Here is a 57,671-nt window from a genome sequence, read left to right on the forward strand (position 1 = left end):
CTGAATAACCGGCCACGGGTAGTGCTCGACGGGTTAACTCCCCGGGAGGTAATCTCTGGTGTTATCCATGATGCAATGACCGCCTGACCCTACCGCCTGAAAAATGGCTTGAAACTGTCATAAACTAAGTCAGTTTCACATTTGCAGCCCCCATTCATACAGGCAGCCCGCAGTCATACAGGCAGCCCGTCTCCACACGGGCAGGCCGCAATCTTTGGGGCTGCCCTAGCCCTACTTGCGGAATCGCTGCTTAAACTCGTGACCAGCCAGGCGACCAATCTCCGACCCCAGGTTTTTTACCTGCTGCGAGCGGTGCTTGAATCCCCACTTGGTGACCTGCAGCAGAGACTGCTTCACAAAGCTGCCATCCATCTTGGACTCGCCGTACTCGCGCTCAGTAAAGGTGATCGGAACCTCCTCCACCAAGAAGCCCGCCTGTACAGCCTCAAAAGCGAGCTCGGTCTGGAACAGGTACGCAGCCTTGCCAATGTTCTCGAGGTCAAGGGTTTCGAGAACTTCCCGTCGATAAGCACGGTAGCCAGCGGTGATATCCGAGATGCCCGCGCCGAGCGCCAGCGAGATGTAGAGGTTGCCGCCGCGGGAGAGAACCTGACGGCTCATTGGCCAGTTGACGGTCTTGCCGCCCGGAATGTAGCGGGAACCGATGACGACATCGGCACCGTCCTCGAGCTTCTCCAGCAGCAGATGGAACTGCTCTGGTGCGTGGGAGCCGTCGGCATCCATCTCGCAGAGAACCTCGTAGTCTCGCTCGAGACCCCAAGCGAAGCCCGCGCGGTACGCACCCCAGAGACCGCCCTTGCCCTCGCGGTGCAGGACGTAGATGTGTTCTTCGCCGTTGTCCGACTTGTCAGCGGCAGCGATTTCATCGGCGAGCTCACCGGTGCCGTCTGGTGAAGAGTCATCGACAACCAAAATGTCGACGCGAGGCTCCGCTGCGCGCAGGCGTGCAATCACGCCCGGCAGGTTTTCCCGCTCGTTGAAAGTGGGAATGACAACCAGCGTCGACTCATTTAGGGCAGTCACTCGTGATTCTCCTTAGTGCATGTTCTGCTCAGTATCCCGGCCATCAACTTCATCTGCGCCTGCCCTGGCATCTCCGCCACGGCGACGCAGGACGGCACCAACCACACAAAGAATACCGAATGCGGTCAGTAGACCTTCAATCCACGTCTCGAAGCGGGCTGCAAAAGTCAGGTGGGCGTACTGAGGCAGAGTTTCAGTGAGTACCTTCTGCTCGAAGATTTTGCTCCGCTTTACGACGTCTCCGTGCGCATCCACAATCGCGCTCACACCGCTGGTTGCGGCGACGGCCGTGGAGCGTTGGAACTCCATGGCTCGCATGCGGCTCATGGCCAGCTGTTGGTAGGTCATGTCGGTGAAACCGAAGGTGGCGTTATTTGTGGGCGTGGCCAGCATGGTTGCGCCGTGTTTGACTGCGTTGCGGAAGGCACCATCGAAGACCACTTCGTAACAGGTGGCCACGCCTAGATTGACCTTCTTTAAACCATCGGTGCCTGGCGTTGTAACCACGGCATCGCCGTTGCCCGGAGTCATGTCTCCGGCGTGAGCGACCATGTCGGAAAAGTGACGTAGCAGTTCGCGGAATGGCATGGTCTCGCCGAAGGGCTGGAGATAGATTTTCTCGTGCTGGTCGCCGGGGCCGGTCTGCGGATCCCAGACCACCATGGTGTTTTGCACCCCATTGGTGTAGGTAAAGGTGCCGACCACGATGGGAGCGCCAATATTCATCGCGGCGTTTTCGATAATGCGTGCCGCTTCCCCATCCGTAAACGGGCTGACATCGGAGGAGTTTTCGGGCCAGATGACGATGTCCGGCTGCTCTTCCTTACCTTGGTGGACACGTCGGGCCAGCTCATTGGTGGCATCGGCGTGGTTTTGCAGGACTGCGCGGCGCTGGGCATTGAACTCTAAACCGAGGCGCGGAACATTGCCCTGGATAACCGCGACACGGGTGTTGTCAGCGGCCGTAGGCTCAGGCAGCGGTTGGGTCCACGCAGGAAGAACCCAGCCGACGAATAACGCTCCCACCAAAAGCGCAGCGGAGGTTGCATAGGAACGTAGCGTGAGCGCGACCAGTCCCGCACCAACGCAAGCAGCGAGGAAAGTGACCAATGCAGTGCTGCCGATTGCCACTGCTGGGGCCAGCGGGCCGTCGACCTGCCCCCAGGCAACGCGGAGCCAGGGGAAGCCTCCGAAAGGCCAGCGGGCTAGCAGCGCCTCCCCTGCCACGAGCGCAGCGGCCATGCCAGGGAGCTTCAGCGCGAGGGGGAAACTGGATTGGGCAATCAGCCACATCGCAAGCGCCGCCGGAATTGCGAGCAGTCCCAGCACAATTGAGAGCGCCACGTAGGGGCCAATGCCGACGAAGGAGCCGATCCACGGCAGTGAGAAAAGAGCCGTCGCTGTTGCCCAGCTGAAGCCCACCACTACGCTGGATTTCCAATCGGCTGCGCAGAAGAAGGCAAAAATGAGCAGGGCGAGGCCGATCCAGGCCGTCCACCACCAGCTCATGGGCGCATAGCTTAAGAACTGCAATCCACCAGCGAGGATTGCAATGAAGGCGAGAACGAGGCGCTGCTTTAGTGGGGTAAGCGCGCGAAAGCGCGCCTGCCAGCGATTCGGATTCTCCAGAATGTCTTTCGAAGCGTCTTTCTGAGCGACGTTCCCGTGCTCGCTGGAGCGCGCTTGGCGGTTAGTGTGCACTTGTATAAGAGAACTCTCTACGTTTGCGAGTTTTTGAGTTAGCGCTTGTCGCTGTCGTCCTGGTCATCATCCCAGGCGTTGTCCGGTGCCGGTGGGACGATTTTATCCTGTGGGAAGGCCTTGCCATCCGCACCCGGGAAACCACCAGAGAATCCAGGGAAACCCGAAAAACCGCCAGCACCAGCGCCAGTTCCTGGAGCACCCGGGTTCATGCCGTACTGAGAGACCACCATCATGCTGCGGTCACTGAAGTTGCGGAGTCCGTTGAGCAGCGCCACCGATCCGCTCTTACGAATCAGCCAGCGAGTCGGCGGTAGCACCATGAGGAAACCAACAACCGTGGAGACGACGCCCGGCAGGGCAATCAGCCAAGAGCCAACCAACAGGATTGCCGAGTCAGCCACAAAGTGTCCCGCGCCCTTTGCCGAGCGCTTGATTGCCTCCTCCGGATGCTTCTGTCCGTACTCAGTAAGAGTACGAGAAGTATCCAGCAGCAACTTCTGGTAGATGCGCTTGAACTCGATGGCGGCGAAAACCAATCCCAGAATGAATAGACCCAGAACCAGCAGGACGGTCCAGCCATAGCCAATCCATTCACCAAGTGCGATAAAGGCCGCAATCTCGGCGATGAGGTAAATAATTGTGAACCACTTGCTCATAGTTCCCCAGTGTAACCGCCACTAGATGAGCAAGTGGTTACGGCTATCGGCCGGTTAGACGACGACTAGCGGTCGCCTACCGGTCAGCGCGCTCCTCCAAGTCGCCCTCTGTATCCAGGTAGGTCTGGCGCAGCAGATCCATGCGTTCCTGGTCGGGGTTTTCCCACATACCGCGCTCTGCGGCCTCCATCAGGCGCTCGGAAATATCGTGCAGAGCCCACGGATTCGACTGTTCAAAGAACTCGCGGTTTTCCGGGTTCGCAACGTACTCGTCGGTAAGCGTTTCGTACATCCAGTCATCCATGACCTTCGCCGTCGCGTCGTAACCGAAGAGGTAGTCGACGGTTGCGGCCATTTCGAAGGCGCCCTTGTAGCCGTGGTTACGCATTGCCTGCATCCAGCGTGGGTTGACCACGCGGGCACGGAAGACACGTCGCGTCTCCTCGTGCAGGGTGCGGGTACGCACGGCGTCCGGGCGCGTGGAATCTCCCACATACGCTTCTGGAGCGGAACCCGTCAGTGCACGGACCGTGGCGATCATGCCGCCGTGGAACTGGAAGTAGTCATCGGAGTCGGCGATATCGTGCTCGCGGGTATCGGCATTCTTCGCGGCAACCTGAATACGGCGGTAGGCCGTCTTCATGTCGTCAGCGGCCTCTTCCCCGTCGACGCCGCGGCCATAGGCGTAGCCGCCCCAGGTTGTGTAGACCTTCGCCAGGTCCGCGTCATCGCGCCAGGAACCGGAATCGATAAGTTGCAGCAGGCCAGCTCCATAGGTGCCCGGCTTGGAACCGAAGATACGGCGCGGGCGCTCCTGCTGGTCGGCCTTCGCATGGGCGCGCACGTAGTTGTCCTCATCGGATTCATCAAGCTTGACGACGAGCTGAAACGCGTCATCCAAAAGGTCGATAACATGCGGAAACGCATCACGGAAGAAGCCGGAAATACGGACGGTCACGTCAATGCGCGGTCGGCCCAGCTCCTCCAGCGGAATCGGCTCAAGGCCGACAATACGGCGAGATGCGTCATCCCACACCGGATGCACACCAATCAACGCGAGCACCTCGGCGATGTCATCGCCCGAGGTACGCATGGCGGAAGTGCCCCATACCGACAAGCCAACCGACTTCGGGTACTCGCCGTGGTCGGCGCGGTAGCGTTCAATCAGGCCATCGGCGAGGTTGACGCCGGTTTCCCAAGCCAGGCGCGACGGCACCGCCTTGGGGTCGACCGAGTAGAAGTTGCGGGCAGTTGGCAGCACGTTGACCAGGCCGCGCAGTGGTGAACCGGAGGGGCCAGCCGGAACGAATTCGCCATCGAGAGCGGAAAGAATGCGCGGGATCTCCTCGCTGGTAGCAGCCAGGCGCGGGAGAATTTCGTCGCGGGTGAACTGCAGCAGCTCGACAACCTGATCGAGGCCGTTTGGTGCCGCGATATCGGCGAATTCCTCGGAGCCGAGCACATCAGCCGCGATCTGTGTCACTGGTTGGTCGGGATTCTTCACCACGGCGGTTACCAGTGCCGTAGCCAGTGCATCGATAGAGTCCACAGCGTGGCGTTCATCGGTGCCGTCCTCGGCCAGGCCGAGAGCTTCGCGCAGGCCCGGCAGGGTCTGCTTGCCGCCCCACAGCTGGCGGGCGCGCAACATGGTGGTCACAGTGCCGATTAGAGATTCGTCTTCCGGTGCCTGGCTGAGCACGTGGAGGCCACCGCGGATGGCGACGTCCTTAATCTCGCAGAGCCAGCCGTCGACATGCATGAGCATGTCATCGAAGACCTCCTCGTCCGGGCGCTCGTCCCAGCCGAGGTCGCGGTCCATCTTCGCGGCGGTCAGCAGCGTCCAAATCTCCTGGCGGATGGCCGGCAGCTTGGCCGGATCCATGGCGGAGATGTTCTGGTGCTCGTCGAGAAGCTGTTCCAGACGGGTGATGTCACCGTAGGATTCGGCGCGGGCCATTGGCGGAATGAGGTGGTCGACAAGCGTGGCGTGAGCACGGCGCTTGGCCTGTGTGCCTTCGCCCGGGTCGTTGACCAGGAAGGGGTAGATCATTGGCAGCTCGCCGATGGCAGCATCCGGGCCGCAGGAAGCGGAAAGGCCGACGGTCTTGCCCGGCAGCCACTCCAGGTTGCCGTGCTTGCCCATGTGAACCACGGCATCGGCGCCGAAACCGCCCTCCGCCTGCGGCAGCGACAGGAAGCGGTAGCAGGCCAGGTAATGGTGCGTCGGCGGCAGATCCGGGTCGTGGTAGATACCCACCGGGTTGTCACCGAAACCGCGCGGTGGCTGCACCATGACCACGACATTGCCGAAGGTCAGGCCCGCAATGTAGATGTCCTGGGTATCCGGGTGGACGTACAGGGTGCCCGGCGCGGCACCCCACTTGTCCTGCATGTCGGAGCGAAGTTCTTCCGGCAAGGTAGCGAAGAACTTCTCGTAGGTGGCAGCGGGCAGGCGAAGCTCGGCTGCCTCCATAACCTCTTCGGTCAGCCAGTCCGGGTCCTGGCCGCCGGCCTCGATGATGGCGTGCATGAACGCATCTGGTTCATCGGCACCATCCTCGGCGGTGGCATATCCGGGGATTTTGGTGGTGTCGCCGAGGTTGTATCCGGCGTCGGCAAGCGCGTGCAGCACCTTCAACGTGGATGCTGGTGTGTCCAGACCGACAGCGTTGCCGATGCGGGCGTGCTTGGTCGGGTACGCAGAGAGCATGACGGCGACGCGCTTGTCAGCGTTGTTGATGTGGCGGAGCGCGGCGTAACGGGTGGCGATGCCGGCCAGGCGGTCGCAACGCTCGAGATCCGGGACGTAGGAAATGAGCTCGTCGGAGTCGATTTCCTTAAACGAGAACGCGACCGAGATGATGCGGCCGTCGAATTCGGGGACGGCGACCTGTGTTGCGACGTCCAGCGGCGACAGACCTTCGTCGTTGTCCTCCCATGCCGCCTTGGACGAAGTCAGGGCCAAACCCTGGATGATGGGAATGTTCAGGTCTGCGAGTGCGGCGACATCCCAGCCGTCATCGTCCTGGCCGGCCTGCGCGAGTGCCGGGCGGTTGCCGCCAGCGGCGAGCACCGTGGTGATGAGCGCGTCGCAGGAAGCTAGCTCTGCCAGCAGTTCATCGCTGGCGGTGCGCAGGGACGCGGCGAAGATAGGCTTGGCGACGTAGCCGCGAGCCTCGACCGCGTCAGCAAGCGCCTCAATGTAGTGCGTATTTCCCGCCAGGTGCTGGGCGCGGTAGTAAATAATGCCGACGGTGCCGCGGGAATCTTCCGTGGCCACCTTGGAGTCGCGCTCCAGGAAACCCCAGGCCGGCATGCGAGTGGGCTCTTCAAAGCCAAGACCGGTCAGAAGCAGTGTGTCCGACAGGAAATTGTGCAGCTGTGCGAGGTTCTTTGCGCCGCCTTCCGCCAGGTAAATGTGCGTTTGCGTGGCGACGTTTGCGGGAACTGTCGAATACTCGGTGAGTTCGGCATCGGGTGCCTGCTCACCGGAGACGAGGACGGTGGGAATACCGGAGTTCACAAAGTAGTCGATGCCGGATTCCCAGGCGCGGCGGCCACCGAGAAGTCGGATGATGACGACATCGGCGCCGTCGGCAAGCGTGGGCAAATCATCGTCGAGCAGACGCGCCGGGTTTGCCCAACGGTAGGACACCTCCGGGTTGGCCTGAGCGGCCGCGCGGGCGGACAGAAGGTCGGTATCCGAGGTCGACAGCAGCAGAATCACGGTGTAGACATTCACTTCCTGGGGAGCAACGCGTCCCCGGTCGGCGGGAGTCTGCCTTCTAACCGATGACGAGGTCTGACTGTGACAGTGGCGCGACCGTGCGGATTTTCACCGAGCTTCTCGTCAGAGGCATGGCAGTGGATTTCTCCATCACTCTACTGCAGCGCCTGTTGCTAGAGTTCCAGCGACTGCTCTGCGGGCTGGTCCGGGAAGTGCGACCAGAGGAAGTCGGTGGCATTAGTCAGTTCCGCGAGCATCGGAACGACATGGTTCAGGCCAGTCTTCGGCAGCAGAGGCGAAGTCGTGTTTTCGACGTACTCCAGGTCGGTGAAGCCGAGATTCAGCCAGGCATCACGGAGCTTGCGGACCTGGTTGATAGGGATAATGTCATCGTGCTCACCCGAGTAGAGGTACACCGGGGCATTTGGCACGAAGTTGCCGACACGCTGGCGTGCGAGTTCCTTCTGCACCGGATCGTAGCGCTTAATCAGCTCGCTGAGGGATTCCCCGCTAGTCGTGTACTGATCGGTGGTTTCAAACGAGTGATGGAAACCCAAGCCACCCGCGCAGTAGTTGCCTACGTTGTCCAGCAGTTCTTTGCCTTCGGGGCTGATTTCTTCTTTGAGGACTCGGCGCAGCTCCGGATCCTTGTCCAGGACAGAGTTGATTGCCAGTGCGATCGCGGCGGTCAGCGTGGTGCCGTCAATCTGGTCGAGGACGTTTGCGAGATCGGAAGGCGGGCCGCCTGCGGCAGATGCGGCGACGTTGAGCTCCGGAGCATAGACACCTGCGCGCTCAGCGGCTGCGGCAGCTGCGGAGCCGCCCTGGGAGTAGCCATAGATTCCCACGGGTGCCTTCTTGTCCACGCCGAGCTCGTGTGAGGCAGACACGGCATCAAACAGCGACTGTGCCGAGGCAATGTTGTCGACATAGTCCTGGTTGCCCTGGGCATTGCGGTGGTGGTCAATCATCACCACAGTTGCGCCTCGCTTCAGGTTTGCGACCATCGGAATCGTCTCGTATGGGGCAATAATGTCCATCGGGCCGAACTCGATCTTCAACCCGGTCTGTGACGAGACCGAAGGATCGCACTTTTCCGCGCCACCCTGCGTGCCCGGCGCGATTGCCACGACCGGGCGCGGACCACTGCCCTTCCACTCCGTCTTCGGAGTCACCACAATGGCGGTGTCGACACTGGGATTTCCGAGAGAATCTGTGGAGTTGTAGTGAATACGCTTGGCATCTACATTCCACAGCTTGTCGTTCACCATCATCTCGGCATTCTCGCTGCTGACCAGCGTGCCGGCATTTGCCGTGCGCGACGGGGTCAGCGGCAGGGAATTCAGCGGAGAGGCTGCGGCCACGCGTGCCTGTTCCGGGGTCAGCTGCCTGCCTGCACCCTCGCTGTCAGACTCCTCATCGTCCTCCTCGATGCCAAGCAGCCGCTCGACATTCGGATTTGGCACATGCCCGAAGCCAGGCAATTCGCGGCTTGCGCCCACCGACGGCACCTTATCCCCCAGCGCACTATCTGACAGGTCCGGGATGTTTAGCGGCTGTGCGGTTGCCGGGGTAGCCAGACCGATGGTCATAAGACCCGCTAACGCTACCCCGATTCCCGTTCGGATTGTGCGACGGTTTCGTCGTGAAGCAGAGCGTGTCTGTGTCGAGGCACGGCCGGTGCCGACGGTGTCGTGTGCCTCGTGCGTGAGTGCTTCAGCGTCGTGATGTGGCATGAAATCTCCTGAATAACCCCAGATTGAAAACCCAATGAAAACTTCCCTTAATTCAGAGGAAGTTAGGTTATGAAAACAATAAGGTTTTAAAAAGGTAGATCGGTGGATTTTCAGTGAAGAATTTGTATGTTTTTGCGGAGGGGTATGAAAACTCCACTTCAGGATGGTTTCGTTGGGCTGGAAAGGGGCTGGATAATGTGCCCCTGTTTTCGGGGGCTCAGCTCTGTGTGTGTTTGCGTATTCTTGAGAGTATGACTGCATCTGATCAAGGAACCCGCACTCGTCAGGACGGTTGCCCCGGCAGCCGCAAGGTTCATATCGCAGCTGATGGCGCAATTGGTCGTCTGCGCTTCCCCGGAGGCTTTCTCCCCGCGCCGGGCTTCGCCGTACTCGCCGATTTGGCCGAGAATTTCGGCGACGGTGATATTCACTTCACCTCCCGCGGCAATGTTCAGATCCGGGGCATCACCAACACCGGCGCATTCGCCGATGCCGCGGAAGAAGAGAAGCTGGTTCCCTCCACCAGCCACGACCGCGTACGCAACGTTCTTCAGTCGCCGCTGTCCGGTCGCGTCGGCGGTAAAGCTGATGTGCGTGACCTGGTTCAAGAGTTCGACAAGGCTCTCATCGCGGAGCCGTCGCTGGCAACACTGCCAGGTCGCACACTCATGGCTTTCGACGATGGCCGCGGTGACGTGCTCGGTGAGCGCCCCGACTTCGGTGTTGTCGCCCACGATGAGAACACGTTCGAACTCATCATTGGCGGCGCGACCTCGGGGCTTGTCGTCTCGCGTGACGACGTCGTGGAGGCTCTCATCACCACAGCGAAGGTGTGGAATGACAGCCGTGGTTCAGCCTGGCGCATCGCGGAAGCCAATGCGGCCGAGCGCATTGCTGATGCCGTAGTCGAGGAATTGGGCGCGCGAGTTCGTCGCCAGGAGCCGACCCCGGCTGAGAGCTTTGATGCCACCGCCGGGCTGTCCCGCCAGATCGGTTGGATTGACCAGCCGGATGGCCTGGTTAGCCTGGCCGCTGGCCTGCGCTTTGGCGTCCTCCCGGCGCGTCTGGCCCGTGCGATTTCGCATACGCAAGTTCCTGTGCACGTCACTCCGTGGTACTCGCTGATTCTGCACGATTTGGAAGAGGAAGTTGCCGAACAGGTCGTCAAGGTATTGGCGCCCAATGGCCTGATCTTCGACCGGAAGTCCACCTGGCTGCGCGTCAGCGCCTGCACCGGACGCCCCGGCTGCAAAAAGTCTCTGGCTGACACCCGCGGCGATGCTTCTCACGCAATTGCCGATGGCCGACTGCCCGAGGGGCGCGTGCACTTCTCCGGTTGTGAGCGTCGCTGCGGCAAGCCCAAGGGCGGTTACTTCGACTATCTCGCCACCGGAGACGGAGAATACGAAGTCACTGCTGTGGACTAGGCTTTAAGCCTATGAAGCGCTTTGAGTACAACACCGACGGTGCGGATATTTACCGTAACTCGTTTGCCATCATTCGCGAAGAAAGCGATCTTTCCCGCTTCGATGCCGATGAGGAAACCGTCGCTGTCAGAATGATTCACGCAGCAGGTCAGACCGACCTGGCCAAGGACATCGTCTTTTCCACGGGAGCTGTGCGCGCAGCTCGCCAGGCTCTCGAGGAAGGCGCTCCTATCTTCACCGATGTCAACATGATCGCCTCGGGTATTACCCGCAAGCGCTTACCTGCTGACAACGAGGTCATCTGCCTGCTGCGTGATGAGCGCGTCCCCGAGCTGGCTCAAGAACTCGGCACCACGCGCACTGCTGCTGCCGTGGAGCTGTGGAAGCCACGCCTAGAGGGCGCGGTCGTCGCCATCGGCAACGCTCCCACTGCCCTCTTCCACCTGCTCAACCGCATTAATGAGGGCTCCTTCCCCATGCCCGCTGCCATTTTGGCCCTGCCAGTGGGCTTCGTCGGTGCCGCGGAATCAAAGCAGGCCACTATCGACTCCGGTGCCGAAAACCCAGAGCTGAAGTACATCACCGTCACCGGCCGTCGCGGTGGCTCGGCTATCACCTGTGCTGCCCTCAATGCCATTGCCACCGCAAAGGAGATTATCTAAACCATGTCCGGCTCCTACAGTGCTCAGCCTGGTCATCTCTACGGCGTCGGACTCGGTCCCGGCGACGCAGGTCTCATTACACTCCGCGGTGCCGACATCATCCGCACAGCCGATGTCATCGCCTACCATGCAGGAACTCACGGACGTTCCACGGCGCGCTCAATCGCCGCCGAACTGATTGACGCGCGTGACGACGCTGCCGTGGAAGAGCAGTTGCAATACCCGGTGACCACCGGGCGCCCAGTCGACTACCGCGAGCAGCTCGCCGGTTTCTATGCAGAGGCCACTGCTCGCCTGCACAAGCACTTGGCCGAGGGACGAAGTGTTGCAGTTCTTTCGCTCGGTGACCCGATGCTCTATAGCTCGTACCAGCATCTGCATCACGCCCTCAGCGAGGACTTTCCCACTGAGATTGTCCCTGGAGTGGCCAGCATTACTGCGGCGGCAGCAGAGATTGGTCAGCCGCTCGGCGAGGCTACCGAAATCGTCAGCGTTGTTCCCGCCACCGCTGATTCCGAGCGCATCGCTGCGGTTCTTGACGCCTCAGACTGTGTAGTCATTATGAAGCTGGGGAAAAACGTTGAGAAGGTTCGTACAGCGTTGCAGTCCGCAGGCATGCTCGAGCGCGCCTACGTTGTCGAGCGAGCAACCATGAATGAGCACACCAGCTACCCGCTGGCCGATGCAGACCCGGAGAAAGTTCCGTACTTCGCAGTAGCCGTCGTGCCTTCCGCTGTCTACGGAACTGAACGGAGTGTTTCTGGGGCGCCTGAGCCAGCTAATGATGCGGCGAGCGATACAGTCACCGATACGGCGACTGAGTCGGCTGCCCCAGCAGTTGGTGAAGTCGTCGTTGTCGGCCTAGGCCCGGGTGCGGAGCGCTGGACCACCCCAGAAGTCACCGAGGAACTGGCCCGAGCCACGGATCTGGTTGGCTACTCCACCTACATCAACCGGGTTCCTGAGCGCGCCGGGCAACGCCGCCACCTCTCAGACAACCGCGTAGAGGCAGAGCGAGCCACTATGGCGCTGGATATCGCCAAGCGTGGAGGTCGAGTTGCGGTGGTCAGTTCCGGTGACCCGGGGGTCTTCGCCATGGCGGCCGCAGTGCTGGAAGTCGCTGATGACGATATGTGGCGAAACATTCCAGTTCGAGTCGTGCCGGGCATGACTGCTGCTCAGGCTGTCGCAAGTCGAGTGGGTGCTCCCCTTGGCCATGACTTTGCGATGCTCAGTCTCTCCGACAGGTTGAAGCCCTGGGAGGTCGTCGTTAAGCGAGTGCGTGCCGTAGCCGGAGCAGACATGGCATTTGCTGTCTACAACCCGGCATCCAAGTCGCGGAGATGGCAGATTCGAGAGCTACGCGCATTGGCCATGGAGTACCGCGAACCGACAACGCCTGTGATTGTGGCACGGGCAGTTGGCTCGGAGCAGGAAAACGTTACCGTGACCACGTTGGCGGAGTTCGATCCGGATGTCGTCGATATGCGAACCATGGTGATTATCGGTTCGTCGTCGACGAAGGCGTATCGTGTCGGCAAGACCACTCGGGTCTACACCGCACGTCACTACGGTGAGGGCGGCACCAGCGGAACTGGCGAGTTGCTGCGTTAGCCGCTACGCCCGGCGGATGACGGCGTTGTACGCCTCATCCACCGTTGTGGCGACGGTGGCGATATCCGCGCCGGGCAGCTGTGGGCGCTGCACGATAACGACCGGCTTCTTCAGGTCGCGGGCGGCCTCAATCTTGGCGTAGGTAGCAGCACCACCGGAGTTTTTGGTCACTACGCAGTCCACGGCGTAATCCCGCATGAGCTTGCGCTCCGCTGCGACATCGTAAGGCCCACGGCTGAGAATAATCTTCCGATTCTTCGGCAGCGGCGGCGCGGGCTGTTCCACGCAGCGAATGAGGTAACGGCCGTTGGAGTCACCGGCAAATGGAGCAAGCTGCTGACGGCCAATAGTGAGAAACGGGCTGTAGAAACGGTCGGCAACAACGTCCGCGGCCTCCTGCATAGAGGACACCTCAATCCAGTTGTCTCCTGGCTGCTTCTCCCACGCAGGGCGATGCAGCGCAACAAGCGGAATACCGGTGGCGCGGGCAGCTTCAGCAGCAGATTCGCTGATCTGTTCTGCATACGGATGCGTGGCATCGATGATGACTTCAGTGGCATCGGAGATGAGCCACCGAGTCAGTCCTGCGGGACCGCCAAAACCGCCAATGCGGACATTGCCGACGGGCAGCTTCGGGTTAGAAACGCGACCGGCCAGTGAAGAGGTGACAAACCAGCCCTCGCCCACTAAGCGCTTGGCCAGGGCGCGGGCTTCAGCAGTTCCACCCAGAATTAGTGCACGCATGGAATGGTCCGTCCGTGTTCATCGCGTGGACGATCATCGCTGTAGAGGTAGCTATCCGGGAACGCCTCGGCGGTGAGCACCTTGCCGACAATGATGACAGCCGTACGAGTCACACCTGCATCCTTGACCTGCTGCGCGATATCAGACAGCGTGCCGCGGAGAATAACCTGTTCCGGACGGGATGCGAAAGCCACGACTGCCACCGGACCGTGCTCACCATAATGCGGGGTGAGCTCCTCGACCACACGATCGATGTCGTGGGCGGCCAAGTGAATGCACAGAGTTGCGCCCGTGCGGCCGAAGTTCTCCAGGGTCTCGCCCTCCGGCATCTTGGAAGCGCGCCCGGAGATACGAGTCAGCACCACCGACTGGCCAACAGTTGGCACCGTGAGCTCGTGGCCGAGAGCGGCCGCAGCCGCGGAAAATGCCGGCACACCCGGAACGATTTCGTAGTCAATGCCGAGCTCGCTGAGACGACGGACCTGTTCTGCCAGCGCCGACCACACCGACGGGTCGCCGGACTGCAGGCGTGCGACATCCTTGCCCGCCGCATGCGCTGCCTGAATGGTTTCGATGATGGTATCCAGCGGCATTCGCGCGGTGTTGATGATCTCTGCGCCTTCGGGGCAGTGTTCCAGCACCTCAGGCGGGACAATCGATCCCGCGTAAAGGCACACTGGGCAGGAACGAATAAGCCGGTCCGCGCGCAGCGTCAGCAAATCCGCTGCCCCCGGGCCTGCACCGATGAAATACACAGTCATTGTGAGTTACAGAGTCCTCAATATTTTCTAGACAGAGAAATTACGTCTATGGTAGCGCAGGCTCTACTGGCTTCTCCGCCACCCACTGCACCACCGGCAACGTAGGGCGCCACGCAGTGAAACTGCCGACTGCACCTGCGCGCTCCACGGAAATCCGGGTGACATCCCCGCCATAGTCGCGACGCGCCTGCCACAGCAGAGCCTCCGACTCCAGCGTCACGGTGTTTGCGACGATGGTGCCTCCCGGGGCAAGGCGTTGCCAACAGGTTTCAATCATGCCGTCAGCAGTGAGACCTCCGCCGATGAAAATGGCATCGGGGCGAAGATTCGAGTCAGCCAAAACCTCTGGCGCTGCGCCATGGTGGACATTCACATTGCCAGACAGAGTCGCCACATTCTTAGCAATTCGCTCTGCACGAATAGCATCGCACTCGAAAATTTCCGCACGTCCGCCGTGCCGAGCCCACTCAATGCCAATCGACCCCGTGCCACCGCCGACATCCCACAGCAGCGCTCCCGGCCGCGGATCCAACGCAGCGACCGTCATTTGGCGAATCGGCGCCTTCGTCAGCTGGCCATCTGAATCAAAGTCACCGTCGCGCAGCCAGCCGCGCGCGCTTCCCGACGGCTCCACCGCCAGCACCGTGAGGTTGCCAGCTGGAACTGGTGGGTTCGCCACCGTGCCTGCGGCAACGGACTCCGGCAGCCCTGTAGCTTCCGTGCCGCCGAGATTGGTCAGCGCGGTGAGCTTGGTGTCTGGGCGGTCGGCTAAAACCGTAGCGACCTCTTTCACTGAGTCCGCGTTTCGGCACAGCACCAGGAAGGGCCGTAGTGAATCCGCTACCGGTACGACACGCGCGGCACCAGGTAGCCCCGGCTCGCCTGTCACCAGCGAAATCACCGGAGTGTCATGCAAGGGCCAGCCGAGGTAAGCGCAGGCCAACGAGGCTGACGATGGCGCTGGAATAACCTCCACGGCGCCACGGCCGAGCTCCCGGACCAGGGACACGCCGACACCGTGGAACATGGGATCGCCACTGGCGAGGATGACATCGACTGCGGGGTCAATATCTGCCAGGGTGGCCCGCCAATCCTTCCAGAAGCCACCTGGCCAAGGTGAGAGGTCGGCGTCCAGGTTGACGTCGGCAAGCAAATGGAGCTGACGGGGAGAGCCAATGATGCGGCGAGCCGACGACAACGCCTCGACAGCGCGCGCGGATAGGCCAGGGTACCCGTCGCAGCCGATGCCGACGACGCGAAGCTTTGGGCTCATCGGGGCATCTTCCGCCAAATCCAGCGCGGAGTCAGATGTGTGACGCGTGCGAGCAATGCCAATTTACGCGGCACCCAGACGTGGGGCTTCCGACCGTCGAAAGCAGTGACGGCGGCCTCCGCGACCTCGGCGGGGCGCGAGGACATCGGCGCTGGCTTCATGCCTTCGGTCATGCGGCCGATGACGAAGCCCGGCCGGACAATCGTCAGCTGAATATGGCTCCCGTGCAGGCGGTCCTGCATGCCCTGGAGGAAACCATCGAGACCGGCCTTCGCCGAACCGTAGACGTAGTTGGCGCGGCGCACGCGGGCACCTGCGATAGAGGAAAAGGCCATGATGCGGCCCGCGACCTTATCGCGCACAGGCAGCGTGCCGGAGGCGATGTCGGACTCCATGCGCGCGACAATCTCAGTGAGAATCGATGCCTGTGCTGTGAAGTCGGTATGAATGACTGCCGCAGCAGCCTCGCCGGACTCCTCACACTTCCGTTGATCACCGAGGATACCGAACGCGACAATCACCGTGTCGATGGGACCGTGCTGCCAGGCGTGCTCGACGAACTGGCGGTGTGCCGCGATGTCATCGGCATCAAAGTGGATGCGGTGCACCGCGACGGCACCGGAGTCGATGAGCCGACCGGCAATGCCGTCGAGCGCCTCAGTGCGGCGCGCAGCGAGCGTGAAGGTGTTGTGGTTGGCCAGTCGCGCGGCAACTTCCCCGCCGATCTCGCTGGTGGCACCAAGAACGAGTACGTGTCCCATGCGCTAGAAAATACCTTTCCTCTAAACCTCGATTAGACGGTAATTAAATCGTGCGGACCATTATTGACCGATTCTCCGCCGTCTTCGGTGACAACGATGATGTCTTCCAGCCGCATACCGAACTCACCCGGCAGGTACACACCCGGCTCCACCGAAAACGCCATGCCAGGCTCGAGCTTGAGCTCATTGCCAGCCATAATGAACGGCTCTTCATGCGTGGACAGGCCAATGCCATGACCAGTGCGGTGAATGAAGTACTCGCCGTAGCCCGCAGCGGTGAGGCTATTACGCGCAATCGCATCGATCTCTGCAGCCGTCACACCGGGGCGCACCGCCGCCACGGCAGCTTCCTGCGCCTTGCGCAGAGCCGCCCACGCTGCAGCTTCCTTCTCCCCCGGCTTGCCGACGACATAGGTGCGCGTGCAATCGGAGTGGTAGCCAAGCGGCAAGGTGCCTCCGATATCGACGACCACCACGTCGCCTTCCTCGATGACGCGGTCGGAGAAATCGTGGTGCGGATTCGCACCATTTTCAGCGGAGCCGACAATGACGAAGTCAATGGCGACGTGCCCCTCCTCCAGGATGGCAGCCGAAATCTCATCGGCGACCTCGCGCTCAGTGCGACCTGCGCGCAGCATACCCGGCACACGAGCGTGAACGCGGTCAATAGCGGCGCCGGCCTCGCGCAGCTGATCAATCTCAGCGGCGTCCTTGCGCATGAACAGTTCCTTCAGAAGGTCTCCGGCCAACACAGTCTTAGCTCCGGTGAGATCCTGGATAGGAATCAAGTGGTCAGCGGTCAAAGAGGCTCCCACTGCGAGGGTGCCCACGTGGCCCACCAAGTCGGCGACAATGCGGTGCGGATTCTGGCCGTCTTCCCACAACACCACATCGGCATTGAGGTCACCGATTGCACACAGTGGCAGGTCCCCGCGCTCAACAGCGGGCAGTACCAGCGTGGTGGTGCCGGATGCAGTGACCACCAGCGCGGTCAGGCGTTCATGCGAAGTGACCGCAGAACCAATGAGATACTGCAGGTCAGCGCCGGTTCCAAAGACTGCAGCGTCCGCATCGCGGCTGCGGAGTAGCTCCGCAGTGCGATCCAGACGCTGCTGATAGATGTCAAAGCTAAAGATACCGTTGCTCATAGTTGCCAACTGTACCCGTCGGCCTGTGCCCGTCGCCGGTTGAGTGGCCTCGGGGCGGCGAGGCTTCGGCTGACCAACGTAACCGGCAACTAATTGTTCAGCGCCACTACGCCCCTGCGAATTGCCTGAATAGCCTCGGCGGACTTGTCGCGAATGTCCGTGGAGTAGCCGGTCTTCTTGATCTGCTGCAGCAGGTCAATGACCTGACGGCACCAGCGGACAAAGTCGCCCGGGGTCAGCTCCGCGCCACTCTCGGCGGCGGCTTGCAGGCAGTACCCCAGCGGTGCACCCGCAGTCCACTGATGAATTGCGGTGGCAAAAGCCATATCCGGCAAGTCCGTTACCGGCAGCCGGTAACGGCGCTCGTCCTCCGACAGTTCCTCCCAGATGCGGTAGGTGTTCCCCAGCGCCTTGGCCAGCGGCTCGGTAGGCACCTCGTCACTGCCTTGACTGGCCTTGCGGTTTTCAAAGACCAAACTCGACACCGCACCGGCCAGTTCCGCGGGGTCCAGATCATCCCAAATACCGCGGCGCAGACACGTGGCCACCAGCAAATCCGAGCCGTTGTGAATCTGCGCCAGCCGCAGGCCTTCCTCGGTAATTGTCGGCTCCGCGCTCTCCGGCCATTCCACGTAGTCCATTTGTGTTAGCAACTGCAGCATGCGGTCGAATGTGCGCGCCAATGTATCCGAGGCGGAATCGACGCGCTTTTGCAGCTTGGCCACATGCGCCTCGGCCTGCCGTAGCGTATCGGCGTGACGAGCCATCGTCTCCACCGCAGGATCGCCATGTAGCGGATGCTCGCGCAGCTCCTGTCGCAGCTTCCTCACCGCCGGCGAGTTGCCACCAGTGCGACGCTTCAGCCGCTTTGGTCCCTTTAGCCCCTTGCGGCCAATCTCTGCGCGCACAATTCCGAGCGCACGTCGCGGATGCCGGTCCGCATCCCGAGGCAGCTTAATCGCGCCGACCGTCTGCGGCGCCGCTGGGAAGATATGCGGCTCCACACGCCCCACGAACCCGCCGACACTGATGACACCGGGACGTGGATTTGACTTCGAATGGTCCTCTCGGTACACCACCGCCAGCTGCACCTTCTTACCCTTCGGCAGCGGAATAACCTCGCCTCGACGGAGTCTGCGCAGCGCGGTCACCGTTTCTGTGTGGTGGTCTTCAATATTGCGGCGCTTGGCGTTCTTCTCCTCCTGGGTCAGCTTCGCGCGCAGATCCAGGTATTCAAGCATCTGGGTCAGGCGCTCGTCGTCACGCGAACTGCCTTCCTCGCTTGACGACGACGCTTCAGCCTCCGACCCTTCAGCGTGTGCGTCGGCTCCCCTGCCGAGCAATTCCGCACGCAGGGCCGCGGCTTCCTGCTTGGCCTTGGATAGTTCGGCGGCAACTCCGACGATGTCGCCATCCGCCTGGAACTGGGCGAATGAGCGCTCCATGACGCGCTTCGAGCCGTCGTAACCGAGCGTCTGCAGGAGGTTGACGCTCATGTTGTAGCTCGGCGCGAAGGTGGAAATCAGCGGATATGTGCGCGTAGATGCCAGCCCTGCGACAGCCTTCGGATCCATTGCCGGGGCCCACTGCACCACTGCGTTGCCGACAGTGTCGATACCGCGGCGGCCAGCGCGACCGGTCATCTGCGTGTACTGACCCGGCGTGAGATCCACATGTGCTTCGCCGTTGAACTTGACCAGCTTCTCCAGCACGACCGTGCGGGCAGGCATGTTGATGCCCAGTGCGAGCGTCTCGGTGGCGAAGACGACCTTGACCAGGCCTTCGTTAAAGAGCTCTTCGACAATGTGCCGGAACGCCGGCAGCATGCCCGCGTGGTGTGCCGCAAAACCACGGATGAGAATGCGGCGCCAGCGCAGGAAGCCGAGAACCTGCAGGTCTTCCTTCGGAATGTGCGCAACACCGTCATCGATGATCTTGGCGATGCGCTCCTGCTCATCCCGGTCAGTGAGCTCTGCGCGAGTAGCGCCGACCTGCGCCAGCGCGCCTTCGCAGCCCGCGCGGGAGAAGATGAAAACAATTGCGGGCAGCATGTTCATGGAACCGAGCATGCGGATAACATCGCCGCGCTTCGGCGGGCGGAACTTGCGCTGCCCCTTATCGCCCCAGCTATACGAGCGTCCACCGCCCTTGTGCTTTTTGTACTGGTAGCGCTCCCTGGCCCCAGCGTCGCCGTAGCCGAACTCGGCACGACGGCACGCCTCCAACAGGTCCTGATTGACCTTGTCCGACTTCGCCTCGAAAAGCGGATAGAGCCGGTTTCCCACCAGCATGTGCTGATGCAGCGGAACCGGGCGCAGATCCGTGACAATGACGTCCGTGTGCCCGCGCACCGTGGACAGCCAGCGGCCGAACTCCTCGGAGTTGGACACCGTCGCGGACAAACCGATGACGGCCACGGACTGGTCGAGGTTCAAAATAACCTCTTCCCAGACAGCGCCGCGCTCGCGGTCTGCGAGGTAGTGAATCTCGTCCATCACCACATGCGTGAGCCTCTTCAGCGTCGGCGAGTCCGCATAAATCATGTTGCGCAGCACCTCGGTGGTCATCACCACGATGTCCGCGTCGCCATTAATAGAAGTGTCGCCAGTGAGCAGGCCTACGCGGTCCTCGCCGTAGTCCTCGATTAGGTCGTGGTACTTCTGGTTGCTCAACGCCTTGATAGGTGTGGTGTAAAAGCACTTGCCACCGCGCTCAAGAGCTGCATAAATAGCGAATTCGCCAACAATGGTCTTGCCCGCACCGGTGGGTGCACAGACGACAACGCCCCGCCCTGCCTCAATTGATTGGCAGGCGCGGAGCTGAAAGTCGTCAAGATCGAAATCCTGTTGGCTGACGAAATCGCCGAGAAGAGTCATGCCTCTAGAGTGTCATAAACCGCGCTAGAGAACATCATCAAAGTCGCTCGTCGGACGATTTCGCAAGTCCTGCGTCGGCATCGGAGTCTCCGGAATCATGCCCTGTGGCCGTGGTGGACGCGAATTGCGAGTAGGACGCATCTGGGATGCCCGCGTCGGCGTCGGCGCGTTCACTGGCGTGGGGCCAGAGACCGGAGAGGTCGTCGGGGCCGCTGATGCCGTCGGCATGCCGCCCGGCTGAATCGACGTCGGCGCACTTACTGAAGTCGGGGCGTCGATGCCGCCCACGTCACCGATACCGCCAGTAGAGCCAATTGGACCGGAGGCCGTGATTGGTCCGGAGCCTTGTTCGTCATCCAAATCCAGCCATTCCGGACGCTCATTTGCTTTACGACGGTCATGGAGGCGACAAATCTGGATTGCGACTTCCACCAGCAATGTCAGCGCCGTCGCCATTGCGACCATAGATATTGGTTCCTGACCTGGGGTCATAAAAGCCGCAAAGACAAACAGCGACATGATGATAATGCTGCGTTTGTCCTTGATGCCCTCGTAGGTAATGACGCCCGCCATATTCAACATCACCACGAAGAGTGGAACTTCGAAGCTGACTCCGAAAACCAGAATTAGTGCGAGGACGAAACCGAAGTATTGCGAACCGGTGAGTGCAGAAATCTGCGTTTCTTTACCGATCTGAAGCAAGAACTCCAAACCGAAGGCGACAACGAAGTAAGCCAGGACGGAACCCATGACAAACAGCAGTGCTGCGGCAGTCACAACTCGGCGGGTGGTGCGGCGTTCCTTCCGAACCAAGCCAGGGGTGATGTAGGCCCAAATTTGGTAGAGCCACCATGGCGACGACATCACCAGACCGGCCAACGCGCCGACCTTTAGTCGCAGCATGAACATTTCGAACGGACTGGTCGCCAGCAGACGACACTCCGCACCCTCGCCGCCGCCGAGACGCATCTCGGGTGGAAGCTGACAGTACGGATCCTTGAGCAATTCACCCAGGGACTTAAAGTGCAGCGGACCGACATCGGTCGAGGTAAACGGTATGCGGAACTGGCCAATTGTAAAGGCGGTCTGGTACCAGATGAAGCCCACAACAGTGCCAACGGCGATACCAGCAAGAGAGAGAACGAGACGACGCCGGAGCTCTTGAATGTGCTCGACAATAGTCATCACGCCCTCGGGATTGCGCTTACGTTGGCGCTTCCGAGGACGTGATGTGGATGTAGCTGAAGTCACGCTTCAACCGGCCTTCTACTACTGCTGCGGCTGGCCAGGGTTGTTCTGGCCAGGCTGCGGCTGGTACGGCTGCTGCGGCTGAGCCTGCGGCGCCGGCTGCTGGTACTGCTGCTGCGGCTGAGCCTGCGGCGCCGGCTGCTGGTACTGCTGCTGCGGCTGGTACGGCTGCTGTGGCTGGGCCTGCGGAGCCTGCTGGATTGCAGCCTGCTCCTGCTGCTCGTCATCGTTGCGCATTTCCTTGACTTCGGACTTGAAGATACGCATGGAGCGGCCGAGCGAACGAGCGGCATCCGGCAACTTCTTTGCGCCAAAGAGCAAAACAAGAACGACCAGGATAATGATGATTTCCCAGGGACCTAGGTTCGGCATCCGCTTAGAGACCTTTCAAATGAATACAAATACAAGTGGCAAGTTGCCACATTGTGCGCGATAGAAGCTCTAGTTTAAGCTTTGTCGTTTCGACCATACTCTGCCAAAGCTTCGGAAGCTCGCGCAACAACGGCGTTTTTCAATTTTAGGGGCTCAGTGACTTTTACGCTCGGTGAACGGCGGAGCACAAAGGAGACTGTTGCAGCCAGGTCGGACATGGGCACGTCAGCGGCAAATTTCGACTGCCCTAAGCCTTGGTCAGAGACCGGTTCGGTATCCTCTTCTTCTCCCTCATCTTCAGTAAAGAAGACCGGTTCATAGTCTGCGATCCACGTAGCATCGGCGTCGATAAGCACACTCGCCCATTCGGACGTTCCCGTTTCCGCACCAAAGGCGTGGGGATCACGGATATCGACAGGCTCTGGGCGGTGGAAACCGGCGGGAGTGTCGAGGACCTCGGCGGCCTCCAGGCGGTCGACGCGGAAGCTCTTCTGGCGACGGTCTTCCTGCGCACGGTCGACAGCGCGGAGATACGTCGTGGACTCAACTGTATAAACGTTGACACAGTCAAGCTCACGGACTGTAACCTGCCCTGAGGCATTCCGGTAGCGCACCTTCAACACCTTGCGCTGATGCAGTGCGGCGTAAATCTGCTCAGAATAGGAAAAGGATTTGCCATCGTCCGCGGCGGTCGAGTCAATGATGGGGACGTTTGTTCCCAGAGCACTGCGTAGTTTTGTCGCGGCCGTCTGCGCGGCCTCGGAGGAAGTGGTGGCTGCGGAGTCCTCGATGGTTTCCAGGATGAGCAGCAAGGTCGCGGTTTCTTCGGCTGTGAGCGCACGTGGCTGGCTGAGCACCGTTGCCTGAGGGCGAATACGGACATCAAAGCTGTTGCGGTAATCAACTTCAAAAGCCCGCACTCCGAGGAGTCCCGGCTGGTCGATGTCGGCAATCTGCTCCACGATTGCCCGAATTCGGGCGAAAGGAATGGCCAGCTCGGTAGCGGCCTCTGTCATTGAACGGTGCTGCGAAAAATACGGTACGACCGCCAACAACTCGTCGACGCTGACACCTGCGTCAAGTTCCCGGGCTGCATGCACTGTCATTAGTTGCCCTCCAAAGCGTTCTTCGCACCATTCAATCCGCCATGGCGAGCGAGTACCTGCTCCAACCGAGCAATAATCTCCGACCGTGCCTCTTCAGGTGATTCCACAATCAAATCCGGTGCGTAACTCAAACCTGTGGACACAATCTCACTCACAGGTGCCGCTGGCAGCTCGTAGCGCCCATCCCCCAACGCGGTCGCTTTCATCACCACATCAGCGCAGGTATTCGGAGCGATACGAACAACCGCCTGATAGGTCTTGCCACCGCGGTGCAACATGTTTTCCGCAATCTGTTGCAAGTCACCATCGGGCATTGGCTGGGTCGCCGACGTCCCTGTATCCGACACATCGCGGATACGGCTGAGCCGGAACATACGCGCCGCCTCACGCTGCGGATCAAAGCCCAACACATAAAAGCGCCCGCGCAGGTTAATCAGACCCCACGGCTCCAGCACGCGCAGTTCATCATCCACGCCGTACTGGCGGGAGTACCACATCTCCACTGTCCGGCGCGGCGAGGTCATTGCAGTCAGCAGTGTGCTGAAATCCACTCGACTCATATCCACCGCATCGGCCACCACCACCGACTCATCCGGCTTCGCAATGGCGCTGCGCTGCGCAAACGATGCGAGCTTCCGCCACGCCGCCACAGCCGTCGAGCTCAGCTCCTCCGAACCAAACGCCGCATTCGCCGCCTGGAAAACCACCGAAGCCTCCGCTTCAGTGAACTCGGGGTCGTGCTGGGGCCACCGTAGTCTGTTCAGGCGCAGACGTTTGACCTTATCGCCCGCGCTTGACGACGAAACCTCCACCGGGACCCCGGCTGCCAGGAGTGCCGCGGTGTCCGCACGTAAATAACGAGCCCGGGAATCCTCGGAAACACGGGAGTAACCCTCGACATGTTTGGAGATCCACGACTCGCTGACCCACCCGGTGTCGTCGGCAAGCGCCAACAGCAGCTGAACCTGGCGTTGGGTCTCACTGATCGCAGCGGATCCGGGGCTTTCCGATACCGGTGGGACAGACACGACTGTGGGGCTCCTTTTCCTGGGGCAGTTTCCGGGGGCGGAACTAGTTTTCCGGATCCGTATCCGAGGTCTTCTTCGCGGCCGTCAGAATCTCGATCATCTCATTGACCTCATTGTTTTCCGTGGCAAAGGGGTCGCCGAGCATGGTGGAGATGGGATCGTCACCGGAAATCTTCAGGTGTGTCCAGTCCACTACGGTCTTCAAACTGGAGTCTTCAGCTGCAACGAGGAAATCACCGCGCAGCTTCGCACGAGTAGTTGGCGGTGCGATGCGGACTGCCTCAGCGACCTGCTCATCGGTGATCCACCGCGAGGCAATGCCACGGGCTTCCAGCGCACGGAAGATGCCTCGGCCGGGACGGATGTCGTGGTAGGCCAAGTCGATTTGATGAAGCTTGGGGTCCTCCAGCGTTAGACCGCGATCCAGGTAGCGTTTCATGAGCGAGTACTTAATGGCCCAGTCAATGTCGTGCTCAATGAGAGACCAGTCACCGGTTTCCACGGCATCCAGCGCGCGACCCCACAGCTCGACGATGCGGCCCATTTCCTCGTTGGACGTGCCGGCCCCGGCAATGCCCTTGTCTTCATTGACCATGTTTTCTTCGCGGACCTTCAGCCACTCCGTCGCAGCGTCCAGGAACTCGCGTTGAATCTGCAGTGCGGTGGCAGTTTCGCCACTGCGCAGTGGAATCTCGGCCTTGCCGGTCATATCGCGGCTCACCGCACGGATGGACTTGATTTCGTTGGCGACTTCGAAGTCCGGCAACTTCACGCCGGCTTCAATCATCTCCAGTACCAGCTGAGTGGAGCCAATTTTGAGCGCAGTCGTCGTCTCACTCATGTTGGAGTCGCCCACGATGACGTGCAAGCGGCGGAAGCGGTTGGAGTCCGCGTGTGGCTCATCGCGAGTGTTAATAATCGGCCGGGAGCGCGTCGTTGCACTGGAGACGCCCTCCCACACATGATCCGCGCGCTGCGAGAAGCAGTACTGAATCGGATCGTTGTGATACGGCGAGGTTGGGTACGGCAGGAAAATCTTCCCCGCGCCACAGATGAGCTGTCGCGTAACCAAGAAAGGTAGCAGCAGCTTGGACAGGGACTTCAGTCCCAGTTCACGTCCAACCAGGTAGTTTTCGTGACAACCGTAGGAGTTACCGACGGTATCAACGTTGTTCTTCAGCAGGTAGACCTTGCCACCGATGCCCTCGTCGGCAAGCTCTGCTTCAGCCTTTTCAGCGAGTTCATTCAAGATGACCTCGCCCGAGCGGTCGTACGCTACCAGCTGCGAGACCGAATCGCACTCAGCGGTAGCGTACTCCGGGTGGCTTCCGACATCGAGGTACATACGACCAGCATTGGGGGTGAAAATGTTGGTTGCCCCGTACTTAGCGATCACCGGGCGGAACATGTAGCGGGCAATCTCATCCGGTCCCAGACGGCGCGAGCCATCCAGCGTCAGAGTGATGCCGAACTCGGTCTCAATACCGGTGATGCGTCGGGTCAACGCCTGTGCCGGTACCGGTGTCGGCGTTGCTTCCGGCTCCTGCTGCCCTACCTGCTGGTCAGTCACTTTTTACTGGCCACCCTTCTGTACATACGAGCGCACGAACTCCTCGGCGTTGTTCTCCAGCAGACCATCAATTTCATCCAGCAGGTCGTCAGCAGCTGCAACGTGCTCCTGAGCCTGACCGCCGCCAGCGACCTCGCCGAACTCTTCCTCGTCGCCTCCGCCGGAACCGCCGCCGAAAACCTGAGTGTTACCAGCCATGATTTTGCTCCTTCAAGAAAAACTTTTGAGTATTACTGCTCTATTACTGCACTATGCGTGCCTATTGTTCGCGGATAGCCCCGAGCGTACGCAGATGCTCGACCACCTCGGCCACTGTCTCCGCAGACTCCAACACGTCACCGCATTCTGCGGCAGTGAAACGGTCAACTTCATCCAGCGTAATGTAGGCCAGCGTAATTCCAGGCGACTCCACGTCACGAGTGCTCCGATACACCCCCGCGGTGTCCACCACCAAGCTGGTCCAACTGCCCGCGACGACATCCTTGCCAAAGCGGCGCAGAATGCCACCGCGTACATACGCACGCGTGGATTCCGGCGCGTATTCAACCGCGCGGTCGACTTCTTCCTCTGTCACGAGCGTGCGCATCGAACCACGGCGCACCAGCGCATGGTACAGCCCACGAGCCGGATCAATATCCGAGTACTGAATATCAATCAACGCCAACTTCGGGTGGTCCCAGCCCGCGCCCAGGCGGGTACGCAGGCCCTCCATGAGGTTGTATTTCGCCACCCAATCCAGCAGGTGGGCTGCCTTGCGGGGGTCGTCGGAAAGCACGTCGAGCACTTCACGCCAGAGCTTGACGACGTCGCCCTGCTGGTCGTAGCTCTCCACGCGACGCAGGTACTCGTACTGCATTTCCACTGCGGACATCCACGTGACATGGTCTGCCAGCTGCAGCTTCTCGGTGCAAGTCAAGTCTCGGGAGACCTTATGGACGGCCTCGACGGGGTTGCGGAGCTGCAGGTCGTCGAAACGCACGCCGTCCTCGATGGCGTCGATGACCAAACCTGTGGTGCCCAGCTTGAGGAAGGTGGCGACCTCGCTCATGTTGGCATCACCGATGATGACGTGCAGGCGGCGGAAGCGATCGGAGTCTGCGTGTGGTTCATCGCGGGTGTTGATGATGCCGCGGTTCAAAGTGGTCTCCAGCGAGACCTCAGTCTCGATGTAGTCCGCGCGCTGCGAAATCTGGAAACCCGACTCCTGCCCCGTCTGCCCCAGACCCACGCGACCAGCGCCCGTGAACACCTGGCGGGTGACGAAAAACGGCGTCAGACCGGCGACGATGTCATCGAACTCGGTTTCTCGGGAGAAAAGGTAGTTCTCGTGGGCACCATACGAGGCGCCCTTGCCATCGACATTGTTGCGGTAGAGCTTCAGCATCGGACCTGGATTGCCCTCAGCATCGGTGGCTTCGGCGGCAAGCTGAGCTGCGCGCAGCATAATCTTGTCACCTGCGCGGTCAGCGATAACCGCCTCGCGGGCGGTTGCCGTCTCCGGTGAGGAGTACTCCGGGTGCGCGTGATCGACGTAGAAACGGGCACCATTTTGCACCAGCAGGTTTGCAGCGCCGACGGCATTCGGGTCAACAATCGGTGGCTGGTGGTAACGGCGCAGGTCGAAACCACGGCTGTCGCGCAGTGGCGACTCTGGTGCGTAATCCCAGCGGATGCGCCCCGACAGGCCCTCCTCCTGCTCATGCGCGAAAGCGAGCACGGCCTGCGTGGAGGTGAGAATTGGGCTGACATCCGGGTTGTCCGGGCTGGAAATGCCGTACTCAATCTCCGTGCCGAAGAAGCGGTTCGACTGTGCAGAACTGGCGGCGGATTTAGCCATGGCGAATCACCTCGACCGAGGCAACGCGCGCCGCTGGACGACCGGAGATGCGAGCCCACTCATCCGGGTTCGAGGTGTTTGGCAGGTCCTCGTTCTGCGCGAACTCCTCCGCCACTGCAGACAGCAGGTGATCCAAGCTAATACCAGCCTCGCCGCCAGCGATAACCGACTTGATGGCGGACTTCTTCGCACGGTCGACGATGTTGGAAATCATCGCGCCGGAGTTGAAATCGCGGTAGTACATAACTTCGCTGGTGCCATCGGCATAGCGAATCCGCACGTACTCGTTTTCTTCCGTCTTGGCGTACATCCGCTCAACAACCTGGTCAATGAGGTGTGCGACATTCTGCTCCACCCCACCGCGCGCTTCCACCTCGGCTGCGTTATACGGCAGCTCTGGAGTCAAGTACTTGCGGAAGATATCCTTCGCCGCAGCCTCATTCGGGCGCTCAATGCGGATTTTCACATCCAAGCGTCCTGGGCGCAGAATTGCCGGGTCAATCATCTCCTCGCGGTTGGTGGCACCAATCACGATGACGTTTTCCAGCCCCTCCACACCGTCAAGTTCACTGAGCAGCTGCGGGACCACTGTGTTTTCCATATCCGAGGAGATGCCCGAACCACGAGTGCGGAAAATCGAGTCCATCTCATCGAAGAAGACAATTACCGGCTTGCCATCCTCGGCAATGTCGCGAGCGCGGTCAAAAATCAGGCGAATCTGACGCTCGGTCTCACCCACGAACTTGTTCAGCAGCTCCGGGCCCTTGACATTCAAGAAGTACGATTGCGCCCGCTGCGCCTCCGCCTCGCTCTTGCCTCGGGATAGCGCAATCTTGCGTGCCAACGAATTAGCCACAGCCTTGGCAATCAGCGTCTTACCATTGCCGGGAGGGCCGTAGAGCAGCACACCCTTCGGTGGACGCAGGTTGTACTGCTCAAACAGTTCTGGCTGCAGGAACGGCATCTCCACGGCATCGTGAATCTGCTCAATCTGGCTGTCCAAACCACCGATATCCGTGTAGGTGACATCCGGTACCTCTTCCAGCACCAGGTTTTCCACCTCGGACTTCGGAATGACCTCAAACGCATAGCCCGACTTGCGGTCAATCATCACCGAGTCCCCCGGCTTCGGCGACAAATCCCCCGCCAGAGACACCACGAATTCCTCACCGTGAGTATCCGAGGCCAAAATGCGCTCCCGATCCGGCAGCACCTCACGAACATTGGCGATGTCGCCGCTTTCCGGATAACCGCAGTCCTCCACGATTATCGAGCCCTCATTCAGACGCACCTGCGCGCCCGGCCGAAGCGCCCGCTCATTAATCTCCGGCTGCACCCGCAGGCGCATCCGTCGATTTCCGGTAAAAACCTCTGCGGTGCCTTTCTCCGGCCCCGGCTTAAGGAAAATACCGTACGTGCTAGGCGGCTCCAGCATGTCCTCCATGTCTTGGCGCAGTAGCTCTAGCTTGTTACGGGAGTCCCGCAACAGCTCAACCAGGCGATTATTTCGAATGCCGAGGTTGTAGTTCTTCTGCTCAAGATCACGGATTTTGTCAGACGGCGTTGTCATGTATCCCAGATTACCCATAGGGCCAGATGCCGTTGTTGCTTGGTCGATTTAGACCGTGTGTCGCATCACGCTTTACGACGGCTACACCTCCCAGCGCGTAGAGGCGGGTCTAGAGCTTCTTTTGATTTCGTCGCTGTGGGCGCGGAGGCACCGTGCCGTCGGCAAGCCTGCGTGCCCACACCAGGAATGCGGTATGTGCCTGCATACGGTGCGCCGGGCGGACGGAGAGATCCTGAACATTCCAGTCGCGGACCAGGGATTCCCAGGCGCGTGGTTCGGTGAAGCACTTCTGCGCGCGGATGCCCTCCATGACCTTCATTAGCTGCGGAACAGTGGCGACATAGACCATGAGCACGCCGCCAGGCTGAAGCACCTTCGAAACGGTGTCCAGGCATTCCCATGGAGCGAGCATGTCCAGAATGACTCGGTCGACCGGGCCGCCGAGCGACTCGACGGAGGCCTCGTTGAGATCGCCCAGGCGCAAGTCCCAGTTGTCGGGCTTGTGACCCATGAAGTCGACAACGTTGCGTTCCGCGTGCTCGATGTGGTCCTCGCGGACCTCGTAGGAAATAAGCTGCCCGTCAGCGCCAATGGCGCGGAGCAGGTTGAGACTGAGCGCGCCGGAGCCAGCGCCGGCCTCCAACACGCGCGCACCTGGGAAGATGTCGCCCTCGACGATGATCTGTGCGGCATCCTTCGGGTAAATCACCGCAGCACCGCGCGGCATGGACAGGACGTAATCGACCAGCAAGTGACGCATGGCCAGGTAGACGGTGCCTTCGCCGGAGGTGACGGTGGTGCCTTCCTTGGCGCCGATGAGGTCGTCGTGGAGGATGGTGCCGCGGTGAGTGAAGAACTTGCCACCCTCCTCGAGGATGACGGTGAAGTGGCGATTCTTCGAGTCAGTCAGCTGGACTCGGTCGCCGACCTGGAATGGTCCGCTCAATGCCATAGGTGTGTGGGCTCCTTTTGGGGTTTGGTTGGGTCGGGTTGGGTCTGGTTCGGTTTGGTTGGGTCGGGTTGTGTCGGGTGCAGCCAAATCCGGGCGGTACTCTAACCTGGCTAGTATGCCCGACAATGCCCAAAGTTCTAAGTCAGCTGTTCAGCCTTCCCGCCGCTCTAAGTTGGCGCTGTCGCCGTCGAGAGCTAATGACTACCGCCAGTGCCCGCTGAAGTACCGGTTCCGTGCGATTGACAAGATTCCGGAGCCGTCGACTGTCGCGCAGGTCAAGGGCACGTTGGTGCATGCTGTGCTCGAACAGATGCATGCCTGGCCCCGTGAAGAACGCACTTACCCCGCAGCGGTGAAGCGTTTGAAGCCGACCTGGGAGGACATGCGTGCAAAGGACGAGGAACTGATTGAGCTAGTTCCGGAGGATGATTACTACGACTTCCTGGTCGAATGCCGCGGACTGCTCAAGGGTTATTTCATGATGGAAAACCCCATGGGCTTCGATGCGGCCGAGATGGAAAAGTTCGTTCAGCTGGTTATCGATCCGGATGCAGATCAGACTGTGCCGTTGTCGGTGCCACTTCGTGGTTTTATCGACCGCGTCGATATTGCCCCGACCGGTGAGGTTCGGATTGTCGACTACAAGACGGGCAAGAAGCCCTCTCCTCGCTTCCAGGATGAGGCACTCTTCCAGATGCGGTTTTACGCGCTGGTGTGGTGGCGGCTCACCGGTCGTATCCCGGAACAGCTGCGGTTGATGTACCTGAAGGTCGCCGATGACCTGGTGCTGAGTCCCAACGCGACAGAATTAGAGGCCTTCCAAGCGGAGATTGCTGACTTGTGGTCGGCGATCGTGCGCGACGGTGAAAACGGTGACTTTGTACCGAAGAAGTCCAAGCTCTGCGGGTGGTGTTCTTTCCAGGAGATGTGCCCTGCCTATGGCGGGGTCACACCGGAGTACCCCGGTTGGCCGGGTGCTGTCGGCGATGGTGGCGCTGAGTAAAAGCTGCGGATGGCGGTGGCTCTCGCGGCGATGTTAGCTTTCGCGGGGTGCCGCCGTCGGCGGTAACGGTGCCAGTAAAAGTTACTGACTAGGTTTATGACAGGTGAATGGAATTCACAGCTTCGATTTTGTCATAAACCTAGTCAGTTTCTCTATACGGTGTTTTAGGTAGTCCCCCACTACAGCAGTGCGCTGCCGAAGGCGAAACCGAACGCGACGGACAGGGCAATACATAAGGTGCCTGGGATGATGAACGAGTGGTTAAACACGTATTTGCCAATTCGGGTTGTGCCAGTGTCGTCCATCTCCACCGCGGCAAGGAGCGTCGGGTAAGTAGGCAGTACGAATAGCGCGGAAGTCGCTGCGAAGGAAGCAATCGCAGTGATGGGAGAAACTCCCACCGCGAGTGCAGCGGGCATGATGGCCTTTGCCGTGGCCGCCTGCGAGTACAGCAATGCGGCCGCGAAGAAGAGCACGATTGCCAGCATCCACGGCATTGTGGTCAGTAGGCTGCCGGACGCGGCCTTAATGTCGTCGATGTAGTGGTTGATAATTGTGGTTCCCAGCCACGCCACACCGAGAACGCAGACGCTGGCGGACATGCCCGATTTGAACACCGGTGTGTTCAAAATGGTTGCCGCGTCCAACTTGCAGGCCAGCACGATAACGGTGGCAGCGGTCAACATGATTGACATGATCGCCTCGTTTCGTGGGAGCGTGGGGTCAGCGATGAGGCCGACCTGTTCAGTGCTGATGGTCGCGTAGACCATCACCGCGAGAATCGAGAGTAGGAAAATCGCCACGGACCACTTGGCCGACTTGGTTGGCACGTATTCGCTCATCTGGCCACGTGGCTTGGAGACTAACCCCTTTTCCAAGCGGCTTTGATACTCCGGATCGTCGTCAAGCTCTTTGCCTAGGTGATTCGTGACAAAGGCGGTCGGAAGGATGGCGAGGAACGTCGAAGGAATGACAATCGCCAGGAGTGTGAGATAACCAACGCCGCGGGGTTCCATGAGCGAAGCCATCAGCACCACAGCCGCTGAAATGGGTGATGCCGTAATCGCCAACTGAGATGCGATGACCGCCACGGACAGCGGGCGGGACGGGCGAACGCCTCCCTCCTTGGATACTTCGGCGATAACTGGGAGGGTGGAAAATGCGGTGTGGCCGGTGCCGGCGAGCAGTGTCATCAGGTAGGTGACAACCGGGGCCCAGTAGGTGATGTGTCGCGGATTCTTGCGCAGCAACCGTTCGGCAATGTGGACGAGATAGTCCATGCCTCCGGCCTTCTGCATAGCGGCAATTGCCGCGATTACCGACATAATGATGCCGATGACATCGAACGGAATGTCGTCTTTGGTGACCGGAACCCCGGTGATGCCCAGCGCCAAAACGCCCAGCCCACCGGCGAACCCGATAGCAATTGAACCAAGACGCGCGCCAAGGAGGATCGCTGCTAGAACGATAGAGATTTGGACGGCAACTAACATGTGTATCTCCGAAAAGTCACTCGTTAGACTTGTTGCCGCTTAGGACAAATCGTCGAGGCGAGACTCCCCTGCCACGTAGCGCTTCCCCCGGTATTCCGGGTGCATGAGGTTCTCGGTGCTCAGGACCTGGTTGAGCTCCTTCTCGTCCATCAGCCCGCGTTCGAGGACAATGTCCCGGACGGAGCGGCCAGTGCGAGCGGCTTCCTTGCCAATCATATCGCCCTCGTGGTGGCCAATGACCGGATTCAGGTAGGTCACGATACCGATGGAGTTTTCCACATAGCCGCGGCAAACTTCCGGGTTAGCGGTGATGCCGGTAATGCACTTGTCGCGCAGAGTGTCGGTAGCACTGCGCAGCAGTTCAATCGACTCGAAGAGGCATGCGCCGATGACAGGCTCCATCACGTTTAGCTGCAACTGGCCAGCCTCGGCTGCCCAGGTCAGGGTCACGTCGTTGCCGAAGACCTTGAAGCAGGCCTGGTTCGCGACCTCTGGGATTACCGGGTTAACCTTTGCCGGCATAATCGAAGACCCAGCGGCGCGCTCCGGAAGGTTGATTTCATTCAGTCCGGCTCGTGGACCCGATGCCAGCAGGCGCAGGTCGTTGCACATCTTGGAAATCTTCATGGCCGCGCGCTTCAGGGATGCATGCACGCTGACGTAGGCGCCGGTATCGCTGGTGGCTTCGATTAGGTCCTTCGCAGAGGTCACCTTAAAGCCACTGACCTCACGCAGCGCCTGGGTCACGGCCTCGCGGTAGCCTGCCGGCGCATTTACACCGGTACCGATAGCGGTTGCTCCCAGGTTGATTTGCAGCAGGCGTGCCGACGCAGTTGCGATGGACTCCTGCTCTTCCTCAAGGTTGTGGGCAAATGCGTGGAAAGCCTGTCCCAGGGTCATGGGAACGGCATCCTGCAGCTGCGTGCGCCCCATTGTGATGATGTCGTTGAATTCATCACCCTTGGCGTGTAGAGCCTCAACCAGGGAGTCGAAGTGCTTCTGCAGGCTCAGCAGCGACATGTGGATGGCAAGACGGAAACCTGTTGGGTAGGCATCGTTGGTTGACTGGCACTGGTTGACATCATCGTTGGGGTGAATGACGTCGTATCGGCCCTTTTCCAGGCCGAGCAGTTCTAGAGCGAGGTTAGCGATGACCTCGTTGGTGTTCATGTTGAGACTGGTGCCAGCTCCACCCTGGAAGACATCGATTGGAAACTGATCCATGCAGCGTCCCTTTTCCAGGATTTCATCACATGCGGCGACGATGATGTCTGCAACATCGCTGGGCAGCGTGTGGACGCGCTGGTTGGCAATGGCCGTGGCCTTCTTCACCATCACCATGCCACGAATGAATTCGGGCACGTCGTTGATGGTCTTGGCTGAGATTTGGTAGTTGTCGATTGCGCGCAGGGTGTGGATGCCGTAGTAAGCCTCTGCCGGGACCTCCATAGAGCCAAGCAGGTCGACCTCGGTACGTGTTGCGGACATGTGGAAGCAATCCCTTCTAGCCTTTTAGCAGACCTAGTAGACGCAGCCTTGTGGGCCACATTTAGTGGCGATGATTGGTTACACCGCCAAAACTACAGCGCTGGCGTATGTGCCGCATGTACAGGCATAAAGTTACTGCTTCGGTCCGGCTAACGCCGTGCGCACTCTTAGTGTCAATATTACTACCTACGCTAGCGTAGGTAAAGGGTGGATTCAGCTAGGAAGCTCCCACTGGATAGCGTGTAAGGGTCGCGTGACTTAAATACGCGCGATACGGATATTCGAAGCCAAGATCGCCTCGGCACCAATCTTTGCCAGTGCGTCCATGAGCGGGTTGGCCTCTGCCTTCGGAACTAGCGCGCGAACTGCTACCCAATCCTCGTTAGCCAGCGGCGACACGGTCGGACCAGACAGGCCCGGGGTGAGCTTGGATGCCTCTTCCAGCGCGGACGCACGGATGTTGTAGTCAATCATCAAGTACGTCTTGGCATGCAGAATGCCGGTCATGCGACGTAGGAACACCTGCTGCTCCTCGGTGACCTCTACGCCCTTGCGTCCGACAACAACTGCCTCAGAGCTGACCAAAACATCGCCGAATGGCTTCAATCCCTGCTTGCGCAGGGTACGACCGGTGGAGACAACATCGGCGATTACGTCGGCAACTCCCAAGCGGATGGAAATCTCCACTGCACCATCAAGGCGAATAACGGTGGCGTTAATGCCACGAGCCTTCAGATCCTCGCGCACCAGGTTCGGGTACGAGGTGGCAATGCGCTTGCCCTCCAGAGCTTCTACGGTCCACTCCTCATCGGCCGGAGCGGCGTAGCGGAAGGTCGAGGCGCCGAAGCCCAGATTCAGAACCTCATCGACCGGAGCCAGCGAGTCAGCGGCCAGGTCGCGGCCGGTGATGCCCAAATCCAGATGGCCGTTGCCAACGTAGATGGGAATATCCTTCGGGCGGAGGAAGAAAAACTCAATGTCGTTGGCTTCGTCGTGGATGGTCAGGCTCTTGGAGTCGCCTCGACCCGGGTAGCCAGCTTCCTTCAGGATTTCGACTGCCGCCTCGGACAGCGATCCTTTGTTGGGCACGGCAATACGCAGCATGGTGTTGATTTCTCCTACAGGTACTTGTAAACATCCTCGGGGCTCAGCCCGCGACCGACCATGACCACCTGCAGCCAGTACAACAGCTGCGAAATCTCCTCTGCGAGGGCTTCGTCAGATTCGTGCTCAGCTGCAAGCCAGACCTCACCGGCCTCTTCGACAATTTTCTTGCCCTGGAAATGCACACCAGCGTCCAGCGCCTTGACTGTGCCCGATCCCTCGGGGCGCGACTGTGCTTTTTCCTTCAGCTCTGCAAACAGGTCATCAAAGTTCTTCACCCGGTCTATTGTTCCATGTCGTCTACTCGCCCGCGAAAGCAGCCCGCAATAAGCCCAAATTCGAGGTATCCAAATTGCCCGAAATGAAGCGCGCCGGGGGTACTAACGTCCCCACATCAGCCTGCGAAACGCTCACATCCGGCATTGGATTCCACACCACCGTGCATCCCGCAGCGAGTGCAGAGCGCACCCCCGTTGAGGAATCTTCGATAGCCAGGCAGTCCTCTGGCGCAAATCCGGCTAGCTCTGCGCCACGCAAGTACGGATCCGGTGCCGGTTTGCCGTTGGCCACCTCATCGCTACACACTGTTGCGGCGAAGTGCTGCTCCCCCATGACATCAATGCAGGGTTGCGCCACGTGCCGACGGGTATTGGTCACCAACACCACCGGAATGTCAGCAGCCCGGGCCTGGTCCAAAATCGCCGGCACACCCGGGCGCCACTCCACCCCATGTTCTAGAACCAATTCAGTGAAGCGACCTTCGACGAATTGGGAGCCCGAGGCAAACAGCTCGTCGTCAAGCGTGCGTCCCGCATGGTCAGCACAAATCGACAGCGTATCCCAGAGTGTGTTGCCGACGCACTGCATGCGCAACTCCGGAGTCAGGCGACGGCCTACGAATTCCGAGAGGTCGTACGTGGCAATCTCCCACAGAGGTTCCGTGTTGATGAGGCTGCCGTCCATGTCCCACAAAATTGCTTTCACACCATGCGACTATGCCAGGCAATCAAGCATTTAGCGATTATGTCAGCAAAACCGTCGGATGAAGGTTTAGAGTTTCAGGAAGGAAAGTATGTTGCGGTGCTGCATGAAATCACCGCATGAACGTGTCCCGCGTGAATGAAAGGCATCGACTCGCTATGACAACCACTGAAGATTCGCTCGCCCAGGCTATCGACCAACCCGAGGCATACTTCATTCCGCTAGGGACGGTCACCGAAGGCGAGCTCAGCTACGAGCGCTTCATGCCCACCAGCTTCACTTATGGGGCGTGGGGGCCGTTTCAGCACGGTGCGCCGCCGTCGGCGCTGCTGACGCGCATGTTGGAGCGCCGCCGTCTGGAAAGCGAGGGGATGCGTATTACTCGCATCGCCGTGGATCTGTTGTCGGCTGTACCGTACACGGAGCTCCGCGCGCGCTCATGGGTCTCGCGCCCGGGGCGGCAGATCGCCAAGGTCGAAGCCGAATTGCTTGCCGACGTCAAGGGTGCCTGGCGACCAGTTGCCACCGCGTCCGCATGGATGATGGCCACTGCGGATACGCGGGATATTGAGCGTGCATTCGACAAGCAGGTGCCCGGGCCCGAGGAATGCAGCGCCGAGTACATTCCGCTTACCGACGATTGGAGTGGCGGCTACATCGAATCAATTGAAGCCCGCGCCGGCGCGACGGAAGAGCTGGCCGAGACGCAAATTCACTGGGTTCGCGCGCAGTACCCAATCGTGCTCGGGGAGGAGCCGACTGCGGTGGAGCGAGTCATGCAGGTAGCTGATACCGCCAACGGTATCGGGGCCACGCTGAGCCCGCACCAGTGGGCGTTTATGAATACCGACTTAGTGGTTCACCTGCACCGACTCCCCCAGCTCGGCGCCTCGGAGAAGTCGGCGGAATCGGAGTTGCAGTCGGAAGACGGCGGCTGGGTGGGCATCGCCGCCCGCGGTTCCATTGGGCCGGACGGAATCGGCATGACCGCGGGCGAGCTCTACGATGTGCACGGCCCCATCGGCCGCAGCATGCAGACCTTGCTGGTGCGACCGCAGGGATAACGCGAAGCTACACGTTAAAGTACTTCGCTTCCGGGTGGTAGAGCACGAACGCATCGGTGGACTGCTCTGGGTGCAGCTGGAGCTCCTCAGAGAGCTCCACGCCGATGCGCTCCGGCTGCAGCAGGTCAATCATGCCCTGACGGAAGGTCAGATCCGGACAGGAACCATAGCCGAAGGAGTAACGAGCGCCGCGGTACTTCAGGTCAAAGAAGTCCTGGGTATCGTCGGAGTCTTCCGCGCCAACACTTGTGCCGTCGGAGAACGCGAGCTCGGAGCGAATGCGCTGGTGCCAGTACTCGGCCAGCGCCTCGGTGAGCTGCACGCCGATACCGTGAACCTCCAGGTAGTCGCGGTATTCGTTCTTGGCGTAAATATCGTTGGCGAAGTCAGCGATGGGCTGTCCCATGGTCACCAGCTGGAACGGCATGACGTCGGTCTGTCCTGCGGCGATGGCATCTTCGCGCGAGCGAATGAAGTCAGCAATGCATAGGAAGCGACCACGCTGCTGGCGCGGGAAGGTCCAGGACACCACTGGCTCTGCCGCGGGGTCGGGCTGCTCCCCTTCCGCAGGTAGCGGCAGTACGTGTACGGTATCGCCCTCAGAAACTGCTGGGAAGTAGCCATAGACGACAGCCGCATGCTGGAGGATGTTCTCGGCGCGCAGGCGCTGCAGCCATGCGCGCAGGCGTGGACGACCATCGGATTCGACCAGTTCCTCGTAACTCGGCCCCTCGTCGCCGCGGGTGCCGCGCAGTCCCCACTGCCCCATGAACAGAGCGCGTTCGTCGAGGGTGGTCAGGTAGTCGTCGAGGGGCAGGCCCTTGACAATGCGGGTTCCCCAGAACGGCGGTGTCGCAACGGGGACATCAGCGGCGACATCGGAACGCTCCGGCACCTCGGGGGCTTCAGCAGCAGCCTTGGCGGCGCGCTGCGCGGCGATGCGCTTGGAGCGCTCACGGCGGGCGCGGCGAGCTTCCTTCTTCTCGCGGGCAGCAATGGCCTCTGGCGAATTCTCGTCTGGGCCGAGGCCCTTCTTCGCTGCCATCAGCTCGTCCATGATGCGCAGTCCTTCGAAGGCATCCCTGCCGTAGTAGACATCGCCGTGGTAGAGCTCGGACAGGTCGTCTTCTACGTAGCTACGCGTCAGCGCGGCGCCGCCGAGCAGTACTGGGAAGCGGGTGGCATCGCCGGCGGAGTTGATCTCCAGCAGGTTGTCCTTCATCACCACAGTGGACTTCACCAGCAGGCCGGACATGCCGATAGCGTCGACATCCAGTTCCTTGGCGGCGGACAGAATCGTAGCGATCGGCTGCTTAATGCCCAGGTTATGCACGGTGTAGCCGTTGTTGGAGAGAATAATCTCCACCAGGTTCTTGCCGATGTCGTGGACATCGCCCTTCACCGTGGCCAGCACAATCGAGCCCTTGGAGCCCGTGGCATCCTCGGCATCCATAAAGCCCTCGAGGTAGCCCACCGCGGCCTTCATCGTCTCGGCCGACTGCAGCACGAATGGCAGCTGCATCTGGCCGGAACCGAACAGGTCACCAACGGTCTGCATGCCACGCAGCAGGTCCTCGTTAACAATCGCCAGCGGTTCCTTTTCCTTCATGCCCTCATCGAGGTCAGCCTCGATACCCGTGCGCTCACCGTCGATGATGCGCTGCGCCAGGCGGTCGAACAGCGGCATGGCGGCAAGCTTTTCGGCCCGGGCGTCCTTCGCGTCAGCGGCGGAGACTCCTTCAAAGAGCTCCATGAATACCTGCAGTGGGTCGTACTCCCCGTCGGGGTGTCCCGCTTCACGACGGCGGTCGTACACCATATCGAGAGCGACTTCGCGCTGCTTGTTGTCAATCTTGTTCATCGGCAAGATCTTGGAGCTGTGGGCAATGGCGGAGTCCAGGCCGGCCTCGATGCACTCGTTGAGGAACACCGAGTTGAGTACCTGGCGAGCCGCCGGGTTCAGACCGAAGGAAATGTTGGACAGACCGAGCGTGGTGTGCACGTTCGGGTGGCGACGCTTAAGTTCGCGGATGGCTTCGATGGTTTCGATGCCGTCGCGGCGAGTTTCCTCCTGGCCAGTGGAAATCGGGAAAGTCAGACAGTCGACAATAATGTCCTGCTCGCGCAGTCCCCACGTGCCGGTGATGTCGACGATGAGACGCTCGGCGATCTCAATCTTCTTGTCCTTTGTACGCGCCTGACCTTCTTCGTCGATAGTCAAAGCGACCACGGCAGCACCGTGCTCAACAACCTGGCGCATAATGCGCTGGTAACGCGAGTCCGGGCCATCGCCGTCTTCAAAGTTCACAGAGTTGACCGCGCAGCGACCACCGAGGTGCTCCAGGCCAGTCTTCAAAACCTCCGGTTCCGTGGAGTCCAGCATGACCGGCAACGTCACCGAGGTGGCGATCTGCGATGCCAGGGTTGCCATGTCATCGCGACCGTCGCGCCCCACGTAGTCCACACACAGGTCAATCATGTGTGCGCCATCGGTGACCTGACCACGGGCGGTGTTAAGACACTTCTCCCAGTCGCCGGCCAGCATGGCCTCGCGGAATGCCTTGGAACCGTTGGCGTTGGTGCGCTCACCAATCATGGTGATACCGGTTGTCTGCGTCAGCGGGGCTGCCGAGTACAGAGAACTAACCTCATCGATTGGCTTTGCATCCGGATCCGTCGATGGGCGTGCTGCCTGAACAGCAGGACCCTGCTCAGCGTAGGCGCCGGCACCGGTAATAGCATCGCGAACAGCGGAAACATGCTCCGGTGTGGTACCACAGCAGCCACCGACCATCGCCAGGCCAAACTCTTCAACAAAGCCGCGCAGCGCTGTGGCCAGCTCTGGGGCGGTCAGCGGGTAGGTCGCACCGTTCTTACCCAGCACTGGCAGACCCGCATTCGGCATTACCGATACCGGGATGGAGGCGAAATTGGACAGGTAGCGTAGGTGCTCGCTCATCTCGTCCGGACCCGTTGCACAGTTCAGGCCAATCATGTCGATACCCAGCGGCTGCAGCGCTGCCAGGGCTGCACCAATCTCCGAGCCCATCAGCATGGTGCCTGTGGTCTCGACAGTCACGTGGACGACAATCGGGATCTTCTTCTCAGCCTGTCGCATGGCGGCCTTGATGCCATTGACTGCTGCCTTGACCTGCAGCAAGTCTTGACAGGTCTCAATCAAAAACGCATCCGCGCCACCGGAAATCATGCCGAGTCCGGCCTCCGTGTAAGCGTCGCGAAGCTGAGCGTACGGAGCGTGCCCCAAAGACGGCAGCTTCGTGCCCGGGCCCAGCGAACCGAGGACAAAGCGTCGCATACCCTCGCGCCCCGGCCCCATTTCGTCAGCGACCTTGCGGGCGATTGCGGTGCCCTTGTGCGCTAGCTCCTGGATACGGTCTTCAATGTCGTAATCCGCGAGGTTCGGGAAGTTGCAGCCGAAGGTATTGGTTTCCACCAGGTCGGCGCCGGCCTCGAAATAACGCCGGTGAATCGTCTCGATGATGTCGGGACGAGTGTCATTGAGAATCTCATTACAGCCCTCGTAGCCGAGGAAGTCCGCGTCAACGTCGAGGTCAAAAGACTGCAGCTGGGTACCCATGGCGCCATCGCCAATGAGTACACGGCTGTGCAGTGCGGTGAGGAACTCGGAAGAGTGGCGATCAGTCATGAATAGACACCTTAGTCTACTTTCATAACCGCGCCGTTAATCGGGCTGGTTATTCCATCTCAAAGTAGCTTTCCGCCTTCACCGCAGGCAGGTCCAAACCGACAGCCTTCGTTGCGGAATTGATAATCGCGAGAATCTCGTCGAGCTCCTCATCAAAAATCGAGCCACCGTGCTCATGCTCAATCGCAGCCACGCGCTGTAGGCAGTTCTCTACCGCCTGCGTTGCGGCTTCTTCTCGCTTATCGACGGCCAGTTCCGCCGCCTGATCAATACCAGCGGCGGCCTCACGGAGGGCTTCCCCGACCTGGTCGGCTACCGATTCGTCAAAAAGTGGCTCCCAGAACTCGCGTTCCTCGGGCTGCAGGTAGCTGCCGGTGGCAAACATGCGCAAATCGGCAACTAGCTTATCGATGTTCTCTTGCGTTACTTCGACAGCAGACAGATCTGAGTTGCTCATGCTCAAATTTTAACGCCAAGCAGCGCGTCCAGCGCGGCGGCAACGAATTCTCCGGCACCCGCTGCGCCGGTTACTGTGCCAGCATCTGCCTTGTTGCTGGTATCCGAGGACCACTCCGCAGCCCAGGCATCGATAGCGTCCAGAGCAGCCGGCGTATCCAGGTCATTGGCCAGGCTTGCGCGCACATCGGCAACCAGTGTCGCTGCTGCGCTCACAGCCTTCTCATCGGTGGCAGTCTTTGTAGCTGCGCAAGCCGCACGCCAGGCCTCGTGACGTGCCTTGGCCGCCTCCAGCACCTCGTCCGACCAATCGCGATCAGAGCGGTAATGGCTGGCGAACACGCCAATGCGAATAGCACTCGGGTCGACGCCGGCGGCCACCAGCTTGGAGACAAACACCAGGTTGCCCAGCGACTTGGACATCTTCACGCCATCGAGCGCAATCATGCCAGCGTGAACATAATGGCGCGCCATACGTGCACAGCCAGTAGCGGCTTCAGCGTGAGCCGCCGAGAACTCGTGGTGCGGGAACGCGAGATCCGAGCCACCGCCCTGAATGTCGAAGCTCTTACCCAGGCGGTTGGTGGCAATCGCCGAGCACTCAATGTGCCAACCCGGCCGGCCCGCACCAAAAGGAGCCTCCCAGCTTGGCTCCCCGGGGCGAGCGGCACGCCACACCAGCGCGTCCAGTGGGTCCTCCTTGCCCGGGCGATCCGGGTCGCCACCGCGCTCCGCAAAGAACTCCGCCATCTGCTCTGCCGAGTAATTGGACTCGTAACCAAAGTTCTCAGTGGCACTCTTGCGGAAGTACACATCCGGGTACTCGTCATCGGTGAGCTGGTAGGCCGAGCCATTCTCCAGCAGCTTCTCGACCATTTCCACGACCTCGCCCACGGACTCAATGGCGCCGATATAGTCGCGCGGTGGAATCACCGACAGGTTTTCCATATCCGAGCGAAACAAATCAATCTGCGAGGTGCCCAGCTCGCGCCAGTCCACCCCATCGCGCTCCGCACGTTCGAACAACGGGTCATCGACATCGGTGATGTTCTGCACGTAATGCACCGAGTGTCCATTGTCCAGCAGCTGACGGTAAATCAGATCAAAGGTGAGGTAGGTTGCTGCGTGCCCCAGGTGCGTGGCGTCATAGGGTGTGATGCCACACACGTACATGGTCGCCTCCGGTCCCGCTTCCACCTGGGAGACCTTCTGATCCGCGGTGTCGTAGAGGCGTAGGGGTACCGATGTTGAGCTTTCGTCGTCAAGCGAATGCGCCTTACCTGTATTGCTGGCGCGGTTGAACACATCGAAACGCGCATCGCCGAGACTGGGAACCTGTGGTTGGGGCCACGAATGCATTAAATACTCACTACCTCACTAAACAGCGTTGATCGTGCCGAAGCCGAGCAACACCATAACAATCAAACCGACCGGGATGCGGTACGCGGCGAACCAAGCGAAGGAGTGGTTCGACACGAACTTCAGCAGCCATGCAATAGACGCATAGCCGACGACGAAGGCAATCAGCGTACCGATGGCCAATTGCGCTCCACTAGCGGCCTGTCCCGCCGCAGGGTCAAACGCGTCTGGAAGCGAAAAAATTCCAGCAGCGAAAACAGCGGGGATAGCCAGCAGGAAGGAAAAGCGCGTTGCAACCTCTCGGTCCAAGTGCAAGAACAGGCCGGCAGACACCGTACCGCCCGAGCGCGACACACCCGGAATGAGCGCCAGGCACTGCGCGAAACCCATGACGATGGCATCTCGCATGGTCAGCTCTTCATAGTTGCGCTCACGACGGCCGAACTTCTCTGCGGCGATAAAGACAAAGGAGAAAAGCACCAACACAGCGGCTGTAATCCAGAGATTGCGCAGGTTATCGCGGATGAGGTCCTTCCCCAGCACACCGATGATGGCAATCGGCAGCGTACCGACAATCACCATCCAACCCATGCGGTAGTTGAAACCGCGGGCTTCCTTATTGAACAGACCGGCAAACCAGCCAGTGAGGATCTGCCAGATGTCCTTGGCGAAGAACACCAACACAGCCAATTCGGTGCCAAGCTGCACCACAGCGGTGAAGGATGCACCGGCGTCCTGGCCCCACAGCAGCTCGGAGACAATCCGAAGGTGCCCCGAGGAACTCACCGGGAGAAATTCCGTCAGACCTTGCACTACGGACAGGATGATTGTCTGCGCCCAGGTCATACCGGTGCCGGCGGTATCGGCAGCGGTATCTGCTGAGGCGCTTAGTGTCGTCATGATAGTCACGGGTGTATAGGCTACTCGTCCGGTTTGTGTTGTGGCTATAGCGAGGTTTCGGTGCGGCGATAGCGAGACCTCTCCCGCGGAACTTTTCCCGCGACCGCACACGGGTGTCCTAAAGTAAAAATCGTGCAACAACGAATTCTGGGCAACAGCGGTTTACGCGTCTCCGCCTTGGGGCTGGGTACGGCCACCTGGGGTGCGGGTACCAGGCAAGACGAAGCCGGACGCATCCTGACGGACTTCCTCGACGCCGGAGGCAACCTTGTCGACGCTTCCCCACTCCACGGCGGCGACACTGTTGCCGACATGCTGGGTGCAGTCATCGCAAAGCGCGGTGTCGCCGACGAATTGGTGCTCTCGGTCGCATCTGGCATACACCCCGAGCGGCCCGTCGGCAGGCGCGTGGACTGCTCGCGTAAGACACTGCAAAAGGACCTCGACGATACGCTCGCACGCCTCGGCGTCGAACACATTGATCTGTGGTCGCCCGGCTACTGGGATGGGCTGACCCCACCGGAAGAGGTCGCCGATACCCTGGAATGGGCTGTGCTCACGGGGAAAGTACGTTACGCCGGAGTGCGTGGATACAGCGGTTGGCAGGCGGCGGTGACGCATGCCGCCGCGGATCGAATCGCTCCGGTGTTCGCACAGCATGAGTACTCGCTGCTCCAGCGAAGCCCTGAGGCTGAACTACTGCCCGCCTGTGAGCATTTGGGGCTCGGCTTTATCGGTGGCGCCCCACTGGCCCAAGGCGTTTTGACCGCCAAATACCAGCACATCATTCCCGAGGACTCCCGCGCTGCTTCCGAACACGCCGACGCAGAGGTACAGGACTATCTCGACACGCGCGGCGTCACGGTTGCAGGCGCGCTGACCACCGCAGCCAAGGGGCTCGGCGTCAGTGCTGCCGTCGCAGCGATTTCCTGGGCACGCGATCGGCCGGGCGTCACCTCGATCCTCGTTGGCGCTCGAGACCGCGCTCAGCTACGCGAAAACCTCACCGCCGAACAACTCACGCTGCCACCGCAGATTTGCAACGCGCTTGACGACGTCACGCTGTAATCAGTAACCGCATTCTTATAAAGACTTATAAGGCACAACGAATGCGAGAGCCTCCCACGGCTGGAGGCGTCCACAAAGTAATCAGGCCGGGGTGGTAGTTTCTATAGCGTGAGTGAAAACAGTCGTCGACGTGTCATAACCTCCCTTCTAGCGGGGCTTTCCGCTAGCGCAGTGGTCCTGGCAGGGTGCTCCTCCGATGTGGAAGGAGACATCGATGCCGGAATGGGCAACGCCACGCCAGTGCCGGCCGCTTCACCCGCTGCTCCCGATACTGCTATCGGGAGGGCCAAGAAGATTGATGAGGACGTTACCGATGCCGTGCTGGTCGGCGACCGAGTTGTCCTGAAGGCCGGGGACAAAATCTTTGCCGGTCCGCTGAATAACCCAATTGAGCGATCAATGAAGCTGGGCGCGAAGTGTGGTGAGCTCGCGCCGGGCGGCCCTAACGCTTTGCTGCCGTGTGAAGATGGCATCCACGTCATTACTGACCAGGCTACGGAAACGGCCGTTGTCGGCCGTGGCACCAACTACTCCGCCGCAGTTGGCCTGGAAGGCGGCCGCATCATCGGTGCCCATGCGGATAGCAATGTCGTCGATGTGTTCGGCGCTGATGGTGAGTTGGCCAGTGACTTCAAGGCTGCCAATAACGGGTCGCAGCTCGTTGAGATTCCCAAAGCGGACAATGACGCGGACGTCAAGCTGTTAGAGGTCAACCGTCCGGAGACTTCGGTGCATGAGCTCAAGCTCGATGAGTCCCGCGCTGGCTCTGCGCTGCGTGCGGGTATCGGCGTCGGCAAGGTAGCTTCCGGTGATCATGTCATTGCTGCCGCAGACACCAAGGGCAACCAGCTTCTTATTTACACTGCCACTGACGTCATTCGCCTCCACCAGGCAGCTCCGGCCCCGGAGGCTCCGTGGGCGGTAGCGGTCGATGAATCGCGCGGAATTGTCTGGGTGACTTCGACGAAGGTGAACAAGCTGACTGGCTACGACATCAGCTCGGGTACCCCAGTCAAGGTCGCGGACATCAACACGGTTGCAGATCCACAGTCGATTGTTGCCACCGAGGATGGCCAGATTGGCGTCTTCTCGGCTACCGGTGACGGGGCCCAGATTTTTGACTCCGCGGACGTCGATAAGGCAATTGCTGATTTCAAGCAGGATGCAGAGAAGATTCGTGAGGAGATGTCGGTTCGGGAACCAGCCGATAAACTACCGACCGGTGCAGGTGACACCAAGGGAGCAGACGACTCCGAGGGAGAGACTAAGTAGATGCCTTCGAAACTTCGCGCCAAGTCCTATCAACTCGCGCTAAAGGCAATGTTCCAGGTTCCACCGGAGCAGATTCACGAGGCCATCTCGAAGACCCTGAAGGGGCTGCAGAAGTCGGAGAGTCTACAGCGGGCGGTGAGCAAGCTACTCGTTGTTGACGATGCTGTGCTGCGTCAAACCGTGTTCGGTGTGGACTTCCCGCGTCCGCTGGGGCTCGCCGCGGGCTTCGACAAGGCTGCTATTGCCCCGGATTGCTGGGGGCCAATTGGTTTTGGCTACGCGGAACTGGGAACCGTGACTGCCAAGCCGCAGCCGGGCAACGATCGCCCGCGTCTGTTCCGTCTGAAGGAAGACCGCGCCATTTTGAACCGCATGGGTTTCAACAACCCCGGCGCCGCTGCTGTAGCGGAGAACTTGCGGGCGCGTCGCAGTGACGACGTCATCGGTATCAACATTGGTAAGACCAAGGTGACTCCGCTGGAAGAGGCCGTCGATGATTATCGAGAATCGGCTAGCCAGCTCGGCGGCTTGGCGGACTACGTTGTTGTTAACGTCTCCTCACCGAACACGCCGGGTCTGCGCGACCTTCAGGCAGTGGAGTCACTGCGCCCGATTCTGGCAGCGGTGACTGAGGAGACCGACTCGCCGGTGCTGGTCAAGATTGCTCCTGATCTCTCCGACGATGATGTCATCGCAGTTGCTGACTTGGCGGTTGACCTTGGGCTGGCAGGCATTGTGGCTACCAACACCACCATTTCTCGCGAGGGCCTGCGTACGCCCGCGGATGAGGTCGCGGAGATGGGGGCCGGTGGAGTCTCGGGTGCTCCTGTGGCAGCTCGGTCACTAGAGGTGCTGAAGCTGCTGCACGAGCGCGTCGGAGACAAACTAGTTCTCATCAGCGTCGGCGGCATTGAAACTGCTGAGCAGGCGTGGGAGCGGATTGCCAACGGCGCTTCCCTACTGCAGGGCTACACACCGTTGATTTATGGCGGTCCGGACTGGATTCGTGACATTCACCAAGGGTTGGCTCGCCAGATTCGAGCTCAGGGATTCTACTCCATTTCGGAGGCAGTCGGCTGTGGTCTGCCGTGGCGTGGTTAACTGCTGAAAGCCGTTGAGGCTTCCTAACCCAATAAACACGTGACCCCGAGGCCAGCTGCCATGAAGGCGCTGGCCCCGGGGTTTTCTGTATGAGTAGCGTGCCCGGTCGGTTGAGTTGCCCGTGTGGGCGTCGTATCCCTACTCCCCGACGTTCTCCCACCACGGCGTGATGATGGCACGCGCAATCGAGTGGAAGTACAGATTGAAGCCAAGCACGGTCGGCGTCGCATCTTCCGGAACATCAAGCTTCTCCACGTCGACCGCGTGCACCGCATACATGTAACGGTGTGGGGCATGCTGCGCCGGTGGGTTAGCTCCGTAGTGACCACGCATGCCCGAGTCGCCGACAAGCTGGATAGCGCCTTCTGGCAGCTTAGAGCCGTCTTCGGAGCCAGCTCCCTGTGGCAGACCCTTTTCGGTCGCTGGAATGTTGAAGACAGCCCAGTGCCAGAAGCCCGAAGCGGTCGGAGCATCCGGATCGAAGCAGGTCACGGCAATGGACTTAGTTCCTTCCGGCAGATTTGCCCAATCCAGTTGTGGGGAAACATTCGACGGAGCGCGGAATTCATCCGCAATCTTCTCGCCGTCCTTGATATCTGGCGAGGACAGCTCGAAGGTTGGCAAATCCTTCAGCGGTGCGTACGGATCTGGTCCCGGGAAAACCGGAGCATTTGCAGTGTTGTTTGTAGCGTTGTTTGCAGTGTCGTTTGCGGTGTCGTTTGCGGTGTCGTTGGAATTCGTAGTCATAACTACCAGTGTGCCTACTTTATGAGCGCGCTGCAGGGACTTTACAAGACTCCCTATCTGCAGGGCCTGATTCTCAGTGCGAATCCAAGGCGGATGCGGGGCTAACACCGCTGATGTAATTACACCTAGGTTTGGCGCGCTAATGCCCCTCTGACCTGCCAATTTGTGTTTCATTATGTAGTCGGGATACAGTATCACAGGTCAGCACGGAAGTGCTTCCTACCCGGTCCGGGTGGCGGAATGGCAGACGCGCTAGCTTGAGGTGCTAGTGCCCTATTAACGGGCGTGGGGGTTCAAGTCCCCCTCCGGACACAAGATAAATCCCGAGAAACTGCAATTAGTGCAGCTCTCGGGATTTTTGCTTTGTCTGTCGGACCAATGGGACTGCCCTATTGCAGCGCCGAGGTCAAGCGGAAAACAGAGTCCAGGTAGCGCTGGCGAAGGGGCCGGTCATTCCATTCCTCCTGGGTGAGCAGGAAAGATTTGTCGCGGTACTCGTCGGCAAGCGTGATCAGTTTGTCCACGATGGAACCGGCGGCGGAAAGAAGCGTGATCTCGTAGTTGAGGCCGAACGAGCGCATATCCAGATTGGAGGAGCCGAACATGGCCATGCGGTCGTCGATAACCATGAACTTGGAGTGCAGGACCGCAGGCGCCGGATAGCGGTAGATCTTCACGCCAGCGGTTAGCAGTGCCTGGTAGTAGGACTGCTGCGCGTGGCCGACCATGAACTGATCGGACTCTTCGTTGACGTAGAGCTGGACGTCGATGCCTCCATATGCGGCAGAGGTCAGCGCCATGAGCATGGATTCGTCGGGGACGAAGTACGGGCTGACGGCGATAATCCGCTCGTGTGCCTGGTAGATCATGTTATTGAAGACGCGCAGGTTCGGCTCCGTGCTGAAGCCCGGACCCGACGGCAGCACCTGGACAACGTTGTAGTTGTCGTTGACTTCGGTGTTGTGGAGTGAATAGTCCCTGGTGGCGTCTGGGGTCTTGTATAGCTCGCTGGTCCAATCAACCGCGAAAATTGCGTCGAAGGCCAGCGCAATATCGCCCTCGAGTTCAATCCAGGTGTCCACCCATCGGCGGCCGATCTTATGGTTCTTTTTCTTCTGATATTCGGGCTCAATCAAATTCTGCGAACCCATGAATACAATGTCGCCATCAATAACTACGAGCTTGCGGTGATTACGCAGATCCAGGCGGCGCCAGGTGAGCTTCAGCAAGCTCACGGGCAGCATTGGGTGCCAGGAGATTTGGGACTGGTCCAGGCGCTTTTTCAACTTGTAGTAGCCGGGGTACTTCCACGAACCAATTGGATCGACCAGTACCTTGACCTCTAGTCCCCTGTCTTGCGCGCGCTCGAGAGCCTGTATGAAAGGCTCCGTGCTGTCATCCAGTGCAAAGATGTAGGACTGCACGTGGATAGATTTCTGAGCCGCATCGATGGTCTCAATCATGCGGTCAATGGAGGCATTGAATTCGGTGAAAAGTCCCTTTTCTGCGCTGGCAATTGCCGGCATTCCCGTGAGCTGACGCGAGAGCTTGAATACGTTGACAACATCATCTTCTATCTCGGCATCATCCGGTACGTCGGGCAGATGCTCGGTACGTTCCGCAATGAGCTCCTGCGCCAGTGCCTGTACCTCGTGCCTACGGCCCGTGATTTGCTGCGAGCCCAGGAAGAGGAACAGAGGTAGGCCGATAAATGGAATCAGCAGAATCAGTAGCAGCCACGCCGTCGAAGCCGATGGGCTTCGGTTTTCCGGCACCCACCCAATCGCGATGAACTTAATCGTGTAGTCGAGTGCGAAAAATAGTACTTGCCACCACGTTAAGTCCTCCACCAGCCACGGGAAGGTGCCCATCAACCAATCCATGCAGATGATATTACTGAAGGATTTTTCAGTACCTTTGGTCGCGGCCCCTTAGGTGCACTCTCCCCTTTTCGTGACAGCCTATTGTGACATCTGAAATTGAATACTGGTATCAATACGTAGTAATGTTCAACTTATTGAACATAGTAAGCGTTTGGCATGTCGACTTCGAAAGGACTAACCCCTCCAAATGACTGAGAAGGCTCCTACGAGCACCGAGCTCGACGTTGCCACTAGCGTACTGAAGTTGATGGCAGACAAGACGCGTCTCTCCATCCTGTCGCTCCTTCGTGACGGGGAGATGACCGTCACCGCGATCGCTAGTACGCTCGATCGCCCCGTCCCCGCGATTTCTCAGCACCTGGCGAAGTTGCGCATGGCCAATATGGTGCAGACCCGCAAGGAGGGCACGTCTAGCTTCTACTCTCAGCCCGACGAGCACCTCACCAACCTGGTGGTCAACGCTCTCCACTTCGCCGAACACACGCTCTACAGCGATCCGCCCCATCACCGCGGTCAGTAGGCGCACACGGATACGCCCGCTTTACTCGCTTTACGACGAAAACCCCGTGCCCTTCGAAACCTAGTTGGCGAGCCCGGCGTTCGATGCCCTTCCCTGGTCAAATGCCTCCATGATGCGCTGGGCGGCGAGCGTCGGTGTCAGCTGCCCCGAGCGGAGTTGTTTTTCCACCAGGGTGCTCTCTGTCTGCACAGCCTCGTTGGTGTTGAGTCTCTGCAAGAGCGTTTCGTGCACCATGGACCACATCCACTTAATCTGCTGGTTAGCGCGGTTTTCATCAAAGAGATGATTCTCGTGCATAGCCTCGACATGGTCTTCGATGGCTTGCCAGAAATTGTCGATGCCGTCGTCCTCCAGTGCCGACATAGTCAGCACCGGTGGGGTCCAGACTTGATCTGAGGAGCGAACCATCTTCATGGCCGTCATCAGATCACGCGCAGCGCGCTTTGCCGGGCGCAAGTTCTTACCATCCGCCTTGTTGATAGAAATCACGTCGGCCATCTCCAGCACACCCTTCTTGATGCCCTGGAGTTGGTCACCAGCGCCGGCGAGTGCCAGAAACGCAAACGTATCCACCATCTGGGCCACCGCGACCTCGGACTGACCGACGCCGACAGTTTCGACGATGACAATGTCGTAGCCTGCGGCCTCGAGCACCACCATGGCCTCACGCGTTGCCTTGGCGACACCACCGAGTGTGCCCGCAGAGGGCGACGGACGGATGAAGGCTTCATCCGCGGCCGAGAGCCGGGACATACGGGTCTTGTCGCCCAGAATCGAGCCACCGGACTTCGTCGACGACGGGTCGATGGCCAGCACTGCAACGCGGTGGCCTTCCTCGATCAGCTTTAGCCCGAGGGTTTCAATCGTGGTTGATTTACCGACGCCGGGGACGCCGGTAAGTCCGACGCGCATGGCCTTGCCGGAAAATGGCAGCAACTTCACCAGTAGCTCTTGAGCCAGCACCTTATGCGCCGGAGCAGTCGACTCCAGCAGCGTGATTGCCCGAGCCAACTTAGTGCGGTTTCCAGCCCGCACGCCCTCAAAGAGGTCGTCGACATCAATCCGTCGTCGCGCACGGCGGACGACTTCGGGGGCTACAGCGGTCTTTCCCTCAACGACCGTGCCAGCGGTAGTGACGAGGGTGCCCAGGTTTTCTTCAAGATACTCGTTCATCGCTACTTCTCAATTCCGACAACGCGCTGAGCTGAACAGTCAGCCCAGCGCGGATGCGGTAGTTATTTAGGACTCTTCGTCAACGGCAAGGTCGAGGCCCAGCTCGTTAGAGAGCTTGGTCATCATGTCGATTGCCGAATCAGCGATGACAGTGCCCGGCGGGTAAATAGCCGCGGCGCCGGCATCGTAGAGTTCCTGGAAGTCGCCCGGTGGGATAACACCACCGACAACAATCATGATGTCCTCACGACCCAGTTTTGCCAGCTCATCGCGCAGGGCAGGAACGAGCGTCAGGTGTCCGGCGGCCAGCGAAGAAACACCGACGACGTGGACATCCGAGTCGACTGCCGACTTGGCGGCCTCCTCCGGAGTTTGGAACAGCGGTCCCACGTCAACGTCCATGCCGAGGTCCGCGTAGGCGGACGCGATGACCTTCTGGCCACGGTCGTGACCATCCTGGCCCATCTTGGCCAGGAAGATACGGGGACGGCGACCTTCCTGCTCTTCGAACTTATCGGCCATGGCGATGGCCTTGGAGACGTTGGACACGGCTCCCTCCTTGCCAACTTCGTCCTTGTAGACGCCGGAGAGAGTACGGATCTCGGCCTGATGGCGGCCAAAGACCTCTTCCATGGCGTCGGAGATTTCACCGATGGAGGCCATGGCGCGAGCACAGTCGACAGCGAGCTTCAAAAGGTTCTTGTCCAGGTCCCCCGGTTCACCCGGGTTACGGCAAGCGTCGGTCAGAGCGGCCAGTGCCTTCTGAACCTCTTCCTCGTCGCGCTCGGCGCGCAGGCGAGCCAGCTTGTCAATCTGCTCCTGGCGCACGCGGGAGTTCTCAACCTTGAGAACCTCGATGGCCTCGTCCTCTTCGACCTGGTATTTATTCACGCCGATGAGAGCCTGACGACCCGAGTCAATACGGGCCTGCGTACGAGCTGCAGCCTCTTCAATACGCAGCTTCGGAATGCCCTCGATGGTGGCCTGTGCCATACCGCCGGCCTCTTCGACCTCGTCGATGTGCTGGCGTGCACGCTTGACCAGCTCATTAGTCAGCCACTCGATGTAGTAGGAACCAGCCCACGGATCAACCGGACGCGTGGTGTTGGACTCCTGCTGAAGCAGCAGCTGAGTGTTACGAGCAATACGGGCTGAGAAGTCAGTCGGCAGTGCCAGGGCCTCGTCCAGTGCGTTGGTGTGCAGCGACTGGGTGTGGCCCTGTGTTGCGGCCATAGCCTCAACAGCAGTACGCGCGACGTTGTTGTAGACATCCTGAGCGGTCAGCGACCAACCGGAGGTCTGCGAGTGAGTACGCAGGGACTGGGACTTCGGGTTCTTCGGGCCAAACTTGCCAACCAGCTCGGACCAGAGGATGCGGCCTGCACGCAGCTTGGCGATCTCGGTGAAGGTGTTCATCGAGATGCCCCAGAAGAAGGACAGACGCGGAGCGAACTTATCAACTTCCAGGCCAGCGTCAATACCGGCCCGCAGGTACTCGATGCCGTCGGCAAGCGTGTAAGCGAGCTCAAGGTCGGCCGTCGCGCCCGCTTCCTGAATGTGGTAGCCGGAAATCGAAATCGAGTTGAACTTCGGCATCTTTGCCGAGGTGTACTCGAAGATCGAGGAGATGATTCGCATCGAAGGCTTCGGCGGGTAGATGTACGTGTTACGAACCATGAACTCCTTGAGAATGTCGTTCTGGATCGTACCGCGCAGCTGCTCGGTCGAAACGCCCTGCTCTTCAGCGGTGACAATGTAGAAGGCCAGAATCGGCAGCACAGCGCCGTTCATGGTCATAGACACCGAGACGCCGCCCAGGTCAATGCCCTGGAAGAGCTCACGCATGTCGTAAATCGAGTCAATTGCCACGCCGGCCATACCGACGTCGCCGGACACACGCGGGTTGTCCGAGTCGTAGCCACGGTGGGTAGCCAGGTCGAAAGCGACCGAAAGGCCCTTCTGGCCGGCCGCGAGGTTGCGGCGGTAGAAGGCATTGGACTCAGCTGCGGTGGAGAAGCCAGCGTACTGGCGAATAGTCCACGGCTGGTTGGTGTACATGGTCGGATACGGCCCGCGCATGAATGGGGCGATACCCGGGAAAGAATCTACCGGGTGGCCCTCGGCGGCAGCGGCGTCGCGGTCAGCGCGATCGTAGACGCGCTTGACATCGATGCCCTCTGGAATGGTCCACACTTCACCTGCTTCCGCGGCAGCTTCCTTGTCAGTGGCAGCGGCCGCGTCGTCGGTGTTGCGGGAGATGTCAGCGAAATTTGGGATGGTGGTCATTACTTCCTTCACGCTCCCAGTTCGTTCAGCAGTCGGGACAGCTCCGCGACAGCATCGATGGTCATGTTCAGGTATCCGTCGGGGCGAGCGTCCTCAGCGGCATTGGCGAAGCTCTTCTCGGAGCCGGCCACCAGGACCTCCTTAGCGCCGGCGGCGCGGGCGGCCTTGACAGCGTCCTGGCCCGAGGTCTCGTACTCGCTGTCGGCTGCGCACAGCACGACAATCGGTGAGGCCTTCACTGCCTCTTCGAAACCGACCTCGCCCGGCACAACCTGGCCGGGGTTGGCGACGGCGATACCGCCGGAAGCCAGCAGGTTGGAGGTAAAACCAGTGCGGATGTTGTGCTTGGCCAGCGGACCCAGCGGCAGCATGGCAATCAGCGGACGGTTGCCCTTTTCAGCCAGGAAGTCATCGGAGCGGTTGCGCAGCGCCTCGAAGTCGCTGGCCCAACGGCGAATCGGGTCGCCCTCCGGGCGGGCCTCAGGAGCCAGTGGGGCTTCAGCCAGGTTCGGGAACTCGTTGATAGCGGTGACCTTGGTGCGGCGGTGTGCGATGTCGGCGCGGCGCTTTTCCCAGGTAGCGTCCAGGGCGGCGCGAATATCGGCCTCCGCGGAGGTGAAACCACCGGCAGCCTCAGTGGCAGTGAAGATCTCCCACGCCTTGTCGGCCATTTCCTCGGTCAGGTCTTCGACGAAGTAGGAGCCACCTGCTGGGTCGGCGACGTAACCAAGGTGAGACTCTTCCAGCAGCAACAGGTTGGTGTTGCGAGCGATGCGAGCCTTGAAAGCCTTGGAGACGTTCGGCATGCCGCCGACAACTGCGTAATCAAACGGCAGAACCTCAACTGAGGAGGCACCGCCGACACCTGCGGCGAAGGAGGCGACAGTCACACGCAGCATGTTGACCCACGGATCGCGCTGGCTGAACATGACCGGGGCTGTCACGGCGTGCATCGGAGCGCGGCCAGCCTCGGGGGCACCGATAACCTCAGCAACGCGGGCCCACAGGACGCGAGCAGCGCGGAACTTCGCGATGGTGTCGAACTGGTCGTCGGTAGCGGCAAAGCGGAAAGCGATCTGGCCGAGCGCTTCTTCAGCGCTCAATCCGGCTTCGGTCAGCGCACGCAGGTAGGCGACACCAACGGCGAGACTGTAGCCAATCTCCTGGATGTTGTTTGCGCCCAGGTTGGAGAAAACAACGCCGTCGACAAGCAGGGCGCGGACGTCGCCCGGCTGCTTAGCCGCCTTGACGGCCAGCTGAGTGGCCTCGTCGAGAGAAACATCGTCAATACCGGCAAAAGCGGAGGTCAGCGGAGCTGCAGAAAGCTCGACTGCGATGTTATCCGGATTAGTCGGGTTCGCCTGCTCGATGTAGGACGTCAGTGCTTCCGCAACCTGCGCAGTCTTCTTACCGGCATGCACGGCAATCGGAGCAAGGTCGACGTAGACGTTGTTGAGCAGAGCCGGCACATCAGCGGCTTCGAGGGAGCCGGTGAAGTCCAGGCGGATGTCCGTGGTGCCGTTTTCCAAGGCAGTCAGCAGAGTCTCGTTGACCGCCTTTGGGTCAAGGGCATCCTCACCCGGGTACTGGCGACCGAAGGTCTCCCGAACACCCCAACCGTTGGTGTTGTCCGAAGTGACCTTTGCGCCACGGACGAATGGGAACTGGCCCGGAGCTGGGCTTTCCGCGAGCTCGTCCGCGCGGGTGTAGAGCGGGCGAACATCGACACCGTCATAGGTGGTCTGAATCAGTCGTTTCCAAATATCGAGCGGTACATCTGCAACGTCTTGCTTGTGCACCCGCGCGAATACCTTGGCCACGCCCTGATACCAGGAATTCTGCAATTCCTCGAAGTTTGGTGGCAGCGTGGAAGGTGATTCGGGGGTCGTTCGGTCAGTCACGACAGACCTTCTCCCTTACATGTTCTAAGCAACGCCTCTATCAATCCATGACCGAGGAAATTCGGCTGCGACAATTTCCGAATTCTCCGCGACGGAAAGGGATCTAAAGGCGTTGGCTTCCTCCAATAGTCAATAAGAGCCACTAGTCAGACGCTAAGACTCACCCGAGTGTCCATGCACTGAACTTTTCAGCTATTTGTGCAATACCCTTACGTTCGGTTTTGTGCTGACGGGCACGTCAAGTGCTCGAGCCAAGGCATAGTGACCTTGATTCCCATCCTAGTGAAATAATGGGCAAACGCCTTTAGCCGCTGACTAGCCCTCCTCGCAGAGCCTCCAATGCGCAGGTCACACGCTTCCCCGCAATCCCCGGTAACCTCAAATGGGTGAACGTATCCGATGTGCGAATTACCCCTACACTCAAAAAGGTTCTGCTGGTGCTAGCCGTAGGTGTGGGGGTCGTCGTCACGCTGTACGTCGATGTTCCCACGGTCGCTACCATCCGGCAGTGGTCCATCGATGCCGGTGACTGGTTCCCGCTCCTCTACTTCCTCGCATACGTTGCACTGACTCAGTTCCCAATCCCCCGCACCGTATTCACTTTGGCTTCCGGAATCCTCTTCGGGCCAGTGCTCGGTTTCCTGCTGGCAATTACTGCGACGACGGTTTCTGCCCTTCTCTCCCTATGCATTGTGCGGTTTTTGGGGCGCGATTGGTTTCGCACGCACCTGACCAACCGCCGTCTTCTCAGTCTCGACCATCGGTTGGAGCAACGCGGCTGGCTCACAGTGCTCAGCTTGCGCATGATTGCTGGCGTGCCATTTTCGTTTCTCAACTACGCCTGTGGGCTGTCGTCGATACGCATCGTGCCGTATATCATCGCCACTGCCCTAGGTTCGGCGCCGAACACACTCGCCGTCGTTCTGCTTGGCGACGCGCTGTTGGTCGGCTTCGACGTGCGCTTTGCGGTGGCCACGGGAATTCTGCTCGTGCTTGGTTTGCTGGGACTTCTTGCGGACGCCAAGTTCCCTGTCGTAACCGGTTCTTCGAAACGTTAAAACACCGCTTGGCGCTCTTGAGCTAGGCGTGAGTTTTTCGGCGAGCTGGTGTTGGTTGCCTGTGAGTTTGCGGAGCGAAGGAACGTGTCTTAGCCCATCTGTCAAGGGGTGGGGCTAGACTAGAGCGTATGTACTCAGTCTTTGCCAGGTATCGCGGTCGATCTACTCGCAGGGCAGATCACGTTCAGGCCTCTGTGCAGGCACTTTCCGGCCTGGAAGGCGTAGGAACTGTTGAGGTTGCAGGTATCGAAGAGCTTCGCGCAGCTCCTGAAAATGCTGTGGGAGTCACCACGCTTGTGCTGGCGCTATTGGCCGCAGGTGACTGGGCGATAGGTATCGGTGTTTGTCCTCAGGACGACATTGAGCAAGCGCATCTGGCATCGAGCTCAGTCGTCGGTAAGGGAGGCAGAGCCGGTACGGTAAAAACCCGCATTCGGACTAACGATCCGCGTGGTAAGGACTACTCGGAGGATATTGGTGCAGCATTCACATTGCTGCACCACGTTATCTCTCGCAGGTCCCCCGAAGGGCGCGAGGCAACTGGTTTGGTTCGCGCTGGTTATTCACAGGTAGAGGCCGCGGAAGAATTGGGAGTTTCTAAGCAGGCCGTCAATCAGCGCCTCGCTGCAGCTGGCTGGCAGGCGGAGCTGGCCGGATGGAACCTGGCCGTCCACCTGCTTCAGCGAGCTGATGAGTTATAAAAACTTACTGCCCATTTTCCGGGGCGTAAGGGTCACGTGACCATCCAGAAAAATCTGGACGATCGGTGGAGTGCGCACCGCTGCCTGCATTGGTATTACCGGTGCCAGGAGCCGAGGGCAGGTCACGTTTGCCGGAAGGAACTGACGGCGCAGCCGGTGTGGACGGCGCAGCGGGCGCAGCCGGTGTCGCAGGTTCAACCGCTGCCGGGCCGTTCTGACCACCCAACTGTTCAGGCTGAGCGGACTGAGCCGACTCAGCGCGGCGGTTCTTCTTCCTCTCAGGGGTATTACCAGCTGCTGCAGCTACCGGATCATCAACCGGGCGGTTAGCGACCTCGTTCGCCGCGGCAACTGCACGAGCCAACTCCGGGTTGGTCGACATGTCGAACCAGTTCTCGTCGCGGCCCTGCTCAGCCTCTTCCTTGGTCTCTCGGCTCACGGCCGGAGGCTCGTAGCGGAAGACACCGTCGGCATCCTTCTTGCCGAAAGCCCTAGCGAAGCTCTCGAGACTGTCGCCGAACTGCGACGGAATCATCCAAACAGTATTGCCGTCCTTATTTGCCAGCTCAGGCAGCTTCTCCAGGTACTGCCAGGCAAGAATCTCAGGTGTCAACTGTGAAGCCTTAACAG

The 57,671-nt window shown here is 60.0% G+C and carries 46 protein-coding genes and 1 tRNA gene (1 of these 47 running past the window's edge); 12 read left to right on the forward strand and 35 right to left on the reverse strand.

What is annotated here, in order from left to right; all coding sequences use genetic code 11:
• Positions 1–231: 231 nt before the first annotated feature.
• From AB1Z34_RS05120 to AB1Z34_RS05140, 5 genes are all read right to left on the reverse strand, one after another.
• Positions 232–1,044, reverse strand: coding sequence for a polyprenol monophosphomannose synthase (locus AB1Z34_RS05120; RefSeq protein WP_016422816.1), 813 nt, complete (start codon positions 1,042–1,044; stop codon positions 232–234).
• A gap of 12 nt (positions 1,045–1,056) precedes the next feature.
• A complete protein-coding gene (lnt, locus tag AB1Z34_RS05125; protein ID WP_367158013.1) occupies positions 1,057–2,745 on the reverse strand; it encodes an apolipoprotein N-acyltransferase in 1,689 nt (562 codons plus the stop codon).
• Positions 2,746–2,783: 38 nt separating this feature from the next.
• Positions 2,784–3,404, reverse strand: a complete 621-nt coding sequence (locus AB1Z34_RS05130) for an FxsA family protein (protein ID WP_048734054.1) — start codon at positions 3,402–3,404, stop codon at positions 2,784–2,786.
• A 76-nt stretch (positions 3,405–3,480) separates the two neighbouring features.
• A complete protein-coding gene (cobN, locus tag AB1Z34_RS05135) occupies positions 3,481–7,131 on the reverse strand; it encodes a cobaltochelatase subunit CobN (protein ID WP_070567063.1) in 3,651 nt (1,216 codons plus the stop codon).
• A 173-nt stretch (positions 7,132–7,304) separates the two neighbouring features.
• Complete coding sequence (locus AB1Z34_RS05140) at positions 7,305–8,867, reverse strand: lipase family protein (RefSeq protein WP_016422812.1); 1,563 nt, start codon at positions 8,865–8,867, stop codon at positions 7,305–7,307.
• A 251-nt stretch (positions 8,868–9,118) separates the two neighbouring features.
• Between AB1Z34_RS05140 and cobG the strand changes: the two genes are divergently transcribed.
• The 3 genes from cobG to cobJ are packed head-to-tail and all read left to right on the forward strand — an operon-like array spanning position 9,119 to position 12,570.
• Complete coding sequence (gene cobG, locus AB1Z34_RS05145) at positions 9,119–10,294, forward strand: precorrin-3B synthase (RefSeq protein ID WP_042388712.1); 1,176 nt, start codon at positions 9,119–9,121, stop codon at positions 10,292–10,294.
• An 11-nt stretch (positions 10,295–10,305) separates the two neighbouring features.
• Complete coding sequence (locus tag AB1Z34_RS05150) at positions 10,306–10,956, forward strand: precorrin-8X methylmutase (RefSeq protein ID WP_016422810.1); 651 nt, start codon at positions 10,306–10,308, stop codon at positions 10,954–10,956.
• Positions 10,957–10,959: 3 nt separating this feature from the next.
• The gene (gene cobJ, locus AB1Z34_RS05155) at positions 10,960–12,570 is read left to right on the forward strand and encodes a precorrin-3B C(17)-methyltransferase (RefSeq protein WP_016422809.1); all 1,611 of its coding nucleotides are present in this window, start codon (positions 10,960–10,962) and stop codon (positions 12,568–12,570) included.
• Positions 12,571–12,573: 3 nt separating this feature from the next.
• Here the strand turns inward: cobJ and AB1Z34_RS05160 are convergent, their stop codons facing one another.
• The 15 genes from AB1Z34_RS05160 to AB1Z34_RS05230 form a co-directional block, all read right to left on the reverse strand.
• Positions 12,574–13,314 carry a cobalt-precorrin-6A reductase gene (locus AB1Z34_RS05160; protein ID WP_016422808.1) on the reverse strand — a complete coding sequence of 247 codons (741 nt, stop codon included), beginning with the start codon at positions 13,312–13,314 and terminating at the stop codon, positions 12,574–12,576.
• Positions 13,302–14,075, reverse strand: a complete 774-nt coding sequence (gene cobM / locus AB1Z34_RS05165; protein WP_016422807.1) for a precorrin-4 C(11)-methyltransferase — start codon at positions 14,073–14,075, stop codon at positions 13,302–13,304. The genes AB1Z34_RS05160 and cobM overlap by 13 nt, the downstream gene beginning before the upstream one ends.
• 46 nt (positions 14,076–14,121) lie before the next feature.
• On the reverse strand, positions 14,122–15,348 hold the full coding sequence (locus AB1Z34_RS05170; RefSeq protein ID WP_016422806.1) for a bifunctional cobalt-precorrin-7 (C(5))-methyltransferase/cobalt-precorrin-6B (C(15))-methyltransferase: 1,227 nt from the start codon (positions 15,346–15,348) through the stop codon (positions 14,122–14,124).
• On the reverse strand, positions 15,345–16,109 hold the full coding sequence (locus tag AB1Z34_RS05175; RefSeq protein ID WP_367158015.1) for an SDR family NAD(P)-dependent oxidoreductase: 765 nt from the start codon (positions 16,107–16,109) through the stop codon (positions 15,345–15,347). The genes AB1Z34_RS05170 and AB1Z34_RS05175 overlap by 4 nt, the downstream gene beginning before the upstream one ends.
• Positions 16,110–16,141: 32 nt before the next feature.
• Complete coding sequence (locus tag AB1Z34_RS05180; protein ID WP_126108033.1) at positions 16,142–17,266, reverse strand: Xaa-Pro peptidase family protein; 1,125 nt, start codon at positions 17,264–17,266, stop codon at positions 16,142–16,144.
• 80 nt (positions 17,267–17,346) lie between these two features.
• Positions 17,347–20,133 (reverse strand): DEAD/DEAH box helicase, encoded by a 2,787-nt coding sequence (locus AB1Z34_RS05185; protein ID WP_016422803.1) that lies wholly within the window; start codon positions 20,131–20,133, stop codon positions 17,347–17,349.
• Positions 20,134–20,157: 24 nt separating this feature from the next.
• Positions 20,158–21,384: a twin-arginine translocase subunit TatC gene (tatC, locus tag AB1Z34_RS05190; RefSeq protein WP_052317815.1), complete on the reverse strand. Its 1,227-nt coding sequence runs from the start codon at positions 21,382–21,384 to the stop codon at positions 20,158–20,160.
• An 18-nt stretch (positions 21,385–21,402) separates the two neighbouring features.
• Entirely contained in the window at positions 21,403–21,753 is a 351-nt protein-coding gene (gene tatA / locus AB1Z34_RS05195; RefSeq protein WP_016422801.1) for a Sec-independent protein translocase subunit TatA, read from the reverse strand.
• Between the two features lie 74 nt (positions 21,754–21,827).
• Positions 21,828–22,859, reverse strand: coding sequence for a YafY family protein (locus AB1Z34_RS05200; RefSeq protein WP_016422800.1), 1,032 nt, complete (start codon positions 22,857–22,859; stop codon positions 21,828–21,830).
• Entirely contained in the window at positions 22,859–23,887 is a 1,029-nt protein-coding gene (locus AB1Z34_RS05205; RefSeq protein ID WP_367158016.1) for a helix-turn-helix transcriptional regulator, read from the reverse strand. The genes AB1Z34_RS05200 and AB1Z34_RS05205 overlap by 1 nt, the downstream gene beginning before the upstream one ends.
• A 43-nt stretch (positions 23,888–23,930) precedes the next feature.
• Entirely contained in the window at positions 23,931–25,391 is a 1,461-nt protein-coding gene (pafA, locus tag AB1Z34_RS05210) for a Pup--protein ligase (RefSeq protein ID WP_048734207.1), read from the reverse strand.
• 69 nt (positions 25,392–25,460) lie between these two features.
• Positions 25,461–25,655 (reverse strand): ubiquitin-like protein Pup, encoded by a 195-nt coding sequence (locus tag AB1Z34_RS05215; protein WP_005510795.1) that lies wholly within the window; start codon positions 25,653–25,655, stop codon positions 25,461–25,463.
• Positions 25,656–25,716: 61 nt separating this feature from the next.
• Positions 25,717–27,294, reverse strand: coding sequence for a depupylase/deamidase Dop (dop, locus tag AB1Z34_RS05220; RefSeq protein ID WP_367158017.1), 1,578 nt, complete (start codon positions 27,292–27,294; stop codon positions 25,717–25,719).
• Positions 27,287–28,864, reverse strand: a complete 1,578-nt coding sequence (gene arc / locus AB1Z34_RS05225) for a proteasome ATPase (RefSeq protein WP_224784230.1) — start codon at positions 28,862–28,864, stop codon at positions 27,287–27,289. The genes dop and arc overlap by 8 nt, the downstream gene beginning before the upstream one ends.
• A gap of 109 nt (positions 28,865–28,973) precedes the next feature.
• A complete protein-coding gene (locus AB1Z34_RS05230) occupies positions 28,974–29,816 on the reverse strand; it encodes a tRNA (adenine-N1)-methyltransferase (RefSeq protein ID WP_005510776.1) in 843 nt (280 codons plus the stop codon).
• Positions 29,817–29,931: 115 nt separating this feature from the next.
• Between AB1Z34_RS05230 and AB1Z34_RS05235 the strand changes: the two genes are divergently transcribed.
• Positions 29,932–30,819: a RecB family exonuclease gene (locus tag AB1Z34_RS05235; RefSeq protein WP_016422795.1), complete on the forward strand. Its 888-nt coding sequence runs from the start codon at positions 29,932–29,934 to the stop codon at positions 30,817–30,819.
• A 179-nt stretch (positions 30,820–30,998) separates the two neighbouring features.
• Here AB1Z34_RS05235 and AB1Z34_RS05240 read toward each other — a convergent pair whose 3' ends face one another.
• The 5 genes from AB1Z34_RS05240 to AB1Z34_RS05260 all read right to left on the reverse strand — a co-directional run bounded on the left by AB1Z34_RS05240 (position 30,999) and on the right by AB1Z34_RS05260 (position 35,888).
• Positions 30,999–32,312 carry an anaerobic C4-dicarboxylate transporter gene (locus tag AB1Z34_RS05240; protein WP_016422794.1) on the reverse strand — a complete coding sequence of 438 codons (1,314 nt, stop codon included), beginning with the start codon at positions 32,310–32,312 and terminating at the stop codon, positions 30,999–31,001.
• Between the two features lie 39 nt (positions 32,313–32,351).
• Positions 32,352–33,800, reverse strand: coding sequence for an aspartate ammonia-lyase (gene aspA / locus AB1Z34_RS05245; RefSeq protein ID WP_016422793.1), 1,449 nt, complete (start codon positions 33,798–33,800; stop codon positions 32,352–32,354).
• Between the two features lie 258 nt (positions 33,801–34,058).
• Positions 34,059–34,904 carry an ATP phosphoribosyltransferase gene (gene hisG / locus AB1Z34_RS05250; protein WP_016422792.1) on the reverse strand — a complete coding sequence of 282 codons (846 nt, stop codon included), beginning with the start codon at positions 34,902–34,904 and terminating at the stop codon, positions 34,059–34,061.
• A gap of 14 nt (positions 34,905–34,918) precedes the next feature.
• Positions 34,919–35,182, reverse strand: coding sequence for a phosphoribosyl-ATP diphosphatase (locus AB1Z34_RS05255; protein WP_005510825.1), 264 nt, complete (start codon positions 35,180–35,182; stop codon positions 34,919–34,921).
• Positions 35,183–35,204: 22 nt separating this feature from the next.
• Entirely contained in the window at positions 35,205–35,888 is a 684-nt protein-coding gene (locus AB1Z34_RS05260) for an HAD family phosphatase (protein WP_080985620.1), read from the reverse strand.
• Between the two features lie 155 nt (positions 35,889–36,043).
• Between AB1Z34_RS05260 and AB1Z34_RS05265 the strand changes: the two genes are divergently transcribed.
• A complete protein-coding gene (locus AB1Z34_RS05265) occupies positions 36,044–36,949 on the forward strand; it encodes a thioesterase family protein (RefSeq protein ID WP_016422790.1) in 906 nt (301 codons plus the stop codon).
• Positions 36,950–36,956: 7 nt separating this feature from the next.
• Here the strand turns inward: AB1Z34_RS05265 and metH are convergent, their stop codons facing one another.
• The 4 genes from metH to AB1Z34_RS05285 are packed head-to-tail and all read right to left on the reverse strand — an operon-like array spanning position 36,957 to position 43,331.
• Entirely contained in the window at positions 36,957–40,616 is a 3,660-nt protein-coding gene (gene metH, locus AB1Z34_RS05270; RefSeq protein WP_016422789.1) for a methionine synthase, read from the reverse strand.
• A 49-nt stretch (positions 40,617–40,665) separates the two neighbouring features.
• Positions 40,666–41,073: a hypothetical protein gene (locus AB1Z34_RS05275; protein WP_016422788.1), complete on the reverse strand. Its 408-nt coding sequence runs from the start codon at positions 41,071–41,073 to the stop codon at positions 40,666–40,668.
• A gap of 2 nt (positions 41,074–41,075) precedes the next feature.
• A complete protein-coding gene (mshC, locus tag AB1Z34_RS05280) occupies positions 41,076–42,431 on the reverse strand; it encodes a cysteine--1-D-myo-inosityl 2-amino-2-deoxy-alpha-D-glucopyranoside ligase (protein ID WP_016422787.1) in 1,356 nt (451 codons plus the stop codon).
• Between the two features lie 18 nt (positions 42,432–42,449).
• Entirely contained in the window at positions 42,450–43,331 is an 882-nt protein-coding gene (locus AB1Z34_RS05285) for an undecaprenyl-diphosphate phosphatase (protein WP_040361409.1), read from the reverse strand.
• A gap of 132 nt (positions 43,332–43,463) precedes the next feature.
• Between AB1Z34_RS05285 and AB1Z34_RS05290 the strand changes: the two genes are divergently transcribed.
• The 3 genes from AB1Z34_RS05290 (at position 43,464) to AB1Z34_RS05300 (ending at position 46,772) form a co-directional block, all read left to right on the forward strand.
• Positions 43,464–44,399, forward strand: coding sequence for an aldo/keto reductase (locus tag AB1Z34_RS05290; protein ID WP_016422785.1), 936 nt, complete (start codon positions 43,464–43,466; stop codon positions 44,397–44,399).
• Between the two features lie 108 nt (positions 44,400–44,507).
• Positions 44,508–45,671, forward strand: a complete 1,164-nt coding sequence (locus AB1Z34_RS05295; protein ID WP_179078157.1) for a hypothetical protein — start codon at positions 44,508–44,510, stop codon at positions 45,669–45,671.
• Positions 45,672–46,772 (forward strand): quinone-dependent dihydroorotate dehydrogenase, encoded by a 1,101-nt coding sequence (locus AB1Z34_RS05300; protein ID WP_016422783.1) that lies wholly within the window; start codon positions 45,672–45,674, stop codon positions 46,770–46,772.
• Between the two features lie 138 nt (positions 46,773–46,910).
• On the opposite strand, the gene AB1Z34_RS05305 is transcribed toward AB1Z34_RS05300, so the two are convergent.
• Entirely contained in the window at positions 46,911–47,519 is a 609-nt protein-coding gene (locus tag AB1Z34_RS05305; RefSeq protein ID WP_016422782.1) for a YbhB/YbcL family Raf kinase inhibitor-like protein, read from the reverse strand.
• Positions 47,520–47,745: 226 nt separating this feature from the next.
• Between AB1Z34_RS05305 and AB1Z34_RS05310 the strand changes: the two genes are divergently transcribed.
• A tRNA-Leu gene (locus AB1Z34_RS05310) sits at positions 47,746–47,831 on the forward strand.
• Between the two features lie 77 nt (positions 47,832–47,908).
• Here the strand turns inward: AB1Z34_RS05310 and cls are convergent.
• Positions 47,909–49,402: a cardiolipin synthase gene (cls, locus tag AB1Z34_RS05315; RefSeq protein WP_042388706.1), complete on the reverse strand. Its 1,494-nt coding sequence runs from the start codon at positions 49,400–49,402 to the stop codon at positions 47,909–47,911.
• A gap of 187 nt (positions 49,403–49,589) precedes the next feature.
• Here cls and AB1Z34_RS05320 point away from each other — a divergent pair, with 187 nt between their 5' ends.
• Entirely contained in the window at positions 49,590–49,922 is a 333-nt protein-coding gene (locus AB1Z34_RS05320) for a metalloregulator ArsR/SmtB family transcription factor (RefSeq protein ID WP_016422780.1), read from the forward strand.
• 60 nt (positions 49,923–49,982) lie between these two features.
• On the opposite strand, the gene meaB is transcribed toward AB1Z34_RS05320, so the two are convergent.
• From meaB to AB1Z34_RS05335, 3 genes are all read right to left on the reverse strand, one after another.
• A complete protein-coding gene (meaB, locus tag AB1Z34_RS05325) occupies positions 49,983–51,095 on the reverse strand; it encodes a methylmalonyl Co-A mutase-associated GTPase MeaB (protein ID WP_016422779.1) in 1,113 nt (370 codons plus the stop codon).
• Positions 51,096–51,161: 66 nt separating this feature from the next.
• The gene (gene scpA, locus AB1Z34_RS05330; RefSeq protein ID WP_016422778.1) at positions 51,162–53,381 is read right to left on the reverse strand and encodes a methylmalonyl-CoA mutase; all 2,220 of its coding nucleotides are present in this window, start codon (positions 53,379–53,381) and stop codon (positions 51,162–51,164) included.
• 8 nt (positions 53,382–53,389) lie between these two features.
• Positions 53,390–55,246, reverse strand: a complete 1,857-nt coding sequence (locus AB1Z34_RS05335) for a methylmalonyl-CoA mutase family protein (RefSeq protein WP_172620270.1) — start codon at positions 55,244–55,246, stop codon at positions 53,390–53,392.
• Between the two features lie 422 nt (positions 55,247–55,668).
• On the opposite strand from AB1Z34_RS05335, the gene AB1Z34_RS05340 reads away from it, so the two are divergent.
• Complete coding sequence (locus AB1Z34_RS05340; RefSeq protein WP_052317814.1) at positions 55,669–56,340, forward strand: TVP38/TMEM64 family protein; 672 nt, start codon at positions 55,669–55,671, stop codon at positions 56,338–56,340.
• A 128-nt stretch (positions 56,341–56,468) separates the two neighbouring features.
• A complete protein-coding gene (locus AB1Z34_RS05345) occupies positions 56,469–57,041 on the forward strand; it encodes a hypothetical protein (RefSeq protein ID WP_042388700.1) in 573 nt (190 codons plus the stop codon).
• A 4-nt stretch (positions 57,042–57,045) separates the two neighbouring features.
• On the opposite strand, the gene AB1Z34_RS05350 is transcribed toward AB1Z34_RS05345, so the two are convergent.
• Positions 57,046–57,671, reverse strand: the final stretch of a protein-coding gene (locus AB1Z34_RS05350; protein WP_016422774.1) for an SPFH domain-containing protein. 775 nt of this gene lie beyond the right edge of the window; 626 of the gene's 1,401 nt are visible here — the last part of the coding sequence; its start codon lies beyond the right edge, outside the window — the gene reads right to left on this strand; the stop codon is at positions 57,046–57,048.

It is taken from the genome of Corynebacterium sp. 045007 (assembly GCF_040743205.1).
GTDB classification, from domain to species: Bacteria; Actinomycetota; Actinomycetes; order Mycobacteriales; family Mycobacteriaceae; genus Corynebacterium; species Corynebacterium jeikeium_D.

Bases quoted from the DNA above. Each gene is read 5' to 3' on its own strand.
- aspA (WP_016422793.1), bottom strand. From the start codon at position 33,800: ATGTCCGCAACACGTACCGAGGTCGACCTGCTTGGCTCTATGGAGGTC.
- AB1Z34_RS05150 (WP_016422810.1), top strand. From the start codon at position 10,306: ATGAAGCGCTTTGAGTACAACACCGACGGTGCGGATATTTACCGTAAC.
- dop (WP_367158017.1), bottom strand. From the start codon at position 27,294: ATGGCTAAATCCGCCGCCAGTTCTGCACAGTCGAACCGCTTCTTCGGC.
- AB1Z34_RS05130 (WP_048734054.1), bottom strand. From the start codon at position 3,404: ATGAGCAAGTGGTTCACAATTATTTACCTCATCGCCGAGATTGCGGCC.
- mshC (WP_016422787.1), bottom strand. From the start codon at position 42,431: ATGCATTCGTGGCCCCAACCACAGGTTCCCAGTCTCGGCGATGCGCGT.
- AB1Z34_RS05230 (WP_005510776.1), bottom strand. From the start codon at position 29,816: ATGGCATTGAGCGGACCATTCCAGGTCGGCGACCGAGTCCAGCTGACT.
- AB1Z34_RS05140 (WP_016422812.1), bottom strand. From the start codon at position 8,867: ATGCCACATCACGACGCTGAAGCACTCACGCACGAGGCACACGACACC.
- AB1Z34_RS05320 (WP_016422780.1), top strand. From the start codon at position 49,590: ATGACTGAGAAGGCTCCTACGAGCACCGAGCTCGACGTTGCCACTAGC.
- scpA (WP_016422778.1), bottom strand. From the start codon at position 53,381: ATGACCACCATCCCAAATTTCGCTGACATCTCCCGCAACACCGACGAC.
- hisG (WP_016422792.1), bottom strand. From the start codon at position 34,904: ATGCTGCGTATTGCCGTGCCCAACAAAGGATCGCTGTCCGAGGCGGCA.
- arc (WP_224784230.1), bottom strand. From the start codon at position 28,864: ATGACAACGCCGTCTGACAAAATCCGTGATCTTGAGCAGAAGAACTAC.
- AB1Z34_RS05305 (WP_016422782.1), bottom strand. From the start codon at position 47,519: ATGACTACGAATTCCAACGACACCGCAAACGACACCGCAAACGACACT.
- AB1Z34_RS05235 (WP_016422795.1), top strand. From the start codon at position 29,932: ATGCCCGACAATGCCCAAAGTTCTAAGTCAGCTGTTCAGCCTTCCCGC.
- cobJ (WP_016422809.1), top strand. From the start codon at position 10,960: ATGTCCGGCTCCTACAGTGCTCAGCCTGGTCATCTCTACGGCGTCGGA.
- AB1Z34_RS05300 (WP_016422783.1), top strand. From the start codon at position 45,672: ATGCCTTCGAAACTTCGCGCCAAGTCCTATCAACTCGCGCTAAAGGCA.
- AB1Z34_RS05200 (WP_016422800.1), bottom strand. From the start codon at position 22,859: ATGACAGTGCATGCAGCCCGGGAACTTGACGCAGGTGTCAGCGTCGAC.
- AB1Z34_RS05240 (WP_016422794.1), bottom strand. From the start codon at position 32,312: ATGTTAGTTGCCGTCCAAATCTCTATCGTTCTAGCAGCGATCCTCCTT.
- AB1Z34_RS05185 (WP_016422803.1), bottom strand. From the start codon at position 20,133: ATGACTCTTCTCGGCGATTTCGTCAGCCAACAGGATTTCGATCTTGAC.
- tatA (WP_016422801.1), bottom strand. From the start codon at position 21,753: ATGCCGAACCTAGGTCCCTGGGAAATCATCATTATCCTGGTCGTTCTT.
- cls (WP_042388706.1), bottom strand. From the start codon at position 49,402: ATGGATTGGTTGATGGGCACCTTCCCGTGGCTGGTGGAGGACTTAACG.
- cobG (WP_042388712.1), top strand. From the start codon at position 9,119: ATGACTGCATCTGATCAAGGAACCCGCACTCGTCAGGACGGTTGCCCC.
- AB1Z34_RS05170 (WP_016422806.1), bottom strand. From the start codon at position 15,348: ATGAGCCCAAAGCTTCGCGTCGTCGGCATCGGCTGCGACGGGTACCCT.
- AB1Z34_RS05345 (WP_042388700.1), top strand. From the start codon at position 56,469: ATGTACTCAGTCTTTGCCAGGTATCGCGGTCGATCTACTCGCAGGGCA.
- AB1Z34_RS05285 (WP_040361409.1), bottom strand. From the start codon at position 43,331: ATGACGACACTAAGCGCCTCAGCAGATACCGCTGCCGATACCGCCGGC.
- AB1Z34_RS05160 (WP_016422808.1), bottom strand. From the start codon at position 13,314: ATGCGTGCACTAATTCTGGGTGGAACTGCTGAAGCCCGCGCCCTGGCC.
- AB1Z34_RS05265 (WP_016422790.1), top strand. From the start codon at position 36,044: ATGACAACCACTGAAGATTCGCTCGCCCAGGCTATCGACCAACCCGAG.
- AB1Z34_RS05275 (WP_016422788.1), bottom strand. From the start codon at position 41,073: ATGAGCAACTCAGATCTGTCTGCTGTCGAAGTAACGCAAGAGAACATC.
- AB1Z34_RS05175 (WP_367158015.1), bottom strand. From the start codon at position 16,109: ATGGGACACGTACTCGTTCTTGGTGCCACCAGCGAGATCGGCGGGGAA.
- cobM (WP_016422807.1), bottom strand. From the start codon at position 14,075: ATGACTGTGTATTTCATCGGTGCAGGCCCGGGGGCAGCGGATTTGCTG.
- metH (WP_016422789.1), bottom strand. From the start codon at position 40,616: ATGACTGATCGCCACTCTTCCGAGTTCCTCACCGCACTGCACAGCCGT.
- AB1Z34_RS05215 (WP_005510795.1), bottom strand. From the start codon at position 25,655: ATGGCTGGTAACACTCAGGTTTTCGGCGGCGGTTCCGGCGGAGGCGAC.
- meaB (WP_016422779.1), bottom strand. From the start codon at position 51,095: ATGAACGAGTATCTTGAAGAAAACCTGGGCACCCTCGTCACTACCGCT.